A 42,659-nucleotide genomic window follows, 5' to 3' on the forward strand; every position below is an offset into this window, starting at 1 on the left:
AAGTCGATGACAACGTGGTGTTTGTCGAAGAGCGGAGCCAAATTCGCCCTGCAACGGCTGAGGAAAAGCAAGGATTAGCTTACAACGCTATTGCCGCCCAAGCGGACATCGAGCTTGCTTAATGGTTAACCATAGCAAAATGGCGCTAATTTAGCCTGCCATTTTCAATCAAAACAATGGAAAATTACTATGAATGAAATCTGTAAAATTGACGATATCATCCCCGAGACAGGCGTGTGTGCGCTGGTAAACGGTGAGCAAGTGGCTATCTTTCGGACCCATCATGACGAAGTATATGCCATGCATAACTTTGACCCATTTAGCAAGGCTAATGTCATTTCCAGGGGACTACTCGGTAGCTGTGAAATTGATGGACAAAAGGTACGATATGTCGCGTCACCTATGTATAAACAACGTTTTGACTTGGCAACAGGTAAGTGTCTTGATGATGAGCGAGTTTCGTTAAGATCGTATCCAGTTAAGGTCAATCATGGCGTGGTGTTTATTTAACTAAATGCCGACAATATATAAAGGGGTATAGAAATCATGCCCCTTTATCTTTACCCCAATCAAACTACACCACTAATTGTTGATAATATTGCCGACTGGCATTTAACTCATTATATAGTGATACGACTTCGCCCATGATCATCACTGCAGGGGAAGGCAGTTTGGCAATATTTTGTAGCGTTTGAATGGTATCAAGTGTCCCGATTAATACCTGTTCATTCTCTCGGCTGACATTGGAAATAATGGCAAATGGAGTATCGGCTGATTTACCTGCTTGCAACAAGCCTTGTGTCAGCGATGGCAAGGTATTTAACCCCATATAAAAAATCACCGTTTGATTATCGGCAAGCAGCTCTGCATATTGCTCATTTGGCGTGTCGGCCTTCAAGAATCCTGTCACAAATTTGACGGATTGCGCATAGTCGCGATGGGTGAGCGGAATATTGATGCTATTGGCGACTGCTAGCGCGGTGGTAATGCCAGCAATCGATTCACACGCCACCCCTGCACCAATCACGGTTTGCATTTCTTCACCGCCACGCCCAAAGATAAACGGGTCACCCGACTTTAAGCGTACAATAGTTTTGCCTTGTTGCGCTAGGGTAACCAATAAGCCATTGATGTCTTGCTGGGACATGCTGTGCTTGTGGCATTTTTTACCCACATAGATTTTTTCTGCCGTTGTGTTAAGTGCCAAAATCTCATCACTCACCAGATTGTCATAACAAATCACATCCGCTTGCAAGATGGTTTTATAAGCTTTGATGGTCAAGAGTTCAGGGTCGCCTGTACCTGCACCAACCAGATACACTTTGCCCTGATTTTGTACAGGTTTTGCATGTTTGGTGGTTATAGGAAGGTCAAAACGATTTTCTTTCACGGTGTCATGGGGAAAAAATTCAACACTCACAGGGCTACTGATTGAAGGCATAGCAGTTTTCCAACATAATCAAACAAGGTAATTTAAAAATGCAATTACCATGCCTAAATTTTAACTCATACCCTTAATCCTACCCTTAACTGATGAAATTATTTTATATCCTGTTAATGTGAATAATTTCCCAAAATTTGACCTATTTATCCTATGTCATTGAGTGAGTTCAACGCCAAATCAAATTCATTTTTGGTATTAAAATTTGCTAAAGTTATCCATTCATTCGGCAATGCAGCGGTTTGTATTTTTTTATCCGCCAAAAACTTCATCACTGCGCGCTGACCCTTATCCAAATAATCGTTTAATTTTATTAATAAATCCGTACGATACAAACCCAACAATGGATAATCCTTTTCAGCCTTTAAATAAATCACCGCCTCATTATCGGTTACTGCATAACGCAACTTATCAAAAACTTGATGGGCATGAACCAAACTATCACAGCTTATCACCAGTAAATAATGGTAAGGAGACATGACTTGATTCATGGCACTTGCCATGGCTGATAAAGCCCCTCCCCCTTTGCCATTTTGTTGATTAGGGAGATAATCATCAATGATTTTGACGGTTATATCATGGCATAAGCGCTTACCATTATCCGCCATCATCACAGGGACATTTAAGCATTTGGCATGACGAATATGAAAATCAAGCAAAGTCTCGCCATTTGGCAAGCTTAATAGCGCCTTGGGTGAACCAATCCGAGATGATTCACCCCCGCCAAAATCACCACTCCTGCCAATTTAATGGTCATGTTTTGGATTTTCACGCATCAGATGGGGCACAAAGTTACATGGACGGGTACGGTTGTCGAGCTGTTCTTTGATGATGCCTTTCCAGCCTGTGCGACAGGCACCCGAGGAGCCAGGTAAACAAAAAATCACCGTATTATTCGCCATGCCTGCTAGGGCGCGAGATTGCAAAGTTGACATGCCGATTTCATCACGAGATAACGCGCGGAACATCTCACCAAACCCTTGTACTTCTTTATCAAACAGCGGGCTTAGGGCTTCAGGGATTTGGTCACGGATATAAAAACCTGTCCCGCCCGTGGTAATGATAGCGTGAATCGCAGGGTCGGCAATCCATTGACTCACGATCGCACGGATTTGATAAATATCATCGGTGCGTATGGCTCGCTCCGCCAGAGTATGCCCTGATTCGACAAGGCTATCGGCTAGGTATTGACCAGAGGTATCTTCTTCTAAACTTCGGGTGTCTGATACAGTTAAGATTGCGATATTAAGCGCAATAAAAGGTTTTTCAGGCTTGCTCATTGGGGTTTCCTCATTATTTGATGGGCATACAATTTTATGGGCATATCAAATATTGCCATAGATTAGGCGTTTGTTATAGCGTTTTTCTTTGTAACGCATGTCTAGGCTGTCACTCTGTCAATTAACGCCCAGTGGTTGACTGCGTAGACAGGCATCAGCTTTGCGACGCTTGCACCCGTGCATTTATGTTAATCAACAAAAACAATATTACTCATCTTTAACTACCACGGGCGGACCCAGCAATAAATGCTCATCGATAAACTCATTCGCTGAATTATGCTCAGCAGACTCTGCCGTGATATACCATTGTTGATTACGGTACAAGGTCAATCTATCACGTGTCAGCCCTCGCCATAAACAATACATCATCACAAACACCACGATGGCAAACGGAAAGCCTGCAATAATCGCGACCGCTTGCAACGCAGATAACCCCCCTGCCACCAATAACACCGCAGCAATCACTCCTTGGCTCAATGCCCAAAATAACCGCTGGATTTTTGGCGGATTGGTATCGCCGCCTGCGGTGAGCATATCAATCACAAGGCTTGCCGAATCTGACGAAGTGACAAACCACAACATAATCATCACCACAATCACCAGCGTCACAGGCTTGGTTAAAGGATAATATTCAATCAGTTTAAAAATCGCACTACCATAATCGGCTTTGACTGCTTCTATCAGCCCATAATTGCCCATCAATTCCATATGTACCGCGCTGCCGCCAAAAGTGGTAAACCAAAAGAACAACAACAGCATCGGGATAAATAACACCCCAAAAATAAACTCTCTGATAGTACGACCCCGAGAAATGCGCGCCACAAAAATTCCCACAAATGGCGACCAACTCACCCACCATGCCCAATAAAAAATCGTCCAATTTGCCTGCCAATCCGTATTGCTATACGCCTCACTCCAAAATCCTAGTGGAATAAGTTGACTGACATAATTGCCGATATTTTCAATAAAACTATCGATGATAAACTGGGTCGGACCAAACAATAACATAAAACCAAGCAGCAACACAGTCAGTACAATATTGATATCGCTTAAGCGTTTAATCCCTTTATCCAGTCCCATCATCACTGATAACGTTGCCATCGCGGTAATAATTGCAATCAAACAAAGCTGTACCGGAATATTATTGGGAATACCAAACACATTGCTAAAGCCTGTGTTGATTTGCATCGCACCCAGCCCCAAGGATGTCACCACCCCAAACATCGTGCCAAACACCGCAAGGGTATCGACCACATGCCCCCATTTGCCATAGATTTTTTGACCAATCAATGGGTACAGTACCGAGCGAATCGACAACGGCAAGCCACGGCGATAATGAAAATACGCCAATGACAATGCCACGACACAATACAACGCCCACGCATGAATCCCCCAATGCAAAAACGAAATACTCATCGCTTGTTTAGCCGCTTCTACGGTTTCGGCTTGCCCCATCGGAGGCGACATAAAATGATATAACGGCTCTGCCGTCCCCCAATACAACAGACCAATCCCAATCCCCGCACTAAACAGCATCCCAAACCATGACAGTAAGCTATACTCAGGATGCTCTGTCTGATGGCCAAGCCGAATATCGCCATAACGACTCAAGGCAATATATAGGCTAAACACCACCGCGACATTCATTAAAATGATAAAAAGCCAACGAAAACGGTGGGTAATAAAAGACTGCAGTTGGTTAAAAACCTCACCTGCCAACTCACCAAATAACGAACCAAAAATAATAAATCCGACAATCAGCAATGCGGATGCAATAAAAACAGGGCGATTAACCCGAGGAAAAGGGCCGAATTTTTCGACTTTCACAGAACTCATAAAGATATCTTTTCATTAGATTAACTGGAAAGCAACCTTAACAAATTATTTACAATAATTCAAATTACAGCAAGATTTAACAGGGCTTATATATTACAAAAACAAAACTAAGTTTCTGATTATGAAGAATATATATCTTAACATACTGTAACATTTCAGTAGAGCCGAGAAAATAGGATTAATTAATTTTATTTAATAACCCAATATCATTACGCAGGGGTTGATTCAACATACATCATCGGTTTATCTACTTTAATTTGGTTAACTGACGCCTCGTCTGGATTGCTACTCCATTGGATAATCAGGATGATTTCAATGATGGGCTTAAATGACGGACTTAAAGGTAAAACGCGTTAAGGCGTTAGTGGATTTTTTGGTCATAACAAATAGCATAGATAATAACATAGATAGATGGTAAGCCCCCGACCATGTTACCTATCTCACCGAAAACCAAAGCGAGATAACACCCATTTTTTACCTATTTTTTACATAGACACTTTGTACATAAACACTCAATTTTTAGCTACGCCATTTCTAGTTACACCATCATCGACTCACAACATCAGACTTTATAAGTTGTCAATAAAATGCTCGTTTCGGTATTATAAATGCCTGAAATTTTGCGAATTTGTTCTAATACTTTATCAAAATTTTGTAACGTATCTGCCGTGAGCTCTACTAATAAATCCCATTTACCATTGGTTGTGTGCAGCTCATGAACCGCGGGATTAAGACGCAGCTGTTGAATCACCAAACTTGCCTTATTACCTTCCACCTGAATACTCATCCACGCTCGAATCAAATTTTTTTCGGCAGTCGGCTTCATTCGAATGGTATAGCCTGTGATGATACCTTTTTTCTCCATGTATTCAATACGCTTCTGCACCGTAGTACGAGACAGCTTTAGTACGTCAGCAATCGCGCTAATCGACAAGCGGGCGTTGTCTCGTAATAAACCCAGAATCTTTTCGTCATTATCATTCATTTTGACTTTTCCTATTAGCAATTTGCTCATTATGAATTAATTATAGTCACTTTGTAACTTTTTTATTGGCAATTTGATTGTCTATACTAATTAACAAGCTTTGAATATTTTTATATTCAGCAATTTGCCAATGAATACTTAGTGTTTAACACCTTTTATACATAGTTATTTCTACCATTTTTTTGATAAGGAAATCGTATGACCACGCAATCGAACCCACCAACCCGCCAAGATTTTGATCAATACATGGTCCCTGTTTTCGCCCCTGCTTCGTTTATTTTGGTTAAAGGCGACGGGGCAAAACTGTGGGCACAAGATGGCAAAGACTATATTGACTTTGCTGGCGGTATTGCCGTGAACGCTCTAGGTCATGCTCACCCTGTGGCGGTGAAAGCCTTGATAGAACAAGGTCAAAAATTGTGGCATATCGGCAACGGTTATACCAATGAGCCTGTATTAAAACTGGCGAAACAGTTGGTTGATCATACTTTTGCCGACAAAGTATTTTTTGCCAATTCAGGGGCAGAAGCCAACGAAGCGGCACTCAAACTGGCGCGTAAAATCGGGCTTGCCAAGGGTAAAAGCAACATCGTGGCGTTTGACAATTCATTCCACGGTCGTACGCTGTTTACTGTGGCAGCAGGTGGTCAACCAAAATATTCAAAAGACTTTGCCCCACTACCTGGCGGTATTATTCACGTGCCGTTCAATGATTTAGCGGCGGCAAAAGCAGTGATTGATGAGCAAACGTGTGCAGTGATTGTTGAGCCAATTCAAGGTGAAGGCGGTGTGTTGCCTGCGGATGCTGAGTTTTTACAAGGCTTACGTCAATTGTGTGATGACAAAGGGGCGCTGCTGATTTTTGATGAAGTCCAAACTGGCGTGGGGCGTACAGGGGCGCTGTATGCTTATATGAATACAGGGGTTGTGCCCGATATCTTGACCACCGCCAAAGCGCTGGGTGGCGGTTTCCCGATTGGGGCGATGCTTACGACGGATGAATTTGCCAGTCAATTTGCGGTTGGCGACCATGGCACGACCTATGGCGGCAATCCACTTGCCAGCGCGGTTGCAGGCGCGGTGTTTGAGTTTATCAATACGCCTGAGGTGTTATCAGGGGTCAAGACTCGCTCACAGCGCATCATTGATAGACTACACGCCATCAACCAAACCTATCCTATTTTTGAGACCGTGCGAGGTCAAGGGTTGTTACTGGGGGCGGTACTAAAACCTGCCTATGCAGGCAAAGCCAAAGACATCGTTACCCTTGCTAGTGAAGAAGGCGTGTTGGTCTTGGTAGCGGGTTTAAATGTCGTTCGCTTTGCCCCCTCGCTGATTATTAGCGATGACGAAATTGACGAGGGCTTAAACCGTTTAGCGCGTGCGATTGCTCGCTTTGTCGCCAATCAACCCAATGCCAATCAAGCCAATTAAGTCGATAGGTGACCGCTATGTTTATCGTTCGACACGCAAGCGTCAATGACTTGGATGATATTTTTGTGTTGGCAGAAAAATCGGGTATTGGTATGACGACCCTGCCTGCCAACAAAGAAGTGTTATTAAGCCGTCTTAAACGCATCGAAAAAACCCTCAAAGGCGACGCCAAAAAGTGTGAGCAAGGCTATTTGTTTGTGCTTGAAGACACCGACAGCCAAAAAGTCGTGGGACTTAGCGGGATTGAGGTGGCGATTGGGTTGGGTGATTCGTTTTATACCTACCACGTCGGCAAACAGGTGCACTCTTCACAAAGTCTTGACACCCATAACATCATGAAAACTTTGATTTTGGGCAATGATTTGACGGGCAGTAGCGAGCTTTGTACCTTGTTTTTGGACGAAGACTACCGCCAAAACCACAACGGCAAATTATTGTCAAAAATCCGCTTTTTGTTTATCGCTGCCTTTTCGCAGTATTTTGAAGAAAAATTGATTGCTGAAATGCGCGGCTATTCAGATGAAAACGGGCGTTCACCGTTTTGGGATGCGGTGGGTAGTCATTTTTTTGATATCGATTTTGCCGAAGCTGATTATCTTACAGGCATTGGCAAAAAAGCCTTTATCGCTGAGCTGATGCCCCGCTTCCCCATTTATGTGGACTTGCTGACCGCTGAAGCCCAAGCCGTCATTGGCAAAACCCACCCAAAAACTTTGCCTGCTAGTAAAGTCCTAGAAAGCGAAGGATTAAAGTATCAAAATTATGTCGATATTTTTGATGCAGGTCCGACCTTAGAAGCCGAAATTTGCAATCTTCGAGCGGTGCATGACAGTCAGCTTGTGACCGTCACTATTAGCGATTCAACCGCTGATAACCCGTCTGATACTCAGCCATATTTGTGTGGCAATGATAATTATTTGGACTACCGAGCGTGCTTGCTTGAATTACCGAGCGAGCTTAACGGCGCCCTATCGTTGACCACAGAACAAGCCAAACAGCTTCATCTCACAGACGGTCAGAATGTGCGAGTGTTACCGCTCAATCCTACGCGTTAATGGGTTTATAAAAGTCGATTAACATTAGGTTAATTAACATCAGCCTAACAGCACCGCGTGACCGATAAAGCATTTTACCCAACTATTTATAGTTTTATAAAAGCTATGTTTTTGTAAAAAATGGCAATCAATCATTTAAGGAAGATAAGATGACAACCGTTGACAACAAACGCCCAAACAGCCTGCAGGCGACGCTACTTATTAATGGTGAATGGGTCACAGCTCACGGTGACGTGTGGCAAACAACCAACCCGGTGAGCCAAGCGGTGATTTGGCAAGGCAACGCAGCGACGGCGGAGGATGTTGAAGCGGCGTGTCAAGCGGCGCGTCAAGCGTTCCTCAGTTGGGCAAAAAAGCCGATTAGCGAGCGAATTGCGATTATCGAACGCTTTGCCAAATTGCTAGAAGACAACAAGACTGCCCTTGCCGAAATCATCAGCCAAGAGACCAGCAAACCCCGATGGGAAACCCTCACCGAAGTACAATCGATGATAGGTAAAGTGGCGATTTCGATTCGTGCTTATCACGAGCGCACGGGCGCGAGCGAAACCAAAATGGCAGATGGCGTGGCATCCTTACGCCATCGCCCGCACGGGGTACTGGCGGTGTTTGGTCCTTATAATTTTCCAGGACATTTGCCCAATGGTCATATCGTCCCTGCCTTGATTGCAGGCAACACGATTGTGTTTAAGCCCAGTGAGTTGACCCCATGGACTGCCGAAGCAACCGTCAAGCTTTGGCAACAAGCAGGTCTGCCCAATGGCGTTATCAATCTGGTGCAAGGCGGACGTGACACAGGCGTGGCATTGGCACAATCCAAGCACATCGATGGTTTGCTGTTTACAGGCAGTGCCAACACAGGCTATCAATTACATCAGCAGTTGGCAGGTCGTCCTGACAAAATCCTTGCCCTTGAAATGGGTGGCAATAACGCCTTGATTATTGATGACTTGGATGACAGTGAGCCAGACAGCCTAGATGCGGCAGTGAATTTAACCATTCAATCGGCGTTTGTCTCGGCAGGACAGCGTTGCACCTGTGCCCGTCGTTTACTGGTCAAAAATGGCAAAGCGGGAGATGCGTTTATTGAACGCTTGGTTGATGCCAGTAAAAAACTGGTAATTGGCGAATGGGACGCTAAGCCCCAGCCATTTATGGGCGGCGTGATTTCGCTAAAAGCTGCCAACGATATGCTAGCTGCCCAACAAAAACTCATTGAGTTGGGGGCAAAACCGCGGTTAATCATGCGGTCTGTTAAAGACAACAGCAGTCTATTATCACCTGCGATTTTGGATGTGACCGATGTCAAAGACATCCCTGATGAAGAATACTTTGGACCCTTGTTGTGCATTTATCGCTACAACGATTTTGATGCGGCGTTGCGTCTTGCCAATGACACGCGGTTTGGGTTGTCGGTAGGTTTGGTATCGCCAAAGCGTGACTTGTTTGAGCGTTTATTGATGGAAGCCCGCGCGGGGATTGTCAATTGGAACAAGCCTTTGACAGGGGCATCGAGTGCCGCACCGTTTGGCGGGGTTGGCGCATCGGGTAACCATCGTGCCAGCGCGTTTTATGCGGCTGATTACTGTGCGTGGCCGATGGCGTCGCTTGAGAGTGAACAATTGACTTTGCCTGAGAAATTATCGCCAGGGGTTGTGTTGTAAGTTATCAAAATATTATCGAAGCGAATTTTTTTAAATTAATCACTGAAGTTACGCACCGCTAATAGCCTTAAGCTGGGCAAAAGCCGACTGATTAGCAGAAATTAGTAACTTTGTACGCAAAGCGAAATGATTTAACTTGGTTTTGATTTTCAAACACTCAAGCTTAAACACCGCATACATAGCTAAAAACATATGATTAAACCGAGCCCTTTGGCTATGAGCAGGCGACTTACCCAAATTGGCATTTTGCTTTAACGACTTATGATACACTTCAACCTGCCATCGTTTTTGATAGCCGTTGATAAATTTATCCTTGTCGCATTGCAAATCTGAGCATACCAGATATAACACCCCTATACTATCGTCCTTGTTTGTAAAGACTCGGCGTAATAACAAGACTTCATCATGATAGTCATTTAAAAAGCCGTGAACAGGGGTATTATCGGGTAGATTAGATTCATCAATACGTACAAAGTTACCTTTTTCTCTATCATCAGGGGTTAAAGTCACTAAGCGATTTGACTTTAACGCAAAGATGAAATGCTTGTTAGCTTTACGAATATGTTTGAATGTCGCTTTGGCTGAAAACCAAGAATCGGCTAATACATAGTCGAATTTGACTTGGTTTTTGATTGCGCTATCAAACATATCAAGCAGTCGCTGATTTTTGGTTTTATCACTTTTACGTTTAACCTTGCCTTTGTCATCGGTAAAGACATTGGGTTTGGTGATGATGTCAAAGCTTAAGGGTATGTCGATATCTTTGCGATGATACAGACAGTTAAGCAGGTTAATGCCTTTAACATTTTTGTTTTGGGTGTGGTCGTAGTGCCAGCAGTTGATGTCGTCGACGCTTGTGTGTGGTTTGGGCTGTATGGTGTCATCAAAGATGAGATAGCCGATGGCATTGGGTGTGGCATTTTCATGCTGTCTTAGCATGGGTTTAATCAGTTGCCATTGTTCTTTGGCGGTGAGTGTTTCACTGTTTAGAAAGCGGGTGATGCTGTCATGGTAGATGCTCCCTTGTAGTAGATTGGCAAGTCCTGTGGCGGTGGTTTGCCCAAAACTTGCGATGAGGTAGTCGCTGTAGAGTTCTATCATGTCTTTGTTCATTTATTTACTCTCGCTGACTGCTTTTTTTGTTATGATAGCGCTTTTTTAAAGGGCTGCGTAACTTCAGTTAATCATAGGGATATAGGGATGTCAAAAACAGGATATGAGGTCAATTTTGATGGCTTAGTGGGGCCGACACACCATTACGCAGGGTTGTCGTTTGGCAATGAAGCTTCAACCAGCAACCGTAACCATGTCGCGAACCCAAAACTTGCCGCCAAACAAGGCTTAATCAAGATGAAAGCCTTAGCAGATATGGGGCTAAAACAAGGCGTGATTGCCCCGCAAGCTCGTCCTCACTTGCCAAGTCTACGCCAACTGGGCTTTAGAGGCGATGACGCCAATGTGATTCGTCAAGCGATGACAGTCTCGCCTAGTTTGCTGTCTAACTTGACCTCAGCGTCTTCGATGTGGGTCGCCAATGCAGCAACGGTTTCACCGTCAGCCGACAGTTACGATGGGCGGGTGCATTTTACCGCCGCCAATCTCAATAACAAATTTCATCGCTCCATTGAACATGACACTACAAGCAAAGTGCTCGCAGCGATGTTTAACAACCCCAATCACTTTGTCCATCATCCTGCCCTGCCGCTTGTGGCAATGTTTGGCGATGAAGGCGCCGCCAATCACAATCGCTTGGGGGCAAACTATGCTGACCCTGCGGTACAAGTCTTCGTATATGGTCAGCAGTTTTTAGGCGGTGACATTGCACCCAAACGCTATCCTGCCCGTCAGTCGCTCGAAGCCAGTCAAGCCATCGCCCGCTTGCATGGGCTAGATGCACAGCGAGTCGCTTTTATCCAGCAAAACCCCGATGCCATCGACCAAGGCGTGTTTCACAATGATGTGATTGCAGTGAGCAATCAGCAAGTATTATTTTGCCATGAAGCCGCTTTTGTCAATCAAGCCCAAGCGCTAGATGAGATTCGCCGTAAGATGGCAGGCATTGAGCAAGAATTGATTGCCATTGAAGTGCCTATCAATCGAGTAACAATAAGCGATGCCGTGGCAACTTATCTGTTTAACAGTCAGCTTTTGACCCGCCCTGATGGTGGCATGACTATTGTCGTGCCTGAAGAATCTCGTCAGCACCCAGCGGTATGGGCGTATTTAAACGACATGATTGCTATGGGTACGCCGATTGATGATATCAAAGTGTTTGATTTACGAGAAAGTATGCGAAACGGTGGTGGTCCTGCGTGCTTGCGGCTGCGGGTCGCCCTCAACGACACCGAGCTACAGGCGGTCAATCCACACGTGTTGATGAATGATCGATTGTTTGAGCGTCTAAATCAATGGGTGGATAGCCATTACCGTGATTCGTTAAGCCAAGCGGATATCGGCGACCCTGCGTTAGTACAAGAGAGTTATGAGGCGTTGGATGAATTGACCCAGATTTTGCAGTTAGGCTCGGTGTATCATTTTCAGCAATAAAATTGACCAAGGTTTTATCAAAGGATAGCTTGTTATGCCAAGTTTTTTGCAAGACGTGTTAAGCCGAACACGCCCCACCACCAAAGCCGGGAAAATCCACAATATCACTTGGCAATGGCTGGGTGAAGGTGTGGTGAGTATTACCCCTGCTACTTATGACAAATCGGTGGTGATTTCGGCAGGGATTCATGGCAACGAAACTGCCCCAATTGAGATGTTAGAGCAGATTTATCAAGATATATTTGCAGGTGAGTTGACGGTCAATAGCCGATTGCTGTTGATTTTGGGCAATCCTGAAGCCATTCGCCAAAACAAGCGTTTTATCGGGTTTGACATGAACCGCTTGTTTTATCAGTCGTATCAACCAAACAAAACCTCGCTCACCTCTCAAGAAGCCCTGCGGGCAAAATTACTTGAGCAATGGGTTGGCCAGTTTTTTGCTACGGTGGATAAGCGCCTTCCTCGTTATCATTATGACTTGCACACCGCGATTCGCTCATCGCTGTTGCCCACATTTGCGTTATTTCCCTATCCAGCAACCGCGGTGGATGATTTTTTGCTCAGCAGCCTAGCGGCAGCAGAACTTGATGCCTTGGTGTATCACAATACCAAAGGTGGTACGTTCACCCAGTTTAGTTGCTCAGCGCACCAAGCGTTTAGTGCCACGCTAGAGCTGGGTAAAGCCAAGCCGTTTGGGCAAAATGATTTGCGGCAGTTTGCTTCTATCGACCGTGTGCTCCGAGCGATCATCAGCGGTCAGACATTACCCACTCGACAAACAGCTGCGATACGGGTGTTTGATGTCAGCGATTCTATCATCAAGCAAAGCGATGAATTTGTACTATATGTCGAGCCGACTGCCCCTAATTTTACCGCCTTTGAAGCAGGCACACCGCTTGCCACTGATGGCGGTCAGACCTACGTAATGCACGATGGCACGGCTTATATTTTGTTTCCCAATCCCAATGTTGCAAAAGGACTGCGCGCGGGTTTGGTATTAAAAGAGCGAATGGCTGTTTAGCTACTCACTTTTACTAGGAAAAACTATTTACCCATTTCAACTCATGTATTCATTTGTCAAAGCCAGTTTTTAAGGTAGGACTCAGGGATATTGTTTTTACAGGATAACTTATGGAACGGACGCCAAGTTTAACCCACCGCTTATTGCGCCAAAAACCCATCGACCAATTGGTGGAGGAAACCCGCCAAGAAGGCAAACATCTTAAACGCTCGATTTCGTTGTTTCAGCTTACCATGTTTGGGGTGGGAGCAACGATTGGCACGGGTATTTTCTTTGTATTAAGTCAACAGGTTCCTGTAGCAGGCCCTGCCGTGTTGATTTCTTTTATCATTGCGGGGATTACCGCAGGTTTGACCGCACTGTGTTATGCTGAACTTAGCTCGATGATTCCTGCCTCTGGCTCGTCGTATTCCTATGCCTATGCTACGCTTGGTGAGGGGGTGGCGTTTTTGGTGGCAGCCTGTTTGATTTTGGAATACGGCGTATCAGCGGCGGCGGTGGCGATTGGCTGGAGTGAGTATTTAAATAACTTGATTGTCAATGTGTTTGGTGTGCATTTGCCGAGTTGGATGCTGTCTGCACCCCTACAGGCGGACGGTATCGCCTGTATTTTGGCGGTGATGGGGGTATCAATTTGCCTGCGTCGGTTTTGGTGTTTTTGTGCTGTGTACTGTTGATGCGTGGGGTGGCGGAGTCTGCCAAGGTCAATGCCATCATGGTAGTGGTCAAGCTTGCGGTGTTGGTGCTATTTATCGCCATTGCAAGCAGTGCCTTTAATGCAGGCAATCTCACACCGTTTGCCCCACATGGCATGGCAGGGATTGGGGCGGCAGCAGGGTCTATCTTTTTTACCTTTATCGGGCTAGATGCGGTGTCTACCGCTGGCGAAGAGGTCGAAAATCCGCGCCGTAACCTGCCATTGGCGATTATTGCCGCTTTGTTTGTGGTGATTACTTTCTATATTTTGGTGGCGTTGACTGCCCTAGGCGCTCAGGCTCAAGGCTTGTTTGAAGGACAAGAAGCGGGCTTGGCGGTGATTTTGCAAAACATTACAGGCTCAAAATGGCCCGCCATCGTGCTGGCAGCAGGGGCCGTGGTGTCGGTGTTTTCGATTACGTTGGTAGTGCTGTACGGTCAAACTCGGATTTTGTTTGCCATGTCTCGAGATGGACTTGCGCCCAAGATTTTTCACCGTGTCAATCAACGCACTCTGACGCCCAATGCCAACACCTTGATTGTGGCGATCATTGTATCATTGATTGCCGGTTTTATCCCTGCTGACGTACTGTGGGATTTGACCAGTATGGGCACACTGATTGCCTTTACCGTGGTGTCGATTGGGGTGATTTTGCTACGCTATCGCATGCCCAATGCCCTTCGTGGCTTTAAAGTACCGCTGTTTCCTGTACTACCGATATTAAGCATTTTGGCGTGTTTGTATTTGATTTCAAGCTTAGCTATCATTGTGTATGTGATTGCAGGGATGTGGGTAGTCATAGCGGGCTGTTACTACTTTTTTGTGGCCTCAAAAAATTCAGCATTAGAAAAACACTCAGGGAGTCGAGTATGAAACTGTTAGTCGGTTATTTGGATAACGCAGTTGGCAAAGATGCGTTAAAACTTGGCATAGTATTGGCAGAAATGCTAAAAAGCGAGCTCGTGATATGTCAAATTTTGCCCAAACCTGCCAAAGCCAAAAAATCCTCCAAAGTCGATGAAGAATATCACCAGTTTTTGCATGAAGAAGCCAAAAAGTCATTGGACAAAGTCAAACTTGAAGTACCTAGCCACATTGATGCACAGTATGTGATTCGTTGCGCTGAATCCCCCGCTCAAGGTTTGCTGCAGACCGCCAAGGATATGTACGCCGATATCATTGTCATCGGCAGTGACAAAATGGCACTCAATGGCGAATTTATCTTAGGTAAAGTGACGCAATATTTGCTCAATCATGCGACGATACCTTTAGCACTTGCCCCAAAAGGATTTCATAAAAATCATGGATTTAGTGAGAAAATCACCCGTTTAAGCTGTGCAGTATCTGGCTCAAAAAAATCTTACGAACTGGCAGAAACTGCCGCAGAATGGGCGGCAATGTTTGATGTGAAGCTGCGGTTTGTCACTTTTGGGGTACGAGACACGGATATTACGCCTACGGCAGCAGGGTTTGATGCAGAGAATATTATCATCAACGAGTGGCGTGACCAGCTTCAAGCAGGTTTTGACCACGCTACCGAACATTGGGAAAGCGAGGTGCCAATTAGCCTAGAGATTGGCGGTGGTGATAATTGGAAAAAATCTATTCGCTCGGTGACGTGGTCACCCAATGAAATACTGCTGATTGGCTTTAACAAACCTGAAAAACTCAAACATTTATTCACCAGTCACGATTTTGACAAAATCGTGCGCTATGCTTTTGTGCCTAGATTGGTTTTACCTCGACTCGATAAATAACTGAAATAAACAAGAAGAAATCACCATGAATACTAAAAAAAATGTCACTACCGCAACCCTTGCCGCGCTCGACATGGACGACATCAAGCAATTTACCCACAAGTATGTGAGTGACAGTCCAGTACTCGACAAATTTGTGGATAATTATTACCAAAACAGTCAGCAACACTTTGGGCAAGGAGCGGACAAGCCCTTGACTAGCGAAACCTTGGCAGGGATTGCATTAAACCATTTTAGCCTATTACAACGCCATCGCTTGGGAACCCCGCAAGTGGCAGTGTTTACCCCCGATTATGAAAGCCAACACTTTCACTCAGCGCACAGCGTTATTCAGATTGTGGCATCTGATCGTCCGTTTTTGGTCGATACCTTGCTGATGAGCTTAGAGTCGATGAATATCACCGTACATCGTTTGCATCACACCATCATGGCAGTCAGCCGTGACGACACGCAGCAAGTGATAGATGTCAGCGTCAGTCAAAGTAGCGACACCAAGTTTATCTCATTGATTTATTGTGAAATTTCTCAGCAGTCAGCCGACAGACTTGCTGAGATCCAGACGGCGATTTTGGATAAAATCAAAGTGCTTGATAAGGTGGTCAATGATTGGCAAGCCATGCGACAAAAACTGATTGATGTCAAACAACAACTGGCAACTAGCCAGCTACCTGCCCAACAACAAGCCGAAATTCCCGAAATTCAAGCGTTTTTGGATTGGATTTTAGACAATAATTTTATCTTTTTGGGGTATCGAGAATACCATTATCGAGATGAAGCCGATGGCATCGAAATTTATCAACAAACCCAAACAGGGCTTGGGCTACTTGGCGATGACCATGATAATAAAACCTCTGATATGCAAGCCGCTAGCACCCAAAACCTAGATCATGAAAAACCGTCTGAGAGTTTTAACCAATTGCCAAAAACGTTGCGAGCGTTGGTGAATGAACCGCAAGTATTGTTATTGTCAAAATCTCGTCATTTATCGCCTGTGCATCGCCCTGCGTACATGGATTTTTTGGGGATTCAGCAATTTGATGACAACCGCAAAGTGATTGGTGAACACCGTTTTGTTGGCTTGCTTACCGCCAACGCCTATCAATTAAGCGTCACCCAAATCCCCATGCTTCGTCAAAAAGTCGCCAGTGTGCTTGCAATGGCTCATTTGCCGACCAATGGGCACGCTTATCACAAGTTTCAGCATATTTTGAACACTTTGCCGCGCGATGACCTGTTTCAAGCCAGTAGCGAAGCCCTGTATCCGATGGTGATGGGTATCGCCAATTTACACAACAAACACCGTCTGCGGTTGTTTGCCCGTATTGACCATTATCAGCGCTTCGTGTCGTGCCTTATTTTTGTGCCACGGGATAAATTTAACACCCAACTGCGTAGGGCAATTCAACAAATTTTGCTTGATGCCTTTGGCGGTGAGTCGTCACAGTTTAAGGTCGATTTTGATGAGTTGCATCATGTACGTCTGCACGTACACGTTCGCACCCAGCCAGAAAATCTCAATCACATCGACATAGATACCCTACTACCGAACCTTGAGGAGCAACTCAACAAGTCCATGCAAGGATGGGAAGATGAAGCAAGACAAGTGTTTGCCGATGAACTGGGCGAGGCTCAAGGCACGCAGCTGGCGGATAACTATCTAAGAAGTATTCCTTTGGCGTATCAAGAAGATTACACGCCCCGTGTCGCTTTACAAGACCTCAAACGACTCGATAGCATCGCTACCCAGCAAGCCCTACCGATGCGCTGGTATCTGTATCAAAAGACCAACGAGCCTGCCCAAAACCTGCACCTCAAAGTGTATGGCAAATCGCAACCTGCCACCTTGTCACACATTTTGCCAATTTTGGAAAACTTTGGCCTAAATGTCATCAGTTCTCAAAGTTATGAATTAGAAAATTTGGACTTGTGGATGCAGGCGTATGTCTTGCAACTGAAACACAGCGCCGATGCCGCCAATATTGATATGGGAGTAGTGGCAAAACAGGTTGAAGAAGGGCTTGGCTTGATTTGGCAAGGCGCTATCGAAAATGACAGCCTAAACCAACTGATTTTGACGACCCCACTCGATGCTTATGAAGTGGTGATTCTGCGAGCCTTGAGCCATTATATGTTACAGGCAAAAGCCCCATTTTCATTGCCTTATATCAAGCAAACCTTGATTAAATACCCACAATTGTGTGTCAGCTTTGTACAACTGTTTCATGCCAAAATGCGTCCGCAAGACGCGGTATTAGCAAGTGAAGTGATGTCTGACCCTACTTTAACCGTGGAAAATATTGAAGCAACCATTCAAGACACGCTTAAATCCGTGCAGACGCTCGATGAAGACCGTATTTTGCGTTGGATACTTGATTTACTGCATGCTTTACTTCGTACCAACTATTATCAGCGTGACGAACAAGGCGAGCGTAAAGACCGCTTGTCGTTTAAATTCTCTGCCAAAGACATTCCAAATTTACCAAAACCCAAGCCGATGTTTGAGATTTTTGTGTATTCGCCAAAAGTTGAAGCCGTGCACTTGCGAGGTGGTAAAGTAGCTCGGGGTGGACTGCGTTGGTCAGATCGCATGGAAGATTTCCGCACCGAAGTGTTGGGGTTGGTCAAAGCCCAAATGGTAAAAAATGCCGTGATTGTGCCGGTGGGTTCAAAGGGTGCTTTTATCGTCAAAACCAAGTGGATGAAAGACGGACGAGAAACCTATATGGCAGAAGGTGTGCGTTGTTATCAGACATTTATTCGAGGGCTGCTTGATATCACCGATAACTTGGTTGATGGTCATGTCGTACCGCCTGCCAATACCCTGCGTCATGATGGTGACGACCCATATTTGGTCGTTGCGGCTGATAAAGGTACAGCGACGTTCTCCGATATTGCCAATGCTTTATCGGCTGAATACGGCTTTTGGCTAGGGGATGCCTTTGCATCGGGTGGTTCAGTCGGTTACGACCATAAGGCGATGGGTATCACAGCAAGAGGGGCGTGGGAATCGGTAAAACGTCACTTCCGAATAATGGGCAAAGACATCCAAAACCCAAACAATCCTAGTCATCAATTCACCGTGGTCGGTATTGGCGATATGGGTGGCGATGTGTTTGGCAATGGGATGTTGCTATCGCCCAATATCAAGTTGTTGGCAGCCTTTAACCACTTGCATATTTTTATCGACCCAACCCCTGACGTGGCGGCAGCCTTAAGCGAGCGTGAACGTCTGTTTAATTTGCCCCGCTCAACATGGGACGATTACAACAAAGCCTTGATTAGCCAAGGCGGTGGTGTGTTCTCTCGTCAAGACAAAGCAATCGCCATTAGTTCTGCTATGAAACAAGCATTTACCATCGAAGCCCACAGCCTTACTCCTGATGAATTAATTCATGCCTTACTAAAATCACCTGTTGATTTGATTTGGAATGGTGGTATCGGCACGTATGTCAAAAGCACCCAAGAAAGCCACGCCGATGTTGGCGACCGTGCCAACGATGCGGTGCGGATTGATGGGCATGAACTGCAAGCCAAAGTGATTGGTGAAGGCGGTAATTTGGGCATGACCCAACGTGGGCGCATTGAGTTTGCTCAAGCAGGCGGACGACTCTACACCGATGCCATCGACAACTCGGCAGGGGTTAACTGCTCTGACCACGAAGTAAACATTAAAATCTTACTCGATGGTATCGTGGCACAAGGCGACATGACCGTCAAACAACGCAACGAACTGCTTGCCAGTATGACCGATGATGTCGCAAAGCTGGTGTTGCGTCAAAACTATCTTCAGCCGCAAGCCATCGAACTATCCGCCATGCAGGCAACCGCCAATCTTAGCTTACAACAAAAATTCATGCAGTATCTTGAAAGCGAAGAGCGCTTAGATAGAGCGATTGAATTTTTGCCAAGCGATGAGGAAATCGCTCGCCGTCAAAAAGCGGGACAAGGCTTAACCAATCCTGAGCTGTCAGTGTTGTTGGCGTATGGCAAAATGTGGGTGTATGACCATCTGTTAGAATCCGATGTCCCTGATGATGGTTACTTTATTCAAGAAATGCGAAAATATTTCCCCACGGTGTTGTCTGAGCGATACTTTGAGCAAATGCAGCAAAATCCATTACACCGAGAGATTATCAGCACTTATTTGACTAACAGCTTGGTCAATCGCTTAGGTATCGAAGATATCTATCGCATGGTCGATGAGTTAGGTGTATCGATTTCTAGTGTGGTCAAATCCTATAGCGTGATGCGAGATGTGTTTGATATTTCGCAGTATTGGCAGTTGTTTGAAGCCCTAGACAATCAAATCGACTCACAGCACCAGCTAACCCTTGAGTTATGCTTACGTCAGGACTTGACCCAAAGTATGTACTGGCTGATTCAGCAGTTTGGGGAAGACTTTGATGTGACTGCGGTATCGACCCAGTTGTCCGATGGCATGGCAAGCTTGACCCGTCAAACCTTTGACAATCAGCCTCGTACCAGTTACTTTAGGGATTATCTCGATAAACTCACCGCCCAATACAGCGATATCTCGTTATTGCAGTCGCATTCTGCAACCTTGCCTGTCTCACCACAGGTGCTGGATGCGGTATGGTTTGCCAAGAAAAATAGCCAAGATGTCGAGCAAGTCACGAAAGTTTACTTTAAGGCATATGAGCTACTGCATATAGATTGGCTATTGATGCAAGTTGAATCCTTACCACAGACTAGCTACTGGGAACGCCGCGCCGCTCATGCCCTGCGTGAAGATATCATGACCACGTTTCGCCGTTATGTCAGTCAGTTTTTAGCACAGCCTGACCCACTTTCAGCGATTGAGGCGTTTGCTAGCCAACGTGGCGATACCTTGGCAGAATTGGTACAAGCCAAAGAAGGCGATTTACCCATTACCTTCGCCATTTTGTCAGTGTTGGTCAGTCAGTTAAAAGAAGGCATTATTGACTAAACTTGTAATCTCTCAACACTAAAGAGGCATAAAACAAGAGCCTTAAAAAACTGGCATACTGAGAATTAGCTGTATATACATTCTTCGGTTTTATCAGTTTTTTTAGGCTTTTTTGCTAGTGCTCAAATGTATCAACCTAGTTCTATGTTAATTCTATGAGAATTTAGTCTCGACATTGGGCATACGTGAGTGTGCGTTATCTTAAAATTGCTAAGTTCAAGTAAGATAACATTGCATCCTGACATGCTACGACTTGCAAGGTCGCAAGCCGTAAGCCAAAATTTTTGGTCACAAGCGCTCGCTCACGTTAGTTTTACTTAAATATTAAAAATAGGTATCTTTTCAACTTAACAATCAAAATCAATTTTCCCAATCACATCAAAATAAAAATTCATAAAACAATATATTTTTTAAAATCAATAACTTAGTAAAAAATTTAAGCCAAAAAAAACCTCAAATCAGGGGAGATTTGAGGCATAAAACTTTAAAAATTTCGTTTTTAAATCCACTAAAATAAGTGGCGCAGCGGACGGGACTCGAACCCGCGACCCCCGGCGTGACAGGCCGGTATTCTAACCAACTGAACTACCACTGCACGGTAGCTGATGACGACGACCCAAACTTGTCAAATTGGTGGGTCGTGACGGATTCGAACCGCCGACATTCTGCGTGTAAGGCAGACGCTCTACCAACTGAGCTAACGACCCATCGTCTGTGGTGGGTATTATAGAGAATTTATTTTTGCTGTCAACGATTTTTTTTGGCAAATATTAAAATTTTTTAAAAATTTTGCTGAGCATGTCATGTGGCTGTCACATAAAAACCCTATCATACCTACATGGCCAGCAAGGTCATAGCTAACAATAAGAATAATAAGATAACAATAATAACAATGTCTCTATCGCTTGTCACCCAAAGGATTTAATTCCCCCAATTAAATCCTTTTTATTTTTTTCTATCACGCCTTTTCTCACTTCTGCGCCAGTAGTGCTTTGATATCCGCTTCAAGGTCTTGAGGGGCTTTGGTCGGTGCAAAACGATCTACGACTCTGCCGTGTGGGTCAACTAAAAACTTGGTAAAGTTCCATTTAATGGCGTCGCCCAACATACCTTTGCCCTGTGGCTGTGATTTTAAAAACTGATACACAGGATGGGTGTCTTTACCATTGACGTCAACTTTCGCCATCATCGGAAAGGTCACGCCATAATTGATTTGGCAAAACTCACTAATTTGCGCTTCATTGCCGGGATCTTGCTGACCAAATTGGTTGCAAGGAAACCCCAACACCACCAATCCTTGGTCTTTGTAAGCTTGGTATAGCTTCTCTAAGCCCTCAAACTGTGGGGTAAAGCCGCATTTGCTTGCGGTATTCACAATCAATACGACTTTACCTCTAAGGGTGTCAAAATCAAATAGCTGACCCCGAATATCGGTCGCGGACAATTGGTAAAAATCTTCCATAGTAAATCTCCTTATTGTTAGTTAAAAAGTTGTTAGTTAAAAAATTGTAAGTTTTTCTTGCATTATTATGCTGACAAGCGTAGTTTATCTATTGGCAGTTATCCGCCGATATTTATACTGTAGTTTTGTCAGTATTTCTGACAAACCATTGATAAAATTCATTGATATTCAAATGGAATTCCCCCGCTATGCACACTGACGCTAAACTATCGGCTGGACAACGCTTGACGCAGCTGCGTAAAAGCAAAGGCTTGACCACTGCTGAACTTGCCGATTTAATGACCCAAGCTGGTGCTAAAGTTAGCCGTGCCGCGATTTCTAATTGGGAGCGCGGCTCCAATGGCATCGTGTCCAATAAACTGCCTGTGCTTGCCAGTCTGTTAGGCTGCAGCGAAAGCTATTTGCTATCGGGTACTGGTGTGGAAAGTCATAACGTCAACACCCAAGCGTTAGCACCGCATATACTCAATGACACTACTGTAGCACAAGCATCAAGCGATGCCAATCAAGCGAACCCGTGGCAGGATCAAACCACTCAACCGACGATGCCTGCTACTACCAATTTTCAACCCAACCATTCTAAACCTAATCCCAAACCCAACCCCAAACCTAATCCCAAACCTAGTAGTGATGTATCTACCATGAAAACTTTGAACAAATCCAACAAACTGCAAAACGTGTGCTATGACATTCGCGGTCCTTTGCTACAAACTGCCAACCGCATGGAGACACAAGGTCATAAAATCATCAAACTTAATGTCGGCAACCCTGCCCCATTTGGGTTTGAAGCGCCGCAAGAGATTTTATCAGATGTGGCGATGAATTTGCCCAATGCGATTGGCTATTCAGACTCTCAAGGGATTTTTGCCGCGCGTAAAGCGATTTTGCAGTATTACCAAGCCAAAGGATTGTTAGAAGCGGTAGACGTTGCTGATGTGTATCTGGGCAATGGTGTCTCTGAACTGATTGTGATGACCATGCAAGCGTTACTGGATGATGGCGATGAAGTGCTGATTCCTATGCCTGACTACCCGCTTTGGACAGCGGCGACGAATTTGGCAGGGGGTAAAGCGGTTCATTATCTGTGTAATGAAGCAGACAACTGGCAGCCAGATATTGCCGATATCGAAAGCAAAATCAATGAACGCACCAAAGGCATTGTGGTCATCAACCCAAACAACCCAACAGGCGCGCTTTATTCTACCGAAAATTTAAAAAAAATCGTGGCACTGGCAGAAAAACACGGGCTTGTACTGATGGCGGATGAGATTTATGACCGCGTGCTGTATGATGATGCCGTGCATGTACCGATGTGCACCCTTGCCAAAAACTGCTTGGTTATCTCGTACAATGGGTTGTCAAAGTCGCACCGTATCGCAGGTTTTCGCTCAGGCTGGATGATGTTATCGGGTAAAAAACACCATGCGGCTGATTTTATTGAAGGGTTAACCATGCTATCATCGATGCGGCTGTGCGCCAATGTCCCTTCACAATACGCGATTCAAACGGCGATGGGTGGCTATCAAAGTATGCAAGCCTTGACTGCACCAACCGGTCGCCTGTATCAGCAGCGCAACATCGCTATCGAGCGCCTAAACGCCATTAAAGGTATCTCATGTACCATGCCACAAGGGGCGTTTTATTGTTTCCCAAAAATTGACCGTGAGATTTATCCAATCGAAGATGATATGCAGTTTATGATGGAATTATTACTGCAAGAAAAAGTCTTGATGGTACAAGGTACGGGCTTTAACTGGCATGCACCTGACCATTTTCGCGTGGTATTTTTGCCCAATGCATCAGATTTGCATGAAGCGATGGATCGACTTGAGCGCTTTTTTGCCACAAAACGCCAAGAATATGGCACTGATTAATGTTTCATTGAAACAAAAAACCCCGACGATTCGGGGTTTTTTATTGTGAGCAATTAATTACATAAAGCTGTTGAGATAAAGCCCTTGTGATTAACCCAGTAACTCCGTTAAAAATACGGCGATGATACCAATCGGTGCGACAAATTTTACCACAATTTGCCAAATAGTCCATTTCATGCCATCGAGCCCCAATTCACGTTTTACCGATTCTTGGTTGATAAACCAGCCGATGAGGATAATGGTACCCAAACCAATCAAAGGTAGCATGATTTTACTGGACGTATAATCTAGCGCGTCAAAGATACCTTGTGGGATGTCTTTACCGTTTTTGTGGATAGTAAATACCGCAAAATCAGACAATTTATTAAATGACAATAACGCAAGTACACCCACTGCCCACGTTGCCACTGCCCCTACTATCGTGCAGATTTTACGGCTCATTGGGGTTTTTTCTTCCAAGAATTCGACAATGGGCTCAAGAATTGAAATCGACGACGTCAATGCCGCAAAAGTCAATAACAAGAAGAATAAAGTACCCACCACCACACCTAGGCTCATTTGACCAAAGGCGATTGGCAGGGTCACAAACACCAAACCGGGACCTGCCGCTGGATCCAGATGATTGCTAAATAAAATTGGGAAAATCGCAAGACCTGCCGCCAATGAGAAGATAATATCCCAGATAATCACCGTACGCGCGGTTGCCAATAAATCAACATCTTGTTTTAGGTATGAACCATAACTCACCATGATCGCCATGCCCAGTGACAGACAGAAGAACGCATGTCCTAGCGCTGCCATCAGTACTTTACCCACACCAACTTCCTGCATACGCTGCAAGTCAAACTTAAACAAAAACTCTGCGCCTTTGGCAAAATCCATATTAATCGCGTTATATCCCACGATAAATAATAGGATAAAAGCCAACGCAGGCATCATGATTTTCGATGCTTTCTCGATGCCTGCTGATACACCGCCTGCCACAATTAGCGCCGTCAAGCCCATAAATGCCGTGTGCCACAACGTCATTTCGGTTGGATTGGCTAACATCGTCTCAAAAATTTTGCCTGTGGCATCGGCATTGAGACCACCAAATGCATTGATACCCGCTTTTAAGGTGTAATTAAGCGACCAGCCGCCAATCACACTATAAAATGACAAAATCATAAAAGCGGCTAAAATACCAAAGTAGCCAAGCAGACTCCAAGCAGGTGACGTGTTATTGGCTACCGCCGCTTTGCGAAAACTTGCCGCTGGGTTACTTTGTCCACGGCGACCAATCAGCCATTCAGTGACCAACACTGGAAAACCAATAAGCGCGATACTGATAATAAACACGATAACAAATGCCGAGCCACCGCTATCGCCTGTCATGTAAGGAAACTTCCAAATACTGCCAAGACCGACCGCAGAACCCACGGCAGCCATCAAGAACCCAATCTTTGAGCTCCACTGGGAATGAGACAACTTGTGATTAGTGCTCATAATCCCTCCCTAATCGAATGTAAATAAATGAAAAAATTGCAACGAGAATCTTGCAGTATGTAGATTTTTCATGAATCAATAGTTAATGTCAAACTTTCTTTTCATAAAACCCAACCAAAAGTTATACAAGCAAGTCATTATTTTTTTGCAGTTATATAAAATATAATAAAATCAAATATTTACAATAGTTATTTTTAAAATTCATTAAACGCAAATTATTTTTATACTAAATATTACTTTTTGGAATAAATAATTTTTTACCTATTTGATGCCGAATTGTTGGCAAAACCAAGCGGTTAATGTCAACGGTTTAAACTTGCACAATTGTGGGGATTTTAATAGCAATTTTTTGCCATTAAAGGTAAAATTTCATTCTTAAAAAAATTGCACATCCAAACGTGTTGACCGTTCGCAGAATGATGACAAGGGACTTATTGATGACGCAGCCTTATAACGTGTTATTCCTATGCAAGCACAATGCTAGCCGTAGCCTAATGGCAGAAGCGATTTTGAATAAAATTGGCGGTGACCGTTTTGTAGCCTATAGCGCAGGCGTTGAGCCATCCACTAGCGCGCATCCATTCACCCTCGAGGTATTAAAACAAGAAGGTTATGACGTCACAGGCTTAGCGCCCAAATCCGTCAAGCAGTTTTTACAAGACAACGCGCCAAAGATTGATTTGGTGATTGGGCTGTGCAATTCTTTACAGCAACATGCGGACATTGATGGCAAATTCCCGTTAACCGCACATTGGCATATCAATGATACGGACAGTGTATCAGCCGATAGTGATGTGGAAAAAGCCGCCTTTAGTCAAGTATTACGCCAACTCTCTCAGCGCATCCATTTGTTGACAAACTTGCCCGAAGATAAAATCGAGCATTTGGCACATCCACCAGCCGATACCTAAAATGCCGATAAACGATTGTCCGTAAAAAAGCCCAGCTGTCTTGGGCTTTTTTTGTTTGTCTCATCTAGGTTTGTATCATACAAAGCTCAGCTGTCCATATAGGTATGGATGATATCTATGAATGCACTTTTTGCTGCATTAGCGCTTCAATCGCGGCCGTTGTTTTTGGCACATCACGGGTAAGAACCAGCGGCTCACCCTGGGTAATGACCACATCATCCTCAATCCGAATGCCAATACCCCGATATTTCTTGGGTACCAATGCATTGTCATGCGCAAAATACAAGCCTGGCTCAACGGTAATCACCATGCCTTTTTCAAGCTTTCTGGGTTTGCCGTCGTCGCCAGTATAGCGCCCTGCATCGTGCACATCTAAGCCAAGCCAATGCCCTGTGCCATGCATATAAAACGGCAAGTAGGCTTTATCGGCAATCAACTCATCGACATCGCCTGTCAAAATCCCTAACTCAATCAAGCCTTGGGTTAATACTTTAAGCGCAGTTTCATGATGGATTTTGCCATGCTCGCCTGCTTTTAGGCTGTTGATGGCGGCGATATTGGCATTTAGCACAATATCATACACCTGTTTTTGCACGTCGCTGAACTTGCCACTCACAGGAAAAGTACGGCTAATATCACCTGCATAGTGTTGGTATTCGGCGCCCGCATCTATCATCACCAAGTCGCCGTTGTGCAGCGGTTGGTCGTTTTCGACATAGTGCAAAATATTGGCATTGTCCCCGCCAGCAACGATACTATTATAAGAGGGTACGCAGCCGTATTGGGCAAAAGCATAGTTAACTTCAGCTTCCAGTCTGCTTTCATTCCCTTGATTTTTCTGCATCAAGGGTGCCACACTTTGCATGGCGCGAATATGCCCGTAAGCACTGATTTGGGCGGCGACTTTCATGCGTGCAATTTCAGACTCATCTTTTATCAGCCGCATTTCATTGATAAGGCTGTCAATATTGGTGATGGTATCGACCATACCTTCCCCGCGCTGCAGTTGCTTGGCTTGATTAAGCCAGCCAATCAGCTCATTATTAAAGCGGGCAAACACGTGTTTTTTACCAAAAATTAAGGTCGGCATCACCTCATCAATTTTGCCAATGGCAATCGCTTTATCCACGCCAAAATCTGCAGTTGCACCTTCAAGCCCTACGCGCTTACCATCCCAAATCTCACGTAGTTTGTCTTTTTCACGTAAAAATAACGTGTAGTTAACGGCATGGTCAGTTTTTTCCAACACCATGACGGATTCTGGCTCGGCAAAGCCCGTCAGGTAGAAAAAACTGCTGTCGGCGCGGTATTTGTACTCAGCATCGTTGTTGCGGATATGAGCGGGTGCGGTTTGCAAAATCGCAATGCTATTGTTTGGCAAGGCTTCAGCAAGTTTGGCACGGCGTTTGGCAAATTGGCTTTGGGGAAGCTTGGGCAACAACTGTATGGTTAATTGATTTGACATGATATTTCCAGAAAATTTAATGGCTGTCACAGCATTGTTGAAGAATTTGCTGTAAGAAGCTTTCGCATTTTGCTAATTGGTTTAGACTGACAAATTCATTGGCTTTATGGGCATTGCCAATATCGCCAGGTCCGCAAATCACCGTCGGAATGCCTGCATTGGTAAACTGCCCGCCTTCGGTGGCATACGCCACTTTATGGCGCTGCTGTTCATCCACCAAATTTTCAATGAGCTGTTGCAAGGCTTGGCTATCTTTATCGGTCATCGCAGGGACATTTTCGTTGCGAGTTAGCTCAATGCCCGTGTCGCTGTCAATGGCGTGCATCTTAGGCTCAAGGGTTTTGATAAAGGCGCGAATCGGCTCAATCACTTGGCTTTCATTCATGTGCGGCAAATTACGGTAATCAAAGGTGAATTCGCACAGGTTAGGCACGATATTGGTTGCTGTACCGCCGGTAATAGTGCCGACTGACAAGGTCGAAAATGGTACGTCAAACGCCATGTCTTGGTCGTTACGTTGTTGCAATTGTTCGGCAAGTGTATCAATAAAATTGATAATTTTGCTAGCATAGCTGATAGCATTGACGCCTTGCGGGGTCAGCGATGAATGTACTGATTTGCCATGCACGCGGCAGCGATACACTTGGATGCCTTTATGCGCGGTGACCATTTTCATCATGGTCGGCTCACCGACGATACAGTAGTCGGGCTTAATCCCTTGCGCTTTTAAATCTGCAAGCAGTAATGGCGCACCCAAACAACCTACCTCTTCGTCATACGACAGTGCCAGATGAATCGGTTTGTTGAGCATCCTATCGCGGCTTGCTTGCACCACAGTAGGCAACAGGGTTAAGGCACAAGCAATAAAGCCTTTCATATCACAAGCCCCACGCCCGTATAGCTTATCTTCAATAATGGTCGCCACAAACGGATCGGTATCCCATGCCTGCCCATCAACAGGCACCACATCGGTATGCCCGGAAAACACAAAACCCCCTGTCGTTACGGTATCACCCTTACCCATCGCAGGGACAGTCACAAAGAGGTTGGCTTTGGTATTATCGGCATTAAAGGTCAAACGTGGCGACAACCCCAACTGCTCACAATAGCCCGCCACATACTCAATCAATTGCAAATTGGAGTAGCGACTGACAGTGTTAAAACCAATCAGCTTTGTTAACCAGTCTACGGCGTTGGATGGATAGCCCATAGTCGTTCCATTTTTCTCAAATTTTAAACCATTAAAACACCCTATCAGGGTAAATCTAGTCGAAATAGGGTATTAACATCAACTCGGCTTTTTACCTGTCATGGCATCTATAACCATATGGGTAACAAAATCATCATTGGTATCTTTTTCTGCTTCCCAATCGAGTTCATCATCCCGTAGTTGCTCAATAAAATCCAAATGCTCCTCATCAATCTCTTGGGCTTTGCCCACAGGGCGATTTAGCGCAAATCCTGCGATGAGCGGCAACTTGGCGACTGATTTACGCACTCGCCCTTGTGACACACTCACAGGAATCATGCGCACAAACTCAAGTAGCTCCATATATTCAACTTCGCCTTCAGCATTGTCTGTGCCTTGCAGCGCCTCATCATACGCATCAACCCGCAGCGCGCCGATTTTTGCCAAGTCATTAAATAGGCTATTTTCTTCCGGGCGTAGCGCACTATCGGTGACGCCAAAGCCTGTCAAAAAGCCATTTGCCCAGTTCTTAAGTGCCATCAAACGCTCATAGAGTGGATGGTCATCATCGGGCAACAACGGCATAAACTGATAGCTATCGGCATCATCGGTTAACACCGCCACCATATCCTCGCCTTCTTCGGTCACTATCTCTAACGCTTTTGGCTCAAGCTCGGTAAAGCTCAGCTCAGTCAGTAGCAGTTGCCACTCTTGCTCGGTTGGCGCATCACACACACTGAGCACCCCTGAGATTAGCCCATGTAACTCACTAATGGTGACGTCATGCCAATCCTCAAATGCTTGTGTCCAATCCTGCCAACCCGAAATATAATCATCCATCGCTTTACCCTTTTTTCACAAAAAATTATATCAACACTGAGATAATACTAGCCTTAATGCGGTCAACTATGGCATTATTAAAGTGGTAAAATAATATAAGTATCACTCAAATTTTAAGCCTTCACGCTATAGTTATACCAAAAAAACCTTTTGCTATTCATGTCAACGAGCGCCCATCACGTCGCTCTTGATGATTTACTTGATTATTCACTCGATTACTGACTAGACATCATATCATGAGCACCCTAATTGACCAACTGACCCAGCTACAAACCGCATTGACTAAGCTTCGCGACAAATATCAATTCGCCAGTAGCGAGCTAACCCGTATTAAAGCACAGCCAACTATTACCGCAGACCAACTGCAGGCGGTACAAGCTGAGCTCGATGCCAGCAAACAACTGCAGCAAAATTTAGAACAACAACTTGCCAGACAAGCCGAAGAGTATCAAGCACTCGAGCAGCGCTATCAGTCACTTGCCGAATCTCACAACATGCTAAGTACCGAATACGAACAAACCCAAAACCAATTACAGATTTTTACCGCACAAAATCAAAAACTGATTGAAAAAAATCGCGTTGCGGCAGAGCATACCAAGCTTGTGTTAGAACGCTTGGCAAAAATTGACAGCGAAAACTAACCCGCCTCTAGTTAAGCCAGCCTTAGTAATGTTTAAAACATTTGAATACGTTAGGAAAATCTTATGGCATCTGCCCAAAGCATTAAAAAAGTTGATATCCTGATCAATGGTCGTAGCTATACCATCAACTGCCCAGAATCCGAAGAGCCTGCGTTGCAGCGTGCGGCAAGCTATATTAACCAGTTTATGCAAGAGGTACGCCGCCAAGCGCCTCAGCTACCACAAGAAGAATTATTGGTACTGTGCGCGTTGACGTTGTTTGAAAAATCAGAAAACTTACAACGCTATCAAGAAAACGAAAGCCAAGCGCAAGACCTGGTGGGTAAAATGTTAGAAGACGTTGCGCGTTTTGCCTAACTTATTTAGTGTAAAATAGAATTCGACTAATTTTGAGCGCGCTGGTAGTGTTTGCCAGCATGAAAATCCGCTTGGTGTTCTTGATTACAAAAGAACTTATCCCCTTCTACAATCCCTCGCCACTCTGCTAACGTATGATGGCAAAAATCACACGCTCGCAGCTCGGTACTCTCGCCTGGCTGCGGCTGTAAATAACCTTGCGGTGGTCGCGGATACATCCATTTCATCCCAACCCAGCTAAGCCCCATAATCACCAAAACCACAAAAATTGCGGTAAACATCGCTTCACCTCATTGCCTAATGAACGAATCATCGTTGCCAATTAAGAATTATGACTGCCTGTTAATTAGCATTATAAGGTTTGATTATACTGCAAAAAATCGCGCATTGATGGGTTATTCGTGCTATGTTTAGGCTAATTTTACCAGTTGTAGCATTTTTCGGTTGTAGCATCTAAAGATTGCAATTGTAAACATATCATAAAGCGATATAATGTAGAATAATTTTATCTTGTAATGTCATCGCTGTTGCGACCCATAATTATAATAGCGGCATGATGCTTGCCTACCGTTCTAGACGGATACGACTAAAGGGATGACCCCATAATAAATTTTTACTGAAGGATTTTTCATGTCACACCTTGATTTAACCCCAGATGATAGCGTACCAACGCAGCTGCCGAGTGAGTCAATGGCCGCCGAAGCTACTACGCCAAACCAACCAGCAAACCCACAGCCAGTTTCTCAAAAACCTGCTCAGCCAACTTCTCAATCAGTTTCTCAGTCAACCTCTCAGTCATCAAGCCAATCGACTAGCCAAGCAGATTCTATGGTGGGGCTAAAAATTGCGGTGGCACAGCAGCAATTTATTGTCGGCGATGTCATCAATAATGCCAAAAAAATGGTAGAACTGGCTAAAGACGCCCGTGACAAGGGGGCTAATATCATTGTCTTCCCTGAGTTATCACTGCTGGGTTATCCGCCTGAAGATTTGTTATTACGTCCAAGTCTTGCCTCACGTGTGAAACTTGCTTTTGAATTGCTCTACACGGTCAAAGACATCGTGATGCTAGTGGGTTATCCGCACATTGACCCCAATGGCACATTTAACTCAGTGGCTATCATTCACAATGGTCAGCAAAAAGGCTTTTATCACAAACAATGCTTACCAAACTATGGTGTGTTTGATGAACGCCGCTATTTTAATACCGGTCACAACCAAGTGTTGTTTGACTATCAAGGTCTGACCATTGGACTACTCATCTGTGAAGACTTATGGCAAGACGCTCCCATTCGCGCACTCAAAGAAAAAGGTGCGGAAATCATCATCAGCCTCAATGCCTCGCCCTTTGAGCAAAACAAGCAAGAACAACGTAAGGCTTTATTAAAAAGTCGTGCGACTGAATACAATATCCCGATTGTGTATGCCAATAGCGTGGGCGGTCAAGATGACTTGGTGTTTGATGGCGGCTCGATGGTCGTCAACGCTCAAGGTAAAATCGTGCAAGAAGCGCCAAGATTTTTGCAGCATACCCTGTATGTGGTTGCTCGTCACGATGCCCAAAGCGGTCAAGTGATATTATCAGAACAGCGCAAATCACCGCTTGCGCTCAGCCAAATCGCTGAAACTTATCAAGCGCTGGTTGTCGGCTTGCGTGATTATGTCAATCATTCTGGCTTTAAAGGCGTATTGGTTGGGTTGTCAGGCGGGATAGACTCGGCGCTCACGCTATGTATCGCGGTCGATGCACTGGGTGCAGATAAAGTTTATGCAGTCATGATGCCCTATGAGTACACCTCGCAAATCAGCCTGCAAGACGCGCAGGCGCAGGCGCACCGACTCAACGTGTCTTATACCGTGTGCCCGATTCATGCCGCTGTTGAAGGCATGCGCCATACGCTAGAGCCGATGTTTAGCAATACCACCGCCGACACCACGGAAGAAAATATCCAAGCCCGTGCGCGTGGGATGATTTTGATGGCATTGTCCAACAAATTTGGTCATCTAGTCATCACCACTGGCAACAAATCAGAGATGGCCGTGGGCTATGCGACACTATATGGAGATATGGCAGGCGGATTTGATGTCTTAAAAGATGTGTATAAAACCCAAGTATACGCCCTCGCCAACTATCGCAACCGCCTAGAAGAAACGCCGGTGATTCCTGAGCGTGTGATTACGCGTCCGCCTTCTGCCGAGCTTCGCCCTGACCAAAAAGACCAAGACAGTCTACCTGATTATGATACCCTCGATAAAATGCTGGAGCTGTATATCGATCGCGACTTTGGGTATGATGCGATTGTAGAAGCCGGTTATGATAAGGATGTAGTGAAAAAAGTACTCAGCATGGTAGACCGCAATGAGTACAAACGTCGTCAAGCGGCTATTGGCACCAAGATTACCCACCGCGCCTTTGGGCGTGAGCGTCGCTACCCACTCGTCAACCACTGGTCGCTAGAGTTTCCAAAACTCTAATTTCCAAGATTCTAAGGTTGGACAACATAAAAGGACTGCGATTTGGCAGTCTTTTTTTTATCTGTCGCAAAGCATTTATCACAAAGCATATATCGTAAAGCTTGCACGACAGTTATGTCACTGTCACATCCAAATGCAAGCTTTCTTTAATCTCTTCCATCACAATCAGACTGTGGGTTTCTACCGCCGCTGGCAATTGTTTTAAGATATTGCCTAGTAACTTGCGGTAAGAACTCATCTCTTTTAGCCGCGCTTTGACCAAAAAATCAAACTCACCCGAAATCAAATGACATTCCAGTATCTCTGGAATTTCTGACAGTTTTTTGCTCACTTGCTCAAAGACATCACCTGACTTGGTGGATAACTTTATCTCCAAAAATACCAACAAGCTTTTATTGATTAAATTGGGATTTAACCGCGCATGATAACCTGTGATAATACCTTCACGCTCCAGCCGTTTAACTCGGTCTGAGCAAGGCGTGGTTGATAGGTTAACTCTAGCAGCCAATTCGCTGATAGAAATTCGGGCTTGCTGTTGCAAGATTTCAAGGATTAAACGGTCGGTACGGTCTAAAGTACGCATAGCAAAATGAAAACCCTGTTTTTTGATGATTGACATGATAAAACCGATAATATCAGCAAAATTCTAGCACAAAAACAGCAAAATTCACTGCAAAACTTTACTTATACTAGCAAAATTAACTGATAATTAAGCAGATATTGGGGGTGGGTATGCGCGTATTGGTACTGGGTAGTGGCGTGATTGGGGTGACAAGTGCCTATTATTTAGCCAAGCAAGGTGTAGAAGTCACGGTGATTGACCGCCAAGCAGGTGCCGCACAAGAAACCAGTTTTGGCAATGCTGGGCAAATCTCCCCAGGCTACTCTACCCCTTGGGCAGCCCCTGGTATCCCATTGAAGGCGGTTAAATGGTTATTTCAACAACACGCCCCTTTAGCCATCAAATTAGATGGTAGTCTGTGGCAGTTACAATGGATGCTACAAATGCTCAAAAACTGTAATGCCAAGCGCTATGCCATCAACAAAGAGCGTATGGTACGAGTGGCAGAATACAGCCGCGACTGTCTGCAGCAGTTGCGTCAAGACACCGGCATTAGCTACGAAAACCGCTCACAAGGTACCTTACAAGTTTTTCGTAAACCCGCCCAACTAGAGGCTGTACAGCAAGATATTAAGGTGTTGCAAGATTCAGGCGTGCCTTTTAAGCTGATTGACAACAGCAAGGCGTTGGCTGATATTGAGCCCGCGTTGGCAAATGCCACTGATAAGCTGGTTGGTGGATTGCATTTGCCGCATGATGAAACAGGCGATTGCTTTTTGTTTTGCCAAGCATTAGCGCAACAAGCCAAAGCGCTAGGGGTGAATTTTTTATACAATCAAACCATCGAAAAACTGGTAGTCGACGCTGGGGCGATTAAAGGGGTGATAGTAAATGGTGAGTTATTAACGGCAGACCAGTATGTATTGGCGTTGGGCAGTTATTCGCGGGCGCTTTTGCAACCGCTACAGCTTAATCTGCCTGTATACCCTGTCAAAGGCTATTCACTGACTGTACCGATTATCAATGCTGATTTAGCGCCCCAATCAACGGTGCTTGATGAAACCTATAAAATCGCCATTACTCGCTTTGACAACCGCATTCGCGTGGGCGGTATGGCAGAATTAAGTGGTTTTGATGTAACGCTAAACCCCCAGCGCCGTGCTACACTCGAAATGGTCACGCAGGACTTATTCGCAGGCGGTGATTTGCCAAACGCAAGTTTTTGGACAGGGCTACGTCCGATGACCCCCGATAGCACGCCCATCATTGGCGCGACTCGGTATCGCAATTTATTTTTGAACACAGGACATGGCACATTGGGTTGGACAATGGCGTGTGGCTCTGGCAAATTAATTAGCGATTTGGTGCTCGGCAGAACGCCTGATATTCGCATTGATGGCTTATCATTACAGCGTTATGCCTAGTATCTATTCTCTTTCAGAAATACCTGTAAATAGCATTTGAAAAGACTATGCATAAATAACATTTATCCATTTACAAGTACAAGGAAAACACCATGACCGCACACATTCAACGATTCGATAGCAATGACTATCTAAGTGAAATTACCATTTTTAACCACGTGGTGTACCTCGCAGGACAAGTGCCAAATACCGACACTGCCGATATCCACACACAAACCAAAGAAGTGCTAGACAATATCGACGCCATGCTCGCCAAAGCCAATAGCGACAAATCACGTCTGCTAACTGCTCAGATTTTTATCAAGGATTTGGCGGATTTTGAGGTGGTGAATAGCATGTGGGGCGACTGGCTAACCGATTGCCCAAAGCCTACCCGTGCGACAGTCAAAGCTGAGTTGGTTAATCCTTTGTGGAAATTAGAAATTGTCGTAGTCGCAGCGCAAAATACCATAGACTAAATAAACCCATAACCGCTCAAAACGTTAAATAAAAAAGGTGCATAAATCGCACCTTTTTTATTTTGTCTAACCTCTACATTAATAGCTCACGTTTACCACTTTTGGTCATGCCGCTCACCAAGCCCGCCTCTTCCATGGCATCAACAATACGTGCTGCGCGGTTATAGCCGATACTAAATTTGCGCTGAATGCTTGATGCAGAGACTTTACGGGTTTCGAGCAAAAACGCCACCACGTCATCATACAGCGGGTCTTCTTCGCCATTGCTAGATCCGCTAGCATCGCCACCGCTTGGCGCAGAGCTTAGCTCAAAATTATCAAACATATTATCAATATAATTAGGTGCGCCACGCTCGCGCCATGCATCACATACACGGTTGACTTCCGCATCGCTGATAAAAGCACCATGTACACGGTTAGGCTCGATTTGACCAGGTCCTAAAAACAGCATATCCCCATGCCCAAGCATATCCTCTGCGCCACCGGCATCCAAAATGGTACGCGAGTCGACTTTTGAGTTGACGCGAAGTGCGGCACGGACGGGAATATTGGCTTTAATCAAGCCAGTAATCACATCCACTGAGGGGCGCTGGGTCGCCAAAATCAAATGAATCCCTGCAGCGCGCGATTTTTGCGCCAAACGTGTAATCAATTCCTCCGCTTGTTTGCCCACCTGCATAATCATGTCGGCAAACTCATCCGCCACAATCACAATTTGTGGTAACGGTTTTAATTTTGGCGCTCTATCTTGGCTGACACTGTCATTGGGTCGCCACAGTGGATCCAGTAACGGTTCACCACTTTGTTCGGCTGCCATGACTTTTTTGTTGAATTCATCAAGCTTACGCACTTTGAATAATGACATCAGCTGATAACGACGTTCCATCTCAGCCACACTCCACGCTAGAGCACTGGCTGCTTCGGTCATATCGGTGACTACGGGGGTGAGCAGATGCGGAATATCGCCATAGTTGGCAAGCTCGAGCTGTTTGGGGTCAATCAAAATCAATCGCAGCTGCTCTGGTGTGTATTTGAGCAGCATTGACAATAACAGCGAATTCACCAACACTGATTTACCCGAACCTGTGGTACCTGCTACTAGCATGTGTGGCGCTTTGGCTAAATCCGCAATAATCGGTCTACCTGCAATATCTTTGCCCATTGCCATGCTGATTAAGCCATCGGGGTCTTGATAAGCTTCAGTTTTCAGCAGCTCGATGAGTCGTACCATTTGGCGCTGCGGATTGGGCACTTCGATACCGATATAAGGTTTACCTGGAATGACTTCTACCACACGCACCGATGCCATGGATAGCGACCGAGCCAAGTCTTTGGCAATACCTGTTACCTTGCTTGCTTTAAGCCCTGGCGCCAGCGACACTTCAAAGCGTGTCACCACCGGACCCATTTGCGCATTGACCACTTCTGCTTTGATATTAAACTCTTGTAGCTTGATTTCTAACAGCGCTGACAACTGCTGCAACTGTTCGCGGCTGTAGCTTGGCTTGCGGTCAGGGTCAGGCAAATCAAGCAGCGATAACTCAGGTAACGGGCTTAAATTGGCACGATAAGCTGCGGTTTGCATGGCACGCGATTTCTGACTAAATAGGCTATCGTCATTGATATCAAGCGGCTGATTGACCTGAGGCGCTGCGGGCTGTTCGATTTGGTCGAGTAGCTCAGACTCCACTGACCGACTATGGGTCGGTATTGAAGACGTTATTTGGTCGGTATCAATCTCGTTACCAGCAATCTGGGTGACGGCTTGCACTGGACGTGCTATTTGGGTTGGCATCGGACTTGCTGCAGGGGTTGAAAATTCCGCTCCCACAGATGCGGTGGCATTGTCATTTGGGGCATTAGCGCTATCTTGCGCTGGGGCTTGTCGCATACCCAATAACGATGCGACTGAGGTAGGTGGTGTTTCAATACCTTCTGCTTCAACGCCTTCTGTCTTAATGCCCTCGAATGGTGGCTCTAGTACAGGATTTTGTGATAATTCATATCCAGCATCTACGCTATCTGCTAAATCATCCAAATTTGACAACCCAATAGCCGCGTCCTGTCCAGCCATCTCTCGACTAGTCATAGGCTCAGAGATTCGTTTATCTGCTAGCTCACCTGTGCCTGCGGCAAACATCATAGATGCGTCATCGATAGTTGGCATAGCTGGCGATACGTCTACACTATCTACACTAGGCTGCTTTGTCTGAGTTGGCTCAGTGAGTTGCGAGTCTACCTGTATCGAATGAGGTCTGTTTAAGGTAGGCATTTTAAACGGTTTTTTAATGATTTCACTTTGCAGTTTTTCATCCAGTTTTTTGGTCAGCTTGGTGTTTGCCACATAGGTTGAGCTGACGGGTTTAAATGGATTGGTGGCATCGTTTTCTTCGAGCCATTCATAATCTTTGATTTCACTAAAACCCGTTTCATCCAAAAACGCATCGAGTGGACTGCCAACAAATGCCTCATCATCCGCTAGACGACTACTGTCGTAAGCCGTTTGCTCTGCGTCATGGGAGGCTAAAGGCAAAGGCAGTTGTGCGGTGTCGTTTGGTTTTGCTTGGCTTGCTTCTTGAGCAGTCGCTTTGAATTCAGTATTGGTTTCTTCTTCATCTGCGGCTTCAGCGTGTAGGCGGCTGCGAATAGCTTGACCCGATAAAATCTCATGCCAATGTAAATCAAAGGTAAACGTCACGGTGATCGCAATAAACACCAATAAAAACAGCAAAGTCCCCCAGTAGGTTAATAAACTACTAAGCCCGTTGCCCACGATTTGCCCTATCATGCCTTGCGCCAACCAGCCAAACGACAACACGCCTGTCAGCCCTGCGGTGGCAATGATTAAAAAGATATAACCCAAAAAACGTAACAAGCCATTAGGCTCTACGTCATGGCGCCATACATTCCAAGCTTCATAACAGGCAATAACGATGAGCCACCAGCTTGCCGCGCCCAAAAACGCATACAAAATATCAGCTAGCCACGCACCACCCGTGCCTGCCAAATTACTGACTTCATTTGCCGCACTACTGATATGCGACCAACTAGGATCATTGGCAGAATAACTGATGAGGGACATGACTAACAACAATGCTACGATTAGCCAGATAATCGTAAGCACACTTTGACGAATATAATAAGACAACGCAATTTACCTTTGAATTTGAACCTGCTTTGGATAAGCCGTAAGCCAACGCTTTGCTGCGCCATGACTGACTGATAATGATTGTGAAAAAACAATGATTTTGGGGAAACGTTGATTAAAATCACCCTTTTAATCGACTATCATATCAAATCTCAGTGGTGCGTTGCTGAGCTTTTTTTGCGAAAAATTGCTTTGTTAAATCGGCCAATTCAAGCCCCATGATAAATGCGGTTTGAGCCAACAAAGCCGAAAGTTAGGGTATTTTTTGATAACGAGCTAACGCCATTTTTGAGCGTTGCTTGAGCGTTGATTTCGCGATGAATCTGTTATAAAAATAACATTTACTTGCTATTTTCGATGTTAGCCCCTATCTTACTTATGAATCAAAAATTAGCCTATTTTATTATTTAGTTTATTATTCAGCGATTGTTAGGAAAGACGTATGTCAGAAATCATCCATCACCAGCTTATTATTTTGGGTTCAGGTCCAGCGGGTTATTCTGCCGCCGTGTATGCAGCGCGCGCCAATTTAAAACCGGTCATTATCACAGGTATGCAGACTGGCGGGCAGTTGACTACCACCACTGAAGTTGATAACTGGCCGGGCGATCCACAAGGCTTGACAGGTCCTGACTTGATGGTACGCATGCAAGCCCATGCCGAGCGTTTTGGCACCCAATTGGTGTATGACCATATCAACCAAGTGAACCTAACTCAGCGACCCTTCACCTTAGTGGGCAATAGCGCCACTTACACGTGTGACGCACTCATTGTAGCGACAGGGGCATCAGCGCAATACTTGGGTCTCGCCTCTGAACAAAAATTTATGGGGCTTGGCGTTTCTGCCTGTGCGACCTGTGATGGGTTCTTCTATCGCGGTAAACCTGTGGTGGTGATTGGCGGTGGGAACACAGCGGTTGAAGAAGCCTTGTATCTATCAAACATCGCAAGCCACGTCACCCTAGTGCATCGACGTGATAAATTAAAATCAGAAAAAATTCTGCAAGACCAATTATTTGAAAAACAAAAAAATGGCAATGTGACCATCGAATGGAACAGCCAAGTCAAAGAAGTGGTGGGTGATGACGCAGGCGTGACGGGTGTGGTGATTGAAAACCTCCAAGACCAATCTACCAAAACCATCAACGCCCCTGGTATGTTCGTGGCGATTGGGCACAAACCCAACACCGATATTTTCCAAGATCAGCTTGAGATGAATAATGGCTATATCGTGGTCAAAAGCGGTCTAGATGGCAATGCGACAGCGACAAGTGTCGAGGGCGTGTTTGCTTGTGGGGATGTGGCAGATCATATCTATCGCCAAGCGATTACCTCGGCAGCTACGGGTTGTATGGCGGCGTTGGATGCAGAAAAATATTTAGATATCGTCAATCTAGCGAATGCCGATACCACGGTATCAGCCAACACCACTGCTGTTTAGCTAATGCCTTGAACAATGCCATTGCCAAATCACCACCCATTACAACGCCCTTTAGGTTGCCGTTATCAATTTCCCGACCCGATGGCGGCAGACCCTGACGGTGAAGGCTTGATTGCGCTAGGGGGTGATTTGGCAGCTGATACCTTAGTGTGTGCTTATTGCCAAGGCATGTTCCCGTGGTTTAATGAAGGCGAGCCCATCGCTTGGTGGTCGCCTGACCCGCGCTGTATTATTTATCCTAGCGATTTTTGCGCCAGTAAAACCCTAAAACGGCGTATCAAAAATGCAGGTTGGACGTTTTCCATTAATCTTGCCTTTGCTGAGGTCATTGCCGCCTGTGCTGATACCCGCACCTATGCCCAAGCTTCTGCATCAGCCACTTGGATCAGCCCCGCTATGATTGAAGCGTATACAGCGCTCCATGCCGAGCAAGTCGCTTACAGTGTCGAGATTTGGGATGATGATGAGCTGATTGGTGGTCTCTATGGGCTAAAGCTAGGACAAGCATTTTTTGGTGAAAGTATGTTTCATCGAGTCACAGATGCGTCTAAAGCGGCTTTTTTTGTGCTAATGCAGCTGTGTGCACATTCCCAATTTGCTTGGGTAGACTGTCAGTTACCTAACCCACATTTGATGCGTTTAGGTGCCTCCATCGTACCCAGAGCCGAATTTTTAGCTGGGCTCGCGCAACAATTAGCGCTACCTAGTATTGATTGGTCATCGATTTGCGGTCAAAAATTACCACTCAATCAACTGTTAAATGAGGATTTTATGACTTATTACCTACCTCCAACTACGCAAGCTTAGGTAAGTTCAAGGCATTTAAAAGCACCAATGACGTTAAAACCACCCCATCCTCCTACCAGTCTAGCATTGACCAGCCAATTGACGCCGCTGCATCAATGTAGTTATTTGCCCGACCGTGCAGCACGTTTAGAACTGATTGAATTAGCAAAGGATGAACGTTTAGATACGCCTATTTTTTCTCAGTTTTCACGGCTCGGGTATCGGCGTAGTGGACAACATTTATATCGCCCTGTATGCTTTCATTGTCAACGCTGTATCTCTACGCGTGTAGTAGTTAACGAGTTTGAACCCAATCGTACCCAGCGCAAACTGTGGCAAAAATCGCACGAGATGGATGTGGTAATTACGGCTTGTGATGATGCCGATGAATCACATTTTATGCTATATGCTCGCTATATCTGCGCTCGACATAGTGATGGCGATATGTATCCACCCAATTTACAAGGGTTTAAACAGTTTCTACAATATAGCTTTACCCAGTCATTTTTTATGGAGTTTTGGCTTCATGATGAATTAGTCATGGTGGCAGTTTGCGACCAATTAGATGACGGCATATCCGCGGTATATACTTTCTATGATCCCGATGCAGCCATAAATAGTTTGGGCACCCTTGCGATACTTACCCAAATTGACTATGTTAAACGTCTTGGATTACCTTATTTATATTTAGGTTTTTGGGTACCAGATTCGGATAAGATGGCGTATAAATCGCGTTTTTATCCCAGTGAGTTATTAATCAATCAACAGTGGCATCGCTTCGATGAGGTTGTCACAGCCGCGCAAGTTGAGCCAATGCTTCAACAGGCGATAAAAGCGCATTATCTAAACATGTGGAATACTACTTAGCATTTAATTTAGCATTGAATTTGCGCTGCATAATTAACGCATGGGTTTTGGTCATGTCATGATTATCGTAGTAATTCTTGCGAACGGCAATCTGTTCAAACCCATGTTTTTGATAAAATGCAATGGCAGTATGATTATCTTCTCTTACCTCTAATAGCACCCGCTCGGCACCCGTTGCTTGGCACATTTGCGCCATAGCCGTTAACAATTGGCTTGCAATACCTTGCTTTTGATAATCGCGACAAGTCCCAATTTTTAAAATCTCTGCATCTTCAAATATGTGGCTGTAAAAACAATAGCCGACCAATCGCTGATTCAACTCGTCTGTCGCATAAATTATATGGTTAAATGGCTGCGCCAGCAGGGAATTGATTTGCGCAGCCGACCAAGCATCGTAGACAAATAGCTCGGATTCAATTTGTGCCAGCTGCGCCAGTATATTGTCGGCACCATTATCTTGTGTACTCGTCTTATCTAACTTATATATCTGTATTGCAGTCATAATTTATTTCCATAAAAAAAGAGCCACCGAAGTGACTCTTTTGTATGCATATTAACGATTAGTCGTTAACTTTAGCAACAACACCCGCACCTACAGTACGGCCACCT

35 protein-coding genes and 2 tRNA genes are annotated in these 42,659 nt (G+C 45.1%); 20 read left to right on the top strand and 17 right to left on the bottom strand.

Annotated features, from left to right (window positions below):
* The first annotated feature begins 189 nt into the window (after positions 1-189).
* Positions 190-510 carry a nitrite reductase small subunit NirD gene (gene nirD, locus RTS10_RS10645; RefSeq protein ID WP_224053449.1) on the top strand — a complete coding sequence of 107 codons (321 nt, stop codon included), beginning with the start codon at positions 190-192 and terminating at the stop codon, positions 508-510.
* A gap of 64 nt (positions 511-574) precedes the next feature.
* Here nirD and cobA read toward each other — a convergent pair whose 3' ends face one another.
* The 5 genes from cobA to RTS10_RS10670 all read right to left on the bottom strand — a co-directional run bounded on the left by cobA (position 575) and on the right by RTS10_RS10670 (position 5,542).
* Positions 575-1,441 (bottom strand): uroporphyrinogen-III C-methyltransferase, encoded by an 867-nt coding sequence (gene cobA / locus RTS10_RS10650; RefSeq protein WP_312540280.1) that lies wholly within the window; start codon positions 1,439-1,441, stop codon positions 575-577.
* Positions 1,442-1,587: 146 nt separating this feature from the next.
* Positions 1,588-2,118: a molybdenum cofactor guanylyltransferase gene (gene mobA, locus RTS10_RS10655; protein ID WP_312540281.1), complete on the bottom strand. Its 531-nt coding sequence runs from the start codon at positions 2,116-2,118 to the stop codon at positions 1,588-1,590.
* 69 nt (positions 2,119-2,187) lie between these two features.
* On the bottom strand, positions 2,188-2,721 hold the full coding sequence (gene moaB, locus RTS10_RS10660) for a molybdenum cofactor biosynthesis protein B (RefSeq protein WP_312385952.1): 534 nt from the start codon (positions 2,719-2,721) through the stop codon (positions 2,188-2,190).
* Between the two features lie 207 nt (positions 2,722-2,928).
* Positions 2,929-4,557, bottom strand: a complete 1,629-nt coding sequence (locus RTS10_RS10665; RefSeq protein WP_312385953.1) for a BCCT family transporter — start codon at positions 4,555-4,557, stop codon at positions 2,929-2,931.
* Positions 4,558-5,119: 562 nt separating this feature from the next.
* Entirely contained in the window at positions 5,120-5,542 is a 423-nt protein-coding gene (locus RTS10_RS10670; protein ID WP_312540282.1) for an Lrp/AsnC family transcriptional regulator, read from the bottom strand.
* A 198-nt stretch (positions 5,543-5,740) separates the two neighbouring features.
* On the opposite strand from RTS10_RS10670, the gene RTS10_RS10675 reads away from it, so the two are divergent.
* The 3 genes from RTS10_RS10675 to astD all read left to right on the top strand — a co-directional run bounded on the left by RTS10_RS10675 (position 5,741) and on the right by astD (position 9,695).
* The gene (locus RTS10_RS10675; protein WP_312385954.1) at positions 5,741-6,976 is read left to right on the top strand and encodes a bifunctional succinylornithine transaminase/acetylornithine transaminase; all 1,236 of its coding nucleotides are present in this window, start codon (positions 5,741-5,743) and stop codon (positions 6,974-6,976) included.
* Between the two features lie 17 nt (positions 6,977-6,993).
* Positions 6,994-8,031 carry an arginine N-succinyltransferase gene (astA, locus tag RTS10_RS10680; RefSeq protein ID WP_312540283.1) on the top strand — a complete coding sequence of 346 codons (1,038 nt, stop codon included), beginning with the start codon at positions 6,994-6,996 and terminating at the stop codon, positions 8,029-8,031.
* Positions 8,032-8,180: 149 nt separating this feature from the next.
* Entirely contained in the window at positions 8,181-9,695 is a 1,515-nt protein-coding gene (gene astD / locus RTS10_RS10685) for a succinylglutamate-semialdehyde dehydrogenase (RefSeq protein WP_409455605.1), read from the top strand.
* 48 nt (positions 9,696-9,743) lie between these two features.
* On the opposite strand, the gene RTS10_RS10690 is transcribed toward astD, so the two are convergent.
* A complete protein-coding gene (locus RTS10_RS10690; protein WP_472795300.1) occupies positions 9,744-10,808 on the bottom strand; it encodes an IS701 family transposase in 1,065 nt (354 codons plus the stop codon).
* A gap of 87 nt (positions 10,809-10,895) precedes the next feature.
* On the opposite strand from RTS10_RS10690, the gene astB reads away from it, so the two are divergent.
* The 6 genes from astB to RTS10_RS10720 all read left to right on the top strand — a co-directional run bounded on the left by astB (position 10,896) and on the right by RTS10_RS10720 (position 20,665).
* Complete coding sequence (astB, locus tag RTS10_RS10695) at positions 10,896-12,242, top strand: N-succinylarginine dihydrolase (protein WP_219330842.1); 1,347 nt, start codon at positions 10,896-10,898, stop codon at positions 12,240-12,242.
* Between the two features lie 34 nt (positions 12,243-12,276).
* Positions 12,277-13,263 carry a succinylglutamate desuccinylase gene (astE, locus tag RTS10_RS10700; RefSeq protein ID WP_219330841.1) on the top strand — a complete coding sequence of 329 codons (987 nt, stop codon included), beginning with the start codon at positions 12,277-12,279 and terminating at the stop codon, positions 13,261-13,263.
* 110 nt (positions 13,264-13,373) lie between these two features.
* Positions 13,374-13,940 carry an APC family permease gene (locus RTS10_RS10705; protein WP_257619556.1) on the top strand — a complete coding sequence of 189 codons (567 nt, stop codon included), beginning with the start codon at positions 13,374-13,376 and terminating at the stop codon, positions 13,938-13,940.
* On the top strand, positions 13,898-14,833 hold the full coding sequence (locus tag RTS10_RS10710; RefSeq protein ID WP_312540285.1) for an amino acid permease: 936 nt from the start codon (positions 13,898-13,900) through the stop codon (positions 14,831-14,833). The genes RTS10_RS10705 and RTS10_RS10710 overlap by 43 nt, the downstream gene beginning before the upstream one ends.
* Positions 14,830-15,717 carry a universal stress protein gene (locus RTS10_RS10715; RefSeq protein ID WP_312540286.1) on the top strand — a complete coding sequence of 296 codons (888 nt, stop codon included), beginning with the start codon at positions 14,830-14,832 and terminating at the stop codon, positions 15,715-15,717. The genes RTS10_RS10710 and RTS10_RS10715 overlap by 4 nt, the downstream gene beginning before the upstream one ends.
* A gap of 25 nt (positions 15,718-15,742) precedes the next feature.
* A complete protein-coding gene (locus tag RTS10_RS10720; protein WP_312540287.1) occupies positions 15,743-20,665 on the top strand; it encodes an NAD-glutamate dehydrogenase in 4,923 nt (1,640 codons plus the stop codon).
* Positions 20,666-21,183: 518 nt separating this feature from the next.
* Here the strand turns inward: RTS10_RS10720 and RTS10_RS10725 are convergent.
* From RTS10_RS10725 to RTS10_RS10735, 3 genes are all read right to left on the bottom strand, one after another.
* Positions 21,184-21,260, bottom strand: a tRNA-Asp gene (locus RTS10_RS10725).
* Between the two features lie 36 nt (positions 21,261-21,296).
* A tRNA-Val gene (locus RTS10_RS10730) sits at positions 21,297-21,372 on the bottom strand.
* A 263-nt stretch (positions 21,373-21,635) separates the two neighbouring features.
* Positions 21,636-22,127, bottom strand: coding sequence for a glutathione peroxidase (locus RTS10_RS10735; protein WP_312540288.1), 492 nt, complete (start codon positions 22,125-22,127; stop codon positions 21,636-21,638).
* 188 nt (positions 22,128-22,315) lie between these two features.
* On the opposite strand from RTS10_RS10735, the gene RTS10_RS10740 reads away from it, so the two are divergent.
* Positions 22,316-24,001: an aminotransferase class I/II-fold pyridoxal phosphate-dependent enzyme gene (locus RTS10_RS10740; RefSeq protein WP_312540289.1), complete on the top strand. Its 1,686-nt coding sequence runs from the start codon at positions 22,316-22,318 to the stop codon at positions 23,999-24,001.
* Between the two features lie 90 nt (positions 24,002-24,091).
* Here the strand turns inward: RTS10_RS10740 and RTS10_RS10745 are convergent, their stop codons facing one another.
* Positions 24,092-25,486, bottom strand: a complete 1,395-nt coding sequence (locus RTS10_RS10745) for a sodium-dependent transporter (RefSeq protein WP_312540292.1) — start codon at positions 25,484-25,486, stop codon at positions 24,092-24,094.
* A gap of 437 nt (positions 25,487-25,923) precedes the next feature.
* On the opposite strand from RTS10_RS10745, the gene RTS10_RS10750 reads away from it, so the two are divergent.
* Positions 25,924-26,397: an arsenate reductase ArsC gene (locus RTS10_RS10750; protein WP_312540293.1), complete on the top strand. Its 474-nt coding sequence runs from the start codon at positions 25,924-25,926 to the stop codon at positions 26,395-26,397.
* 115 nt (positions 26,398-26,512) lie between these two features.
* On the opposite strand, the gene RTS10_RS10755 is transcribed toward RTS10_RS10750, so the two are convergent.
* The 3 genes from RTS10_RS10755 to RTS10_RS10765 all read right to left on the bottom strand — a co-directional run bounded on the left by RTS10_RS10755 (position 26,513) and on the right by RTS10_RS10765 (position 29,891).
* Positions 26,513-27,862: an aminopeptidase P N-terminal domain-containing protein gene (locus tag RTS10_RS10755; protein ID WP_312540294.1), complete on the bottom strand. Its 1,350-nt coding sequence runs from the start codon at positions 27,860-27,862 to the stop codon at positions 26,513-26,515.
* A gap of 16 nt (positions 27,863-27,878) precedes the next feature.
* Complete coding sequence (gene argE, locus RTS10_RS10760; protein WP_312540296.1) at positions 27,879-29,072, bottom strand: acetylornithine deacetylase; 1,194 nt, start codon at positions 29,070-29,072, stop codon at positions 27,879-27,881.
* 78 nt (positions 29,073-29,150) lie between these two features.
* On the bottom strand, positions 29,151-29,891 hold the full coding sequence (locus tag RTS10_RS10765) for a UPF0149 family protein (RefSeq protein WP_312540297.1): 741 nt from the start codon (positions 29,889-29,891) through the stop codon (positions 29,151-29,153).
* A 236-nt stretch (positions 29,892-30,127) separates the two neighbouring features.
* Here RTS10_RS10765 and RTS10_RS10770 point away from each other — a divergent pair, with 236 nt between their 5' ends.
* Both RTS10_RS10770 and RTS10_RS10775 read left to right on the top strand, forming a co-directional pair.
* Positions 30,128-30,532, top strand: coding sequence for a hypothetical protein (locus RTS10_RS10770; protein WP_138018825.1), 405 nt, complete (start codon positions 30,128-30,130; stop codon positions 30,530-30,532).
* A 63-nt stretch (positions 30,533-30,595) separates the two neighbouring features.
* Positions 30,596-30,889, top strand: coding sequence for a cell division protein ZapA (locus RTS10_RS10775; RefSeq protein WP_007115956.1), 294 nt, complete (start codon positions 30,596-30,598; stop codon positions 30,887-30,889).
* A 26-nt stretch (positions 30,890-30,915) separates the two neighbouring features.
* On the opposite strand, the gene RTS10_RS10780 is transcribed toward RTS10_RS10775, so the two are convergent.
* Positions 30,916-31,170, bottom strand: a complete 255-nt coding sequence (locus RTS10_RS10780) for a hypothetical protein (protein WP_101965116.1) — start codon at positions 31,168-31,170, stop codon at positions 30,916-30,918.
* A 547-nt stretch (positions 31,171-31,717) separates the two neighbouring features.
* On the opposite strand from RTS10_RS10780, the gene RTS10_RS10785 reads away from it, so the two are divergent.
* On the top strand, positions 31,718-33,364 hold the full coding sequence (locus RTS10_RS10785; protein ID WP_186303417.1) for an NAD+ synthase: 1,647 nt from the start codon (positions 31,718-31,720) through the stop codon (positions 33,362-33,364).
* 112 nt (positions 33,365-33,476) lie between these two features.
* Here RTS10_RS10785 and RTS10_RS10790 read toward each other — a convergent pair whose 3' ends face one another.
* On the bottom strand, positions 33,477-33,947 hold the full coding sequence (locus RTS10_RS10790; protein ID WP_050326005.1) for a winged helix-turn-helix transcriptional regulator: 471 nt from the start codon (positions 33,945-33,947) through the stop codon (positions 33,477-33,479).
* 149 nt (positions 33,948-34,096) lie between these two features.
* On the opposite strand from RTS10_RS10790, the gene RTS10_RS10795 reads away from it, so the two are divergent.
* Positions 34,097-35,350, top strand: coding sequence for a D-amino acid dehydrogenase (locus tag RTS10_RS10795; protein ID WP_312540300.1), 1,254 nt, complete (start codon positions 34,097-34,099; stop codon positions 35,348-35,350).
* Positions 35,351-35,442: 92 nt separating this feature from the next.
* Complete coding sequence (locus RTS10_RS10800) at positions 35,443-35,808, top strand: RidA family protein (protein ID WP_065253256.1); 366 nt, start codon at positions 35,443-35,445, stop codon at positions 35,806-35,808.
* A gap of 73 nt (positions 35,809-35,881) precedes the next feature.
* On the opposite strand, the gene RTS10_RS10805 is transcribed toward RTS10_RS10800, so the two are convergent.
* A complete protein-coding gene (locus RTS10_RS10805; RefSeq protein WP_312540301.1) occupies positions 35,882-38,956 on the bottom strand; it encodes a DNA translocase FtsK in 3,075 nt (1,024 codons plus the stop codon).
* A 442-nt stretch (positions 38,957-39,398) separates the two neighbouring features.
* Between RTS10_RS10805 and trxB the strand changes: the two genes are divergently transcribed.
* Genes trxB through RTS10_RS10820 form a run of 3 tightly spaced genes read left to right on the top strand, consistent with a single transcriptional unit; the run spans position 39,399 to position 42,050 of the window.
* On the top strand, positions 39,399-40,397 hold the full coding sequence (gene trxB / locus RTS10_RS10810) for a thioredoxin-disulfide reductase (RefSeq protein WP_095356915.1): 999 nt from the start codon (positions 39,399-39,401) through the stop codon (positions 40,395-40,397).
* Positions 40,398-40,412: 15 nt separating this feature from the next.
* Positions 40,413-41,204, top strand: coding sequence for a leucyl/phenylalanyl-tRNA--protein transferase (gene aat / locus RTS10_RS10815; RefSeq protein ID WP_095356916.1), 792 nt, complete (start codon positions 40,413-40,415; stop codon positions 41,202-41,204).
* Positions 41,205-41,231: 27 nt separating this feature from the next.
* Positions 41,232-42,050 carry an arginyltransferase gene (locus RTS10_RS10820; protein WP_312540303.1) on the top strand — a complete coding sequence of 273 codons (819 nt, stop codon included), beginning with the start codon at positions 41,232-41,234 and terminating at the stop codon, positions 42,048-42,050.
* On the opposite strand, the gene rimI is transcribed toward RTS10_RS10820, so the two are convergent.
* Entirely contained in the window at positions 42,043-42,552 is a 510-nt protein-coding gene (rimI, locus tag RTS10_RS10825) for a ribosomal protein S18-alanine N-acetyltransferase (RefSeq protein WP_312540304.1), read from the bottom strand. The two genes, RTS10_RS10820 and rimI, sit on opposite strands and share 8 nt — an antisense overlap.
* Positions 42,553-42,659: the final 107 nt, after the last annotated feature.

Source organism: Moraxella sp. CTOTU47616 (assembly GCF_032017465.1).
Classification (GTDB): Bacteria; Pseudomonadota; Gammaproteobacteria; order Pseudomonadales; family Moraxellaceae; genus Faucicola; species Faucicola tetraodonis.

Bases quoted from the DNA above. Each gene is read 5' to 3' on its own strand.
- nirD (WP_224053449.1), top strand. From the start codon at position 190: ATGAATGAAATCTGTAAAATTGACGATATCATCCCCGAGACAGGCGTG.
- cobA (WP_312540280.1), bottom strand. From the start codon at position 1,441: ATGCCTTCAATCAGTAGCCCTGTGAGTGTTGAATTTTTTCCCCATGAC.
- moaB (WP_312385952.1), bottom strand. From the start codon at position 2,721: ATGAGCAAGCCTGAAAAACCTTTTATTGCGCTTAATATCGCAATCTTA.
- RTS10_RS10665 (WP_312385953.1), bottom strand. From the start codon at position 4,557: ATGAGTTCTGTGAAAGTCGAAAAATTCGGCCCTTTTCCTCGGGTTAAT.
- RTS10_RS10670 (WP_312540282.1), bottom strand. From the start codon at position 5,542: ATGAATGATAATGACGAAAAGATTCTGGGTTTATTACGAGACAACGCC.
- RTS10_RS10675 (WP_312385954.1), top strand. From the start codon at position 5,741: ATGACCACGCAATCGAACCCACCAACCCGCCAAGATTTTGATCAATAC.
- astA (WP_312540283.1), top strand. From the start codon at position 6,994: ATGTTTATCGTTCGACACGCAAGCGTCAATGACTTGGATGATATTTTT.
- astD (WP_409455605.1), top strand. From the start codon at position 8,181: ATGACAACCGTTGACAACAAACGCCCAAACAGCCTGCAGGCGACGCTA.
- RTS10_RS10690 (WP_472795300.1), bottom strand. From the start codon at position 10,808: ATGAACAAAGACATGATAGAACTCTACAGCGACTACCTCATCGCAAGT.
- astB (WP_219330842.1), top strand. From the start codon at position 10,896: ATGTCAAAAACAGGATATGAGGTCAATTTTGATGGCTTAGTGGGGCCG.
- astE (WP_219330841.1), top strand. From the start codon at position 12,277: ATGCCAAGTTTTTTGCAAGACGTGTTAAGCCGAACACGCCCCACCACC.
- RTS10_RS10705 (WP_257619556.1), top strand. From the start codon at position 13,374: ATGGAACGGACGCCAAGTTTAACCCACCGCTTATTGCGCCAAAAACCC.
- RTS10_RS10715 (WP_312540286.1), top strand. From the start codon at position 14,830: ATGAAACTGTTAGTCGGTTATTTGGATAACGCAGTTGGCAAAGATGCG.
- RTS10_RS10720 (WP_312540287.1), top strand. From the start codon at position 15,743: ATGAATACTAAAAAAAATGTCACTACCGCAACCCTTGCCGCGCTCGAC.
- RTS10_RS10735 (WP_312540288.1), bottom strand. From the start codon at position 22,127: ATGGAAGATTTTTACCAATTGTCCGCGACCGATATTCGGGGTCAGCTA.
- RTS10_RS10740 (WP_312540289.1), top strand. From the start codon at position 22,316: ATGCACACTGACGCTAAACTATCGGCTGGACAACGCTTGACGCAGCTG.
- RTS10_RS10745 (WP_312540292.1), bottom strand. From the start codon at position 25,486: ATGAGCACTAATCACAAGTTGTCTCATTCCCAGTGGAGCTCAAAGATT.
- RTS10_RS10750 (WP_312540293.1), top strand. From the start codon at position 25,924: ATGACGCAGCCTTATAACGTGTTATTCCTATGCAAGCACAATGCTAGC.
- RTS10_RS10755 (WP_312540294.1), bottom strand. From the start codon at position 27,862: ATGTCAAATCAATTAACCATACAGTTGTTGCCCAAGCTTCCCCAAAGC.
- argE (WP_312540296.1), bottom strand. From the start codon at position 29,072: ATGGGCTATCCATCCAACGCCGTAGACTGGTTAACAAAGCTGATTGGT.
- RTS10_RS10765 (WP_312540297.1), bottom strand. From the start codon at position 29,891: ATGGATGATTATATTTCGGGTTGGCAGGATTGGACACAAGCATTTGAG.
- RTS10_RS10770 (WP_138018825.1), top strand. From the start codon at position 30,128: ATGAGCACCCTAATTGACCAACTGACCCAGCTACAAACCGCATTGACT.
- RTS10_RS10775 (WP_007115956.1), top strand. From the start codon at position 30,596: ATGGCATCTGCCCAAAGCATTAAAAAAGTTGATATCCTGATCAATGGT.
- RTS10_RS10780 (WP_101965116.1), bottom strand. From the start codon at position 31,170: ATGTTTACCGCAATTTTTGTGGTTTTGGTGATTATGGGGCTTAGCTGG.
- RTS10_RS10785 (WP_186303417.1), top strand. From the start codon at position 31,718: ATGGTGGGGCTAAAAATTGCGGTGGCACAGCAGCAATTTATTGTCGGC.
- RTS10_RS10790 (WP_050326005.1), bottom strand. From the start codon at position 33,947: ATGCGTACTTTAGACCGTACCGACCGTTTAATCCTTGAAATCTTGCAA.
- RTS10_RS10795 (WP_312540300.1), top strand. From the start codon at position 34,097: ATGCGCGTATTGGTACTGGGTAGTGGCGTGATTGGGGTGACAAGTGCC.
- RTS10_RS10800 (WP_065253256.1), top strand. From the start codon at position 35,443: ATGACCGCACACATTCAACGATTCGATAGCAATGACTATCTAAGTGAA.
- trxB (WP_095356915.1), top strand. From the start codon at position 39,399: ATGTCAGAAATCATCCATCACCAGCTTATTATTTTGGGTTCAGGTCCA.
- aat (WP_095356916.1), top strand. From the start codon at position 40,413: ATGCCATTGCCAAATCACCACCCATTACAACGCCCTTTAGGTTGCCGT.
- RTS10_RS10820 (WP_312540303.1), top strand. From the start codon at position 41,232: ATGACGTTAAAACCACCCCATCCTCCTACCAGTCTAGCATTGACCAGC.
- rimI (WP_312540304.1), bottom strand. From the start codon at position 42,552: ATGACTGCAATACAGATATATAAGTTAGATAAGACGAGTACACAAGAT.